Source organism: uncultured Brachybacterium sp. (genome assembly GCF_947500705.1).
Classification (GTDB): Bacteria; Actinomycetota; Actinomycetes; order Actinomycetales; family Dermabacteraceae; genus Brachybacterium.
The window spans coordinates 228675-286345 of sequence record NZ_CANMSY010000005.1; the positions used below are offsets into that span (position 1 = coordinate 228675).

Consider the following 57671-nt stretch of genomic DNA (forward strand, 5'->3'; position numbering starts at 1 on the left):
CCAGGAGGCCGAGATCATGCTGGGCTGGCTGGAGGGAGAGGGGGTGCGCACGGTGCTCACCGAAGGGACGTGGCAGGTCCCTGCCCGTGCCCGCTTCGACCAGGAGCATCTCGCCCGGCGCTTCTCCCGGACCGGTGAGGGTCCTGCGGCATAGGCTCGGGGGAAGGACCCAGGCGCCTCTGGCGCCCTGTCGAAGGAGAAGCAATGATCACTGCCATCGTCTCGATCGTCGTCGAGCCCAGCCGAATCCCCGAGGTCGCCGAGGCGGTCGTCGACATCCAGGGCATCGAGCAGGTCTATTCGGTCACCGGTGACGTCGATCTGATCGCCGTGGCCCGGGTCCGTGCCCATGAGGACCTCGCGACCGTGATCGCCGACTCGCTGAGCAAGGTGGACGGGGTGCTCGACACCACCACCAACATCGCCTTCAAGACGTACTCGAAGCGAGACCTGGACGCCGCCTTCGACCTGGGCATCAGCGGCTGATCGCTCCGGCTCGGGCCTCGGCCCGAGCAGACAGCTCGCCCACGCCCGGGAGCGGCGCCGGGCTCAGCCCTGGCCGTCGGCCGCCTCCTGCGACGCGGCGGCCCAGCGACTGATGAGCTCTGCCGGCCGGCCCGAGTCGAGGGTGCGCACGACCTCCTCGAACGCGACGGCGAAGCGTCCTTCGAAGCCGTCCGCGGCGGGCTGGTCGATGCCGTCGAAGGCGAGCACTCCCGCGGCGGCGTTCAGCAGCACCGCATCACGGATCGGACCCATCCGTCCACTGCGCTCGCCCGCGTAGAGGTCCCGTGCCACCTGAGCATTCTCCTCGGCCGTCCCTCCCCGCAGGGCGTCGTGGCTGCTGCGCGGAACCGACAGCAGCGCAGCGGGATCCAGCACATGCTCGCGCACCTCGCCACCACGCACCTCCCAGACGTCTGAGGGCGCTGTGACCGTCAGCTCGTCCAGCCCGTCCTGACCTCGGAAGACCAGCGCACTCGTGCGTCGCGAGGCGAAGACCCCGGCGACGGTGGGAGCGATCCTCGCGTCCGCCACGCCCACCGCGCTCGCTCGCGGGCGGGCGGGATTCGTGATCGGACCGAGGATGTTCATCACGGTGGGGATGCCCAATCCCCTGCGCGCCTCGGCCGCGTACTTCATCGAGGGATGGAACACCTGGGCGAAGAGGAACGTCATGCCGATGCGGCTCACCAGCTCCTCCACCTTCGGCACCGGCAGATCCAGGCGCACGCCCAGCGCCTCCAGGACGTCCGCCGAGCCGGAACGGGAGGTCGAGGCGCGGTTGCCGTGCTTGACCACCGTGCGGCCGGTCGCGGCGATCACCACCGACGCCATGGTGGAGATGTTGACGGTCTGGGCCAGATCACCCCCGGTGCCGACGATGTCGACGGAATGCGCCGGAGCGTCGACCGGGCGCGCATGCGCGATCATCGAATCGGCCAGCGCTTCGAGCTCGCCGCTGGTGACGCCCTTGGACTGCAGGGCGACCAGGAAGCCGGCCAGCTGCACCGGACTCGAGCTGCCGGACATCACCTCATCCATCGCCCAGGCTGCAGCTGCGCCGTCGAGCTCCTCACCGCGCACGAGATGTGCGGTGATCCGGGACCAGGTCGGGGTGTTCTCGCTCATGTGCTGATGATGTCATCCGCCCGCGACCGATCGTCGACCGGATCACGGTGCGGATCACAGAAGGGTCACGTCCCCGCACATGCCGATCACCTGCGCGGATCAATTGCGTGTCCCGGTTCGTGACACGGCGTCAGGAGGGATATGCTGACACGGTCCGCCCGGGGCGCAGGCCCCGCGATGTGCCTGCTTGTCGTGTACTGGCACACCGATTCTGACCACACGACATAATGGTGACGTGACTACTGCGAACCTGCCTGTGCGCTCCGCCCCCGCTGCCGCCCCAGCGGTCGGCCGCCCGAACCCGACGCAGATCGGCACCCTCGTCTGGCTCGCCAGCGAGCTGATGTTCTTCGGCGGCCTGTTCGCCATGTTCTTCACACTGCGATCCATGGCGCCGGAAACCTTCACCGACGGCCAGTCGAACTTCACGCATGGCTTTGCACTGCTGAACACCTCGATCCTGGTCTTCAGCTCGGTGACCTGTCAGATCGGCGTCTACGTCGCCGAGGGCCGGTGGCCGAACGGAACCACCTTCACCCCGCGCAAGCGCCGTGAGGGCTCACTCTTCAACATCGCCGGCTGGGGAATGATCGAGTGGTACACCGTCACCTTCATCCTCGGCGCGCTCTTCGTCTCCGGCCAGGCCTATGAGTACACCGAGCTCATCCACAAAGGTGTGACGATGTCGTCCTCGCCGTTCAGCTCGGTGTTCTTCCTCGCCACCGGGTTCCACGGCATCCACGTGATCGGCGGGCTCATCGCCTTCCTGATGGTCCTCATGCGGGCCTACGCCTCGGAGACCTTCACCGCCCACGAGCAGATCTCGGCCATCTGCATCTCGTACTACTGGCACTTCGTCGACGTGGTGTGGATCGTGCTGTTCTTCGTCGTCTACATGCTCGATCCGATCCTCTCGCTCGGGAACTCGGGTCACGTCATCCCGGTCACGTTCAACTGGAGGGTCTTCTGATCCCCGGCGACGCCCGAGCCCGTCCGCTCGTCGCGTCCTCCTCGCCCGGCATTCCCCGTTCAGTCCGTCCCCTCCACGAATCGAGGTCCGAACCGTGAAGGCTCTCGCCGCCCGTCGTCATCACCCGATGGCGCTACTCGTGATCCTGCTGCTCGCGCTCGTCGCGACCGGTGGGCTGTATGCGGCTCTCCAGCCTCAGACGGCCCAGGCCGAGGCCTACACGCAGGAAGACATCGATGCCGGCGAGGCACTCTTCCTCGCCAACTGCGCGACCTGCCACGGCCGCAATGCAGAGGGTCTCGTTGACTCCGAAGGTGACACGCTCGGCCCGTCGCTGATCGGCGTGGGCGCCGCTGCGGTCGATTTCCAGGTGGGCACCGGCCGCATGCCGATGCAGCAGTCCGGTGCGCAGGCCTCCCGCAAGCCCCCGCAGATGAACGAAGAGCAGACCAGCCAGCTGGCTGCCTACGTCGCCTCCCTGGGCCCCGGCCCTGCGATCCCCGCCGACGAATGGCTCGACACCAGCAAGGGCGACGCCACCAAGGGCGGCGAGATCTTCCGCATCAACTGCGCCATGTGCCACAACGCCGCCGGCGCCGGTGGTGCTCTGACCCGCGGCAAGTACGCACCGGCGGTGATCGGCCTGGAGCCCAAGCACGTCTACGAGGCCATGGAGACCGGTCCCCAGAACATGCCGGTCTTCAACGACAACAACCTCTCGTCCTCGGACAAGCGCGATGTCATCACCTATCTCGAGAAGCTCGAGGAGAACGGCAGCCCCGGCGGCATCTCCCTGGGCTCGCTCGGCCCGGTGACCGAGGGTCTGTACGCGTGGACGATCATCCTGTCACTGCTCCTGGGCTGCGCTGTGTGGCTGGGGGCGAAGGCCAAGTGAATGCGAGCATGAACGACAATCTCGATGGCAGCTCCCCTGCCCGTGGCCTCAGCGCCATCGCCCCCAAGGAGGGCGGCGGCTTCCCGAACCCGGGCCTGCCCCCTCACATCCACCGCCAGGCAGATCTCTCGAAGGCTGCGGAGAAGCGTGCCGAGCGACTCGTCGCCAGCATGTTCGTGCTCAGCATCGTGGGCACCGTCCTCTTCATCGCGGCATACTTCCTGGTGACCCCGACGGGGATCAACCTCTTCGCCGAGGAGGGCACCCCGAAGGCACTCTGGTGGTCGAACCTCACCACCGGTCTGGGCCTCGCGATCGCGGTGTTCTTCATCGGTGCGGCCGCCGTGCACTGGGCCAAGACCCTCATGCCCGACGACGAGATGGTCGAGGAGCGGCACGACATCCGCGGCTCCGACGAGACCCGCGAGATCGCCGCCGGCATCATCACCGACGGTCTCGCCGAGTCCGGCATCGCACGCCGTCCGGTGATCGTCACTGCCATGGTGGCCGCCCTGGCCGCCCTGCCGATCGCGGTGCTCGCACCGCTGTCCACCCTGGGCCCGCTGCCCGGTGGCAGGCTCCACCACACTTTCTGGGGTCAGAACGCCAGACAGCGCCTGGCCCGAGACCACGACGGTACGCCGATCAAGCTCTCGGACGTCGCGATGAACTCGGTCTTCCACGTCATGCCCGAGGGCCTGACCCACGAGACCGAGCACTTCCTGGAGGAGCGCGCGAAGGCCGCAGCCGTGCTCGTCCGCATCGACCCTGCGCTCAGCAAGAACGAGGAGAGCATGGCGATGGGCGTCGAGGGCGTGCTCGCGTTCTCGAAGATCTGCACCCACGTGGGCTGCCCCGTCGCGCTCTACGAGCAGCAGACCCACCACATGCTGTGCCCCTGCCACCAGTCCACCTTCGACGTCACCGACGGCGCAAAGGTGATCTTCGGCCCGGCACACCGTCCGCTTCCCCAGCTGCCGATCGAGGTGGACGACGAGGGCTACCTGGTCGCCCCCGGTGACTTCACCGAACCGATCGGGCCCAGCTTCTGGAACATCCACAAGGAAAAGTGATCTCGTGACGACCACGACTCCCAGTACCCGGAAGCAGACTTCCGACGCCGAGGGCTCCTCGCGCGCGTACAAGCTCGGCGCAGTGGGCGGTGACTGGCTCGACCAGCGCGTCGCCGGCGGCGGCCTCGTCAAGTTCATGGCCCGCAAGATCTTTCCCGACCACTGGTCGTTCATGTTCGGTGAGGTGGCGCTCTACAGCTTCGTCATCCTGCTGATCTCGGGTGTCTTCCTGACGATGTTCTTCGACCCCTCCATGGAGGAGGTCATCTACAGCGGCCCGTATGAGCCGCTGCAGGGCCTCATGATGTCCCGGGCCTTCGAATCCACCCTCGAGATCTCCTTCGAGGTCACCGGTGGCCTGCTGTTCCGGCAGATGCACCACTGGTCCGCGCTCGTGTTCATGGTCGCGATCTTCGTGCACATGTTCCGGGTGTTCTTCACCGGTGCGTTCCGCAAGCCGCGTGAGCTGAACTGGATCGTGGGCTTCTCGCTGATGGTGCTGGGCATGGTCGCCGGATTCTCCGGCTACTCCCTCCCCGACGACGTGCTCTCCGGCAACGGCCTGCGCGTGATCGACGGCCTGATGAAGGCCGTGCCCGTCGTGGGCACCTATCTGTCGATGCTGCTCTTCGGCGGCGAGTTCCCCGGCACTGCCGTCATCCCGCGGCTGTTCACCGTTCACATCCTGCTGGTCCCCGCGATGATTCTCGGATTGATCGCGATCCACATGGTGCTGCTGGTGCTGCACAAGCACACCCAGTACCCCGGCCCCGGTCGCACCGAGCGCAATGTGGTCGGCTTCCCGGTGTTCCCGGTCTACGCGGCGAAGGCGGGCGGGTTCTTCTTCCTGGTCTTCGGCATCATCACCTTCATCTCCGCGACCACCTCCATCAACGCTGTGTGGAACTACGGGCCCTACGATCCGTCGCCGGTCTCGGCCGGTTCACAGCCTGACTGGTACATGCTCTGGACCGATGGCGGCCTGCGGCTCATCCCGGGCTGGGAGTCGACGATCTTCGGGTACGTGCTCTCCTGGAACATCCTGATCCCGATGGTCATCTACGGGCTCCTGCTGGGCGTGCTCGCCCTGTACCCGTTCCTCGAGGCGTGGGTGACGGGCGATGATCGCGAGCGCCACGTCAACGATCTGCCGTACAACGCGCCGGTGCGCACCGGTCTCGGCGTTGCCTGGATCATGACCTACCTGATCCTTGCCCTGGCCGCGACCAACGACATCATCGCGGTTGCGCTCCAGCTGTCCATCAATGACCTGACCTGGGCGCTGAGGATCGCGTTCTTCGTGGTGCCGGTACTCTCCTTCTACATCACGAAGCGACTGTGCCTCTCGATCCAGCGCCATAAGCGGGAGAAGGCACTGCATGGCGAGGAGAGCTCGCGGATCGTGCGTACGGAGACCGGCGACATGATCGAGATCCACACGCCGCTCAGCGAGTTCGATCGCTGGGTGCTGGTGCAGCACGATGATTACCGCCCGCTCTCGGCCGGCAAGGGCGTCTCCTCGCTCCGTGCGAAGGCCACCAGCTTCTTCTTCAAGGACAGGATCTCTCCCGTCACGCCCTCGGAGCTCCGCGAGGCGCTCGAGCACTCGGGCCATGAGAAGCACGTCATCGATGAGCTCACCGGCGGGGACTACCGCACACCGGCCGAGAAGACTCAGCACTGAGCCGCTCCCGGTCACAGCGAGTGTGATGGCGAAGGGCCCCGAGGATCATCTCCTCGGGGCCCTTCGCCGTGGACTCTCCGATCGGACTGGGCAGCCCGGCGGGCGCAGCAGGCGGCCCTGCTCCCCCGGCGCACTCCCCCCGGCGCTCTCCGCCAGCGCACCTTCCCGTACTCTCCCCCAGTACTCTCCCCCAGTACTCGTCCCCAGCGCTCTCCCCCAGCGCTCGGACACCCACACTCGGCCCTCGGTGCCCGGGCGCGACCATCACCCCCGGGCGCGACCATGATCGGAACGACGGCCGGACCTCGGTGCTGACAGCGCGGAGCTCACTCCAAGTGCGGATTCAAGGGACGGGGAGCCCGCTCCTGCGTCCGCTCAGCAGCGGCGTCAGTGAGATAGCGGGCAGCCAGAAGGCCGAGACGGCGGTTCATACGGCGCAGCCGCCGTACAGAGCGCACGGGGGCAGAAGCCGGATCCAGTCCTGCCTCCGCGAGCACCTCGCGTGCCCAGGCAACGGCGTCTTCGATCCCGTTCGTCCCCGGGAAGAGGCGTCGCAGCTCCTCCAGCGCCCGGCCCACCGGATCTGTCTCTCCACCGATCATGCTCACTCCCCTGGTTCATCCCCAGGCGCCTGCGATGCCAAGCGACCCGATGCCAGCATATTCCGGTGGGCTCAGCCCCGCGAGGCCGAGGCCTGCACGATCTTTATCCGTCATATTGGCTGTATCGACCATTATAGACGTCGTGATGCGGATCGTTCCAGGGGCCCGGCATCATCGACACTTTCCCGCAGTCCGTCGCCCTTCGCCGGCCGGTGCACGCTCGAGGACGCCTGGCGTGAGCGTCTGCGGCCTGAGCACCAGCAGCACGAAGCTCGGAGGTGGGACCTCGGAGCCCTCCACGCACACGCCACGCGCCGCGCGCCGCGCCGAGGCAACGAGAGGAGGGCCCCGCATCGTCGAACGATGCGGGGCCCCTGGTGCTCTATCCCTTGGGAGGGAGGCGTGAGCTGTCGATCAGTGGGCGTGCTGGCCCACCGAGAACTCCATGACCCAGGTGAGGATCCCGTAGATGGCGAATATGACGCCGAAGGCGAAGATCCACCAGCCGGCGGCCACGCCAAGGAAGCAGAGTGCTCCGCCGAGTGCTGCCCACAGCGGTGCCCAGCTGTACGGGGAGAAGCTCCCCTGCACGCCGGAGTCGTCCGAGACCTCGCCGTCCAGCTCGTCGGACGCGCCGAGGTCGTTCTTCTTGATCGTCAGGGACAACGCCATGGCGATCATGACCGAGAGGCCCGTCAGAGCGAGCAACGCCGGGAAGCCGACGGGCTCGACTCCCATGGGCTCATACCGCCCGGTGAGGAAGGCGTACGCGATCGCGACGATCAGGAAGAAGACCGCCAGGATCCAGAAGATCTTTGCCGTTGCTCTCATGTCAATTGGTCCTCGGGTTCGCGGCGGGCTCCTCAGCGAGCATGTGGTCCTGCAGCGCGACCTCCGGGTGGTGGAGATCGAAGGCGGGACGCTCGGAGCGGATCCGGGGCAGGGAATGGAAGTTATGACGCGGCGGCGGGCAGGACGTCGCCCACTCGAGCGAAGCGCCGTAACCCCACGGGTCGTCGACCTCGACCTTCTTGCCCTTGACGTGCGTCAGCACCACGTTGAGCAGGAAAGGCAGAGTGGAGATGCCCATGATGAACGCACCGACCGTCGAGATTTGGTTCATCCAATCGAAACCATCCTCGGCCAGGTAGTTCACGTAACGACGGGGCGCACCGGCCACGCCCAACCAGTGCTGGATGAGGAACGTCATGTGGAAGCCGATGGTCAGCAGCCAGAAGTGCAGCTTGCCGATTCCTTCGCTGAGCTTGTAGCCGAACATCTTCGGCCACCAGAAGTAGAAGCCTGCGAACATCTCGAAGACCACTGTGCCGGCCATCACGTAGTGGAAGTGTGCGACCACGAAATAGGTGTCAGAGACGGCGAAGTTCAGCACCGGTGAGGACAGGATCACGCCCGTCAGACCACCGAAGATGAAGGTGGTCAGGAAGCCGAGGGTGAACAGCATCGGCGTCTCGAAGGTCAACGACCCTCGCCACATCGTGCCGACCCAGTTGAAGAACTTCACACCCGTCGGCACGGCGATCAGCATTGTCATGAACGCGAAGAAGTCGAGCATCACGGCGCCCGTGGTGTACATGTGGTGCGCCCACACGGTCACGGACAGCGCGGCGATCGAGATCGTCGCACCCACCAGGGTCTTGTAGCCGAAGATCGGCTTGCGTGAGAAGACGGGGATGATCTCGGAGGCGATGCCGAAGAACGGCAGCGCGAGCACGTACACCTCGGGGTGGCCGAAGAACCAGAACAGGTGCTGCCAGAGCACCGGTCCGCCATTGGCCGGATCGAAGATATTCGCATCGAAGCGTCTATCCGCTCCCAGTGCCAGCAGCGCGGAGGCCAGCGGCGGGAACGCCATCAGCACCAGCACGGCGGTGATGAGGGTGTTCCAGGTGAAGATCGGCATGCGGAACATGGTCATGCCGGGCATGCGCATGCAGAGGATCGTGGTGATGAAGTTGACCGAGCCGAGAATCGTGCCGAAGCCCTGCAAGGCCAAGCCGAAGACCCAGAGATCACCGCCCAGGCCCGGGGTGAATGTCGTGTCCGACAGGGGTGCATAGGCGAACCAGCCGAAGGACGCCGCCCCCTGCGGAGTCAGGAACCCGGAGACCACGATCAGCGAGCCGAACAGAGTCACCCAGAAGGCGAACATGTTCAGTCGCGGGAATGCCATGTCGACGGCGCCGATCTGCAGCGGCACCAGGTAGTTGGCGAAGCCGTTGAACAGCGGGGTGCCGAACATCAGCAGCATGATCGTGCCGTGCATGGTGAACAGCTGGTTGTACTGATCCTTGGAGACCACGACCTGCAGTCCGGGCTCCCATAGCTCGGTGCGGATGCCGAGTGCGAGCAGGCCGCCGAACGCGAAGAACGCGAAGGCCATGACCATGTACATCTTGCCGATCAGCTTGTGATCGGTCGTGGTCAGGAGCTGGAAGATCTGCCTGCCGAGACTCGTCGGCCGCTCCTCCTGGAACCGGCCGTTCACCGAGGTGCTCGGTGCGGCGGTGGTCTCGATGCTCACTCGTTCTCTCCCTCGGTCCCGGTGGAGGCTGTCTCCTCGGTGTAGCGAGGACCGGCGTCATCATGCTTCTCGCGCATGCTCCACTCCTCCTGGTTGCGGTTCAGGTCGACACCCAGCTGACCCTCGTTGCCCTGATCGCGCAGCTCCTGCATGTGGGCGTCGAACTCCTCCTGGGAGACCACGACCACGTTGAAGAGCATGTCCGAGTGGTACTCGCCGCAGAGCTCGGCGCACTTGCCGGCGTAGGTTCCCTCAGTGGTCGGGGTGACCTGGAAGCTGTTGGTGCGTCCCGGGAACATGTCCTTCTTGTACAGGAAGTCCACGACCCAGAACGAATGGATGACGTCGCGCGAGTCGAGCCGGAACTCGACGGTCTGGTCGACGGGCAGGTACAGCGTGGGGAGCGAATCGGCGGCCGCGTCGTTCCCCTCGGCGTCCACCTCGCCGGTGGCGAAGGACTGGATGCCTGCCGGCTCGTGGACGTTCTGGTCGACGTAGTTGATGTCCCAGCTCCACTGCTTGGCCACCACGTTGACGGTGTAGTCAGGATCCGCGACGTGCATCTCGATCTCGCGGGTGTCGCGCTGCGTGAAGTAGAAGAAGGTCAGCACCATCACCACGGGCACGAGCGTGAACATCAGCTCGAGCGGCACGTGGTAGCGCATCTGCACCGGGAAGCCGGTGTCGTTCTTGCGACGGCGGTAGGCGACCGCGCACCAGATCGTCAGTCCCCAGATCATGAGGCCCACGAGGACCAGCACGGTCCAGGAGCCGACCCAGAGGCTCGTGATGCGCTCGGTCTGGTTGGTGACCTCCTGGCCATCTGCCCGACCGGGCATGAACCCGCGCTGCTGCGCCTGGGTGCAGCCTGCGAGGAACAGGGTGGCCAGGGCGAGGCCTGCTGCTGCTGCACGGCGTCCACGCTGTGCGCGCTGAGGGACCTGGGGGATCACAGAGGATGACCTTCCGCTCGTCGTCTCCACCTCCGGTTCCGGAGCGAGCGCAGTGGCTCTCCCCGGCTCCGCGACGTGGAGCTGGTACTTATGTGGGCGGGACATACCCACAGTGCCGCGCCCTCCCCGCGAGGAGAAGGCTGTGACCGGCCTCTGGGGCCCGCCACTTGACGGCACGCTGTCATCATACGGCTTTCCGGGGGTGGTGGAGCCACCTCGACTCGCCGCAGGGCGCACTGGCCAGACCTCCGTGACCGGTCCGTGATCTGCACGTCGCTGTGGTCACAGGAAAACGGGCCCGGTCCGGTGACCTGATCGTCACCGGGCCGGGCCCATGTCCTCCGCAGCGGTCGCCGCCTCTCGACGGGGATGCGCTGCAGGCGACTCAGCTGAAGGAGTCGCCGCACGCGCAGGAGCTGCCTGCGTTGGGGTTGTCGATCGTGAAGCCCTGCTTCTCGATGGTGTCGGCGAAGTCGATCACCGCACCGGTGAGGTAGGGGCTGCTCATCTTGTCGATGATGACCTCGACGCCGTCGAAGTCGACGACCTGGTCGTTGTCCATCAGGCGCTCATCGAAGTAGAGCTGATAGATCAGTCCGGAACAGCCGCCGGGCTGAACTGCGATCCGGAGGCGGAGGTCGTCGCGACCCTCCTGGTCCAGCAGCGTGGTCACCTTCTGGGCAGCGCCGGAGGTGAGGGTGACGCCGTGCGCCGCAGTCGGGCGTTCAGTGGTGGGCGTGGTCATGCGTTCCTCCTCGAAGCTCGTGTCCATCCAGGATACGCCTCGGCGCTCCCGAACGGGGAGCGGAGGTCCCGGCGATCCGACACACCCTCGGTCGAGGTGCCGGGGAGAGTCGTGGACGCGACACGCCGGAGGCTCACAGCACCCCGCGGAAGAGGGCGAGCAGGATCACTCCGGCGTAGCCCATGAGCACTCCCGCCACCGCACCGGTGGCCCCATCGCGGCTGCGTCCCGTCAGCACCATCGACGCCGCCGCCACGAGCACGGCGATGACAGCGATGAGCCCCCACCACAGGAAGAAATAGCCTGCGATGAAGCCGATGATGAGCCCGAGGAAGAGCAGCGGGATCATCAGGGGAGACACCGTGGGGCTGCCCTCCCCTGAAGGCTGGCCCGAGGTGTTCACCTGCTCCTCCTGTCGAGTGACCCTGCGCCGAGCAGCAGCAGCGCTTCAGCGAGGCACACCCGTGCGAATTCACCGAGGTGGAGGGACTCATCGACTCCGTGAGCTCTGGACTCGGGATCTTCCACCCCGGTGACCAGCACCTCGGCCTCGGGGAAGACCTCGAGCAGATCGGCGATGAACGGGATCGAGCCTCCCAGCCCGGTGTCCACTGCCGGAGTGTCCCAGGCACGGGCGAAAGAATCGCGGGCGAGATCCATCGCGGCGGACTCCTGTCGCGCGCTGTAGGGCTTGCCCCGTTCACCGCGGCGCACCGTGACCTGTGCGGTGGCGGGCGCGTGCTGCTCCAGGTGTGTGACCAGCGCGTCCATCGCCGAGTCCGGGTTCTCGCCCGGCGGGATACGCAGCGAGATCTTGGCCCGTGAGACCGGCACCAGGGTGTTCGAGGCGTCACGCACGCTCGGTGCATCGATCCCGATCACGGACAGCGCGGGCTTGGCCCACAACCGCGACGTGAGCGAACCGCTGCCCGAGAGCTCGAGCCCCTCGACCACGCCCGCATCGCGGCGGTAGTCGGCCTCGTCCATCTCGACCGTGGGATCCGCTGCCCGGACCAGCCCATCGACGGCGACCTCGCCGTTCGCATCGTGGAGGGTGGCCAGCAGCCGGGAGAGCTGGGTGAGCGCGTCCAGGACCGGACCACCGAACAGACCCGAGTGGACCGCGTGCTCCAGCGCCCGCACCTCGACCACGAGATCGACCACGCCTCGCAGGCTGGTGGTCAGGGCCGGGGTGCCCACGGCCCAGTTGGCGGAATCCGCCACGATGATGAGGTCCGCGGCCAGGCGATCCCGATAGGTCTCGATGAAGGGTCGGAAGGTCGGGGAGCCCGCTTCCTCCTCCCCCTCGATGAAGACGGTGACGCCGACCCCGTCGGCAGCGAGCTCCTCTCCGACCAGGCGGAGGGCGGTGACGTGAGCCATCACACCGGCCTTGTCGTCGGCGGCGCCGCGGCCGTACAGGCGGCCCTCGCGCTCGACCGGCTCGAAGGGCGCGCTGGTCCAGTCCGCGACGTCGCCTGTGGGCTGGACGTCGTGATGCGCATAGAGCAGCACGGTGGGTCGGCCTGCAGCGGCAGGCGTGCGGCCGATCACCGCGGGGCTTCCGCCGTCGACGGACTCGATGCTCACCTCGGCCATGCCGGCGCCGCGCAGCAGTTCGGCCACGGCCTCGGCGCTTCGCTGGACCGGCTGCCGGTCGTAGCCGTCGAAGGCGATCGAGGGAATGCGGACGAGGTCCTTCAGGTCGTCGATCGCGGCTGGGAGCAGCGGTTCGAGCCGCGCCCGCAGCGCTGCGACCTCGTCGGGGGCTCCAGGGTTGGCAGGATGCCGGGGGGCAGGGTCAGGGGTGCTCATGGACGTCACCGTACCGCTGGGTCTCCACTGGGCCGAAGCGAGGACGTGATGTCGCTGCTCATGCCGGGACGGGTCCCAGTCGTTGTCGCCTAGACTGCCCTGGTGATCTTCCGCAAGTCTGAGACTCCCCAGAACCCTGAGCCCGCACCGCAGCCCGCGCGTCCCGGCTCCAAAGGGCGACCCACCCGCAGCCGCAAGGAGGCTGAGGCAGCTCGTCGCAGGCCGCTGGTGGTCGACGACCGCAAGGAGGCCCGCCGTCGCGACCGGGAGAGGGCCGGCCAGGAGCGCATGGAGGCGCAGCAGGCGCTGATGACCGGCGATGAGAAGAAGATGCCGCTCCAGCATCGGGGGCCGCAGCGCAGCTTCGTGCGCGATGTGGTCGATTCCCGGCGCAATGTCGCCGAGCTGTTCTTCCCGATAGCCCTGGTCTTCATGCTCGTGGCTCTCGTGCTGCCGCTGATCCGGCCCGATCTCACGACGCTGCTGAGCACCGGCATGATCGTGGTGCTCTGGGGAGGTATCGCCCTGTGCGTGGTCGACTCGCTCTTCCTGCGCAAGCGACTGCGGCGCGATCTCACCGAGCGCTTCGGCGAGGTGCAGCAGGGCCTGGTGGGCTACGGCATCATGCGCGCGATCCAGATCCGTCGGTTCCGTCTCCCCCGCCCGCAGATCAAGCACGGTGAGCAGCCGCGCTGATCCGGGCCTCCGCACGGACGGGGTGGGCGATCTGCTCCCCCATCGCGGCGCAGCACGACTGCATCGCACCATCACCGCACGTTAGAACGGCCGACGCGATCTCTCGCGTCGGCCGTTCTCAGGTCGTGGCTGCCTCTCAGGCGCCGGCGCCCTCGGGTGCCGCCTTACCCTCCGGTGCCGTCTTCGACTTCTCCTCGCGCACAGCCGGCTTGGCGTCGACACCGGCCTCCTTGCGCTGCTGCGGGGTGATCGCCGCAGGTGCCGCGGTCAGCGGGTCGTAGCCGTTGCCGGTCTTGGGGAAGGCGATGACCTCGCGGATCGAGTCCTCCTTCGCCAGCAGGGCGACGATGCGGTCCCAGCCGAAGGCGATGCCGCCGTGCGGCGGAGCGCCGAACTGGAAGGCATCCAGCAGGAAGCCGAACTTCTCCTGCGCGTCGTCCTCGGCGATGCCCATGACCTTGAACACGCGCTGCTGCACGGACTGGTCGTGGATGCGGATCGAGCCGCCGCCGATCTCGTTGCCGTTGCACACGATGTCGTAGGCGTAGGCCAGCGCCGACCCCGGGTCGGTGTCGAAGGAGTCCATGAACTCCGGCTTCGGGGAGGTGAAGGCGTGGTGGACCGCGGTCCACGAGCCCTCTCCCACCGCGACATCGCCGGCGGCGCGAGCGTCGGCCGCAGGCTCGAACATCGGCGCGTCGACCACCCAGACGAACGCGAAGGCGTCATGGTCGATCAGACCCAGGCGCTCGGCGATCTCGGCACGGGCGGCGCCGAGCAGGGCGCGCGAGGGCTTGGCCTCCCCGGCCGCGAAGAAGATGCAGTCACCGGGGGTGGCTCCGGTGGCGTCCAGCAGCCCGGCCTTCTCCGCCTCGGAGATGTTCTTGGAGACGGGACCGGTGAGGGAGCCGTCCTCCTGGACCAGCACGTAGGCCAGACCCTTGGCGCCGCGCTGCTTCGCCCACTCCTGCCAGGCGTCGAGCTGGCGACGCGGCTGGGATGCCCCGCCGGCCATGACGACTGCGCCGACGTAGGGGGACTGGAACACCCGGAACGGAGTGTCCTGGAAGTACTCGGTCATCTCGACCAGCTCGAGGTCGAAGCGCAGATCCGGCTTGTCCGAACCGTAGCGTCGCATCGACTCGGCATAGGTGATCCGGGGGAACGGCGTGGTGACCTGGTGGTCGCCCTTGGCCCAGACCGCGGTGAGGATCTCCTCGGCCAGGGCGATCACGTCCTCCTGGTCCACGAAGCTCATCTCGACGTCGAGCTGGGTGAACTCGGGCTGGCGGTCGGCACGGAAGTCCTCGTCGCGGTAGCAGCGTGCGAGCTGGAAGTACTTCTCGACACCGCCGACCATGAGCAGCTGCTTGAACAGCTGCGGCGACTGCGGCAGCGCATACCAGGAGCCCGGGGCGAGCCGCGCGGGGACCAGGAAGTCGCGAGCGCCCTCCGGGGTGGAGCGGGTCAGCGTCGGGGTCTCGACCTCGAGGAAACCCTGGTCCAGGAGGGTGTCGCGCGCGGCGCGGTTGACCTCGGAGCGCAGGCGCAGTGCCTTGGCCGGGCCCTGACGGCGCAGGTCGAGGTAGCGGTAGCGCAGTCGTGCCTCCTCGCCCACCTCGCTGTGCTCATCGAGCTGGAAGGGCAGCGGCGCGGAGGCGCTGAGCACCTCGACGCTCTCGGCAGTGACCTCGATCTCGCCGGTGGGCAGCAACGGGTTCTCGTTGCCCTCGGGGCGCCTGCCGACCGTGCCCACGACCTTCAGGACGTACTCGTTGCGCAGGTGCATCGCGTCGTCCTCGCGCACCACCACCTGGGTGACGCCCCCGGCGTCGCGCAGATCGAGGAACGTCACACCGCCATGGTCACGGCGACGGCCGATCCAGCCGGTGAGGGTGACGGTCTGTCCGATGTGCTCCTGGCGGAGCTCACCGGCGGTATGGGTGCGCAGCACGAGGTGTCCTTCTGATGGGGTCGACAGGTCACGGCACCGTCATGCCCGGAAGCAGGCGGCGGCCATCACGCAGATCGCGTGGATTGCTCACCTTACCGCGCAGCGTGAGGGATCTCGCCACCGCAGCACTGTTGCGCCGGTCCTCACGCCCGTAGACTCGACGGCGGTACGACCTGCGAGATCGCAGGTCTGTTTTCGCCCCAGTTCGCCTGAGCCGCATCATGCCACCGCATGATCCACGTTGCGCGAGATGTAGGGCGCCCACGCCCAATGAATGGGCAATCACGCCCTGCGACACGTTAGGGCTTGTTCACCCCCTGACTGTCGAAGGACACCATGACTGATTCCTCCCCTGCTGCTGCGCCCGAGAACATCGACGTGAACGTCGAAGAGTCCGCGCCCGTCGCGCCTGCTGCGGAAGCCACCGCGCCGGCCACCGAGGTCGACGCTCCCGCCGCCGAGGCCCCTGCTGCCGACGTCGCCGCCGACGCCCCCGCCGAGCCTGAGGCCCCCGTCGGTCCCAGCTTCGACGACATCGATCTGCCGGCGCCGCTGCGCCGGGCCGTCGACGAGCTCGGCTTCACCACCCCGTCGGCCATCCAGTCGCAGGCGATCCCGCCGCTGCTCGAGGGCCGCGACGTGATCGGCGTCGCCCAGACCGGCACCGGCAAGACCGCCGCCTTCGGCCTGCCCCTGCTGGCCGCGATCGACCCGACCCTTCGCCAGGTGCAGGCCCTCGTGCTCGCCCCCACCCGCGAGCTGGCCATGCAGGTGGCCGACGCCATCGCCTCCTTCGCCACCTCGATCGGCGGCCTCGACGTGGTCGCGCTCTACGGCGGCTCCCCCTACGGCCCGCAGGAACGGGCGCTCGCCCGCGGCGCACAGGTCGTCGTCGGCACCCCCGGCCGCGTGATGGACCACATGCGCCGCACCAACCTGCGCCTGGACACCATCCGCTTCGCGGTCCTGGACGAGGCCGACGAGATGCTGCGGATGGGCTTCGCGGAGGACGTCGAGGAGATCCTCTCCCACTCCCCCGCCAGCCGTCAGGTCGCACTGTTCTCGGCGACCATGCCCTCCGCCATCCAGCGCGTGGCCCAGACCCATATGAAGGACCCGGTGCGCGTGAGCGTGTCGCCGCAGTCCTCGACGGTCAAGAGCGTCACCCAGTCCTACGCCGTGGTGCCCTTCCGGCACCGAACCGGCGCTCTGGCCCGAGTCCTGGCCACCTCCGAGGCGGAGGCGGCGATCGTCTTCGTGCGGACCCGCGCTGCCGCGGAAGAGGTCGGTTCGGCCCTGGTGGCGCGAGGTCTGATCGCCGCCTCCATCAGCGGGGACGTGCCCCAGAAGGAGCGCGAGAAGATCGTCGAGCGGCTGCGTGAGGGCTCTCTGCAGGTGCTGGTCGCGACCGACGTCGCCGCTCGTGGTCTGGATGTCGAGCGCATCGGCCTGGTCGTCAACTTCGATGTGCCCAAGGAGGCCGAGTCCTATGTGCACCGCATCGGTCGCACCGGCCGCGCCGGCCGCACCGGTGAGGCGCTGACCTTCATCGGCCCCCACGAGCGGCGCCAGCTCAAGAACATCGAGCGGGCCACCAAGCAGACCCTCGCAGAGGCTGTGATCCCTTCGCCGCGCGACGTCTCCAAGCACCGCCTGGCCTCGCTCCTGACTCAGGTGCCCGAGCGCATCGAGCGCGGTCGGCTGGAGCTGTACCGCGAGCTGATCGGGGAGTTCGTCACCGAGCAGGGCATGGACCCGCTCGAGCTGGCTGCCGTGCTCGGCGCGATGACCGTCGGTGACGAGGGTCCCGGCTCCGCGTCCGAGGAAGAGGAGTTCACCCCCTCCAAGCTCTCGGGCGATGACCGCCACAACGACCGCGGCGGCGACCGCGGTCCTCGTGAGCCCCTGCAGACCGAGCGCGGCTACACCTCGTACAAGGTCGGGGTGGGCCACACCCACGGCGCCCGGCCGCCGGGCATCGTCGGTGCGATCACCGGCGAGGGTGGTCTGACGGGCAAGGACATCGGCAAGATCCAGATCTTCCCGAACTTCGCCCTGGTCCAGATCCGCGGCTCCCTGTCCTCGGAGCAGATGGAGCGGATCTCCCGTGCCAAGGTCGGCGGCCGCGAGCTGCGGATCGGGCCGGACAACGGTCCCCGCGGCGGCAGCGGACCGCGCCGGGACGGTGACCGTCCGTTCCGTCGGGATGATCGCCCGCGCCGTGATGACCGTGGGGACCGCGGAGGTCGTTTCGACTCCAAGCGCCGCCCGTTCCGCCGCTCCGAGGCCTGAGCACCCCGCTCGACGGACCTGCTGACAGAGAAGGACCCCGCCACCGATCGGTGGCGGGGTCCTTCTCTGTCAGCAGCCGGCGCTGTGGTCATCCGGCTCTGTGGTCATCCGACTCTGCGGCGACCCGGCGTCGAAGGGATTCTCAGTCCTGCTTCTCCTGAGCCTCGGTGTACGCCTTGCGGACCTCGTCCATGTCCAGGTTCTTGACCTGGCCGATGAGATCCTCGAGCGCGGACTGCGGCAGGGCACCGGCCTGGGAGAACACCGGGATGCCCTCACGGTAGGCGACCAGGGTCGGGATCGAGGTCACGCCGTAGCGCATCGCCAGCTCCTGCTGGTCCTCGGTGTCGACCTTCGCGAAGGTGACGTCCTCGTGGGTGTCGGAGGAGTCCTCGAAGATCGGGGCGAAACGCTGGCACGGCACGCACCAGCCCGCCCAGAAATCGATCAGGACGATGCCGTCCTCAACAGTCTTGTCGTGGTTCTCGGTGGTCAGAGTGAGCGTAGCCATGCTCACTGGAACGCCGCGGCACCGAGGATCATTCCCTCAGCGCCACGGCGTGACTCAGGTCACCGGACGGTTTCGGAGCTGGGCATCCCCGGGCCGGCCACGATGCGCACGGCCCGGTCCTCCACCGGCGGCTCCCAGGCCGCCGCGTCGGCGACCGACTGCTCCCCGCTGCGGATGTCCTTGACCTCGTCCGCGCCCCCGTCGGTGCCCGGGAACCAGATGAAGGGGATGCCCCGGCGATCCGCATAGCGGATCTGCTTGCCGAACTTCGCCGCCGCGGGTGCCACCTCGCAGGAGATCCCCCGGCCCCGCAGAGAACGAGCGACGGCGTCGCTGAGCGCACGGTGCTCCTCGTCGGCGACGGAGACCAGGACACAGGTGGGCACCGCACGGGAGGGTGCGGCGAGATCTGCGGACAGCAGCCGGGAGACCAGCCGGGACAGCCCGATCGACAGCCCCACACCGGGGTAGGTGTGTCGGTTGTCCGCGGCCAGGGAGTCGTAGCGTCCGCCGGAGCAGATCGAGCCGAGCGATTCGTGCCCGGCCACGAAGGTCTCGAAGACGGTGCCCGTGTAGTAGTCCAGGCCGCGGGCGATGGAGAGGTCCGCCATCATCACACCCGGCACGGCGGCCTCGACGCGTTCGATGACCGCGGTGAGCTCGGCGATGCCCTGCTCGAGCATCTCGCCGCTGCCCCCGAGGTCCCGCACCTGCTGTGCGAAGGAACCGTCACGGGTGCGGATCGCGGCGAAGTCGAGGCAGGCCTGCGCCTGCTCCGCGGTGGCACCGGTGTCGGCGAGCAGCAGGTCGCGCACCGCATCCGGGCCGATCTTCGGGAGCTTGTCCAGGCTGCGCAGCACCGCGGACTGATCCTCGAGCCCGATCGAGCGGAAGAAGCCCTCGGAGAGCCGACGGGTGTTGGCGTGGATCGTGAACGTCGGCAGCGGGAGCCGGTCGAGGATCTCTGCCATCACCGTGGCGACCTCGGCCTCGATGTGTCCGGGCAGGGAGTCCTGGCCGATGACATCGAGATCAGCCTGATAGAACTCACGGAACCGACCGTCCTGCGGGCGCTCCCCGCGCCACACCTTCTGGATCTGGAAGCGGCGCAGCGGGAAGGCGAGGTCGTTCTGGTGCTCGAGCACGTACCGGGCCAGCGGCACCGTGAGATCGAAGTGCAGTCCCAGGGTGCGCGAGCGATCCTCACGGCTGGGCTCGGCACCCTCCTCCTCGGCGTGCAGGCGGCGCAGGACATAGACCTCCTTGTCGATCTCTCCCTTGCGCAGCAGCTGATCCAGCGGTTCGACGGCCCGCGTCTCGATGCCGGAGAAGCCGTGCAGCTCCGCCACTTCGCGGAACACGTCGATCACGTGCTGCTCGACGAGACGCTCCGCGGGGAGCCACTCCGGGAATCCTGACAGGGCGGCGATCTTCGCCATGCGGTGCACATCCTTCTGGGGTTGGGCTGGGTGGCGGTGTACCGGACCCATTATCCCCTTGTCGGCGCCGGCCGTATCGGAGGGCAGGACCGGTCCCTCCTGGTCCACCGGCCACGGTAGAGTTCCGTGACGTGGTTCTCCCCGATATCGGGGGCAGTCCATGTGCCAGCCCGGCCGTCCTCTTGGCGGCAGTGTCCCGCCCCGCAGCGGATCCCTTCGAAGGAGCTCAATCGTGAGCGAGTCCGAGACTCCCGTCCCCGCGTCGAACCCCGCCGCTCAGCCTGCCCAGCCGTCAGCTGATCAGCCCTCGACCTCCCCGACAGCCCCTGATCCCGCGGCGACGAGCACCGACTCCGGTGCGCCCATCGACTCCCCGGAGTCGGCCGCTCCCGCAGCAGAGGCCCCCACCGAGAGCGATCCGGAAGCAGTCGCCCCCGAGGCAGCCGCCGCGGAGGACGTGGTGGAAGACACCGCCGACACCGACGCGGACGCAGAGCCAGCGGCAGAGCCAGCGGCAGAGCCAGCGGCGGAGCCTGCTGAAGAGCCCTCCCCGACACCTGCTGCTCCGACACCGAAGCCGCCGGTGCCGGGCGCGCGCGGACCGCGGCCGAAGCCCTCGATCCCCTCCCCCGCCGCGATCGCCGCGAAGAAGCCCAGCGCCGCCCTGCTGCCGGTCGCGCCGCCGGTCGCCGAGTACGACGCCGAACAGATCGCTGCGGCAGCAGCCTTCGGGTCGGTCGGCGAGGACGGCACCATCACGGTCCAGGACGGCACGCAGGTGCGCACCGTCGGCACCGCGGCCGATTCGGATCCTCAGGCGGCCCTCGAGCCCTTCGCTCGGGGCTACCTCGATCTGGTGGCCTTCCTCGACCTCACGCAGTCCACGTTGAATGCTCCCGAGCACACCCAGAACGAGCTGAATCGGCTCCTGGAGAATCTGCGGAAGAACCTGAAGGAGCCGCAGGTGGTGGGGGACATCCCGGCGCTGCGGGCCCGCGCCGGCGAGCTGCGGGAGCAGGCGAAGGAGAAGATCAGGGCGCTCGAGGCCCAGCGCACGGAGGGCCGTGAGGCCGCCGCCCGTCAGCGCACCGAGTTCGTCGAGTCCATCGAGGCATTGGTCGCCACTGATCCTGAACAGCTCTCCTGGAAGAACGCCGGAGACACCATGCGTCAGATGGTGCCCACCTGGAAGCAGATGCAGTCCGAGGGAGTCGCCCTGGACCGTCCCACGGAGGAGGCGCTGTGGAAGCGGCTCTCCGCCGCACGCGCCACCTTCGACCGGATGCGCAAGCAGTTCTTCTCGCAGCTGGACGAGAAGCACTCCGAGGCCGCCACGGTCAAGGAGGATCTCATCGCGCGCGCCGAAGCGATGCAGGAGTCCACCGACTGGGGCACCACCGTCCGTGCCTACAAGGATCTGATGGCCGAGTGGCGCAACGCGCCGCGCGGAGGCCGGAAGAAGGATGACGCCCAGTGGAAGCGCTTCAAGGCCGCTCAGGACACCTTCTTCTCGGCGCGCAATGCCGATCTTCATGAGACCGAGGAGGAGCAGCGCAAGAACCTCGAGGCGAAGGAGACCCTGCTGACCGAGGCCGAGGCCATCGATCCCGCCAAGGATCTCGAGGGCGCGAAGAAGGCACTGCGCTCCGTCCAGGACCGGTGGGAGGACGCAGGGAAGGTGCCCCGAGGGGACATGCGGCGCATCGATGACCGGCTGCGCGCCGTGGAGCGAGCCGTGAAGAACGCCGAGCAGGACGAATGGCGTCGCACCGATCCTCGCACCAAGGCTCGTGTGGAGGGCGCTTCCTCGCAGCTGCACTCCGCGATCGCCTCCTACCAGGATGCTCTCGACAAGGCGATCGCGGGCGGCGACCCGTCCAAGATCGCCGAGGCGGAGTCGGCGCTCGAGGCTCGCAAGGAGTGGCTCGCGGTGATCGAGCGCTCCGCTCGCGACCTCGGCTGACCGCTGCACGTCGCAGTCAGGCTCCAGCGGGCGTCACCGGCTTCCGGGTGACCGCCGGCTCGGGACATCGTCTCCGCGGCTCCGCGACGAGCGACTGTTCCTCCACCGCCCCGTCTGTGCACAAGGACAGGCGGGGCGATTGCCATCGGACCCTCGTCTTGCCAGAGTCGGTGCATGGAACTGCTTCTCACCTCGCACCGCACCGTCCCCCAGAACGCCACCGGTCCTCCGGATCCGTGCTCCTCGCGAGCGCTCGACCCGGTCCATGAGCCAGTCGGGATGACCTCGATCGGGTTGTGCGCAGCCTGGTCCCGGCACGCCGCCGAGCTGGCGGTCCCCCTCGGTGCCGCCCTTCAGCGCTGGGACGAGACCCCGTCGACCCACGCCCTCGTGGCCGACGGCTATCTCACCCGGATCCTGCCGGGCATCTTCCTCCCGCCCGATCTGCTGCGCAGCGCCGTGCAGAGAGCGCTCGCCCTCGGCTGCGCACTGGGCGCTCAGCTGCAGGCCCATCACGTCATCGCGGGGCCCTCGGCGGCCTGGGTGGTGCTGGGTGGGAAGCCTCCGCCCTCTGCGGAGCTGCTCTCCCCCGCCCATCGCGGGGATCAGGCGGGTGTGGTGCTGCGACATGCCCGACTGCAGCCCGACGAGGTCGAGACGATCGGAGGAGCGCCGGTCACGATCCCGGTGCGCACGGCGATGGATCTTCTGAGGTTCGCTCCGTCATGGGTCGCAGAGCCGGCGCTGCAGCGGCTGGTCGCCGAGGGCCATGTGCAGGTTCCCGAGATTCGCCAGCGCCTGCACCGCATGCACCGTCACCCCGGGGTGCAGGCGGCCAGGGAACGGCTCGAGCAGCTGCTGGGGGATCAGCCGGCGACCAGCGGGGCGCCGGAGCCCACCGGCCTGCCATCCGCCGTGACTCGGTAGACGTCGTAGACGCCCTCGATGCGCCGCACCTGGGCAAGAACCGACTGCAGATGGGAGGGATCGGCGAGCTCGAAGGAGAAGAAGGTGGTGGCCAGGCGATCAGTGTTCGAGTGGGCGGAGGCCGACTGCAGATTCACCTGCTGCTCCGAGATCACCAGTGCGAGATCGGTGAGCAGTCGGGGACGATCCAGGGCCTCGACCTTGATGTGCACGAGATAGGCCGTGCTGTGCCGCCCCGACCACGCGACCTGCACGATCCGGTCCGGCTGCTGCTCCTGCAGCTGGACCGCGTTCGCACAGCTGTCGTGGTGCACGGAGATCCCGGAGCCCCGGGTGATGAACCCGACGATCGGATCCCCGGGAACCGGGGCACAGCACTTCGCGAGCTTGACCCACAGATCCGCGTGCCCATCGACGATGACGCCCTGATCGGTCTCTGAGGTATGCCGCTCCGCTCGGCTGCCGCGGGGCCGAACCCGCGAGGGCAGCGTGATCTCCGCCAGGTCCTCCTCGGCGCCGTCGGAACCGCCGAACGAGGCCCGCAGCTTCTCGACCACGTGCTGCGAGCCGGTGTGGCCCTCACCGATCGAGGTGTACAGCGCATCGACGGAGGGGAGGTTGAGGTCATCTGCGACGGTGGCGAGGGTCTCGTGCGTCAGCAGTCGGCGCATCGGCAGATCCTGCCTCCGCAGCGCCTTCGCCAGCTCTTCCTTGCCCTTCTCGAGAGCTTCCTCGCGACGCTCCTTCGAGAACCATTGACGGATCTTGCTGCGGGCCCGCGGTGACTGCACGAAGCCGAGCCAGTCCCGGCTGGGGCCGGCATCCGGGGACTTCGAGGTGAAGACCTCGACCACATCGCCGGTGGACAACGAGGACTCCAACGACACCAGTCGGCCGTTCACCCGCGCACCGATGGTGCGGTGCCCCACCTCGGTGTGGACCGTGTAGGCGAAGTCGACGGGAGTCGCACCCTGGGGAAGCGCCAGCACGTCACCCTTGGGGGTGAAGACGTAGACCTCCTGGGTGTTGATCTCGAAGCGGAGCGAGTCCAGGAACTCCCCCGAATCGGTGGTCTCCTTCTGCCAATCCATGAGTTGGCGCAACCAGGCCGCATCGTTGGCGATCGGGGTGACCTCTGCGCCGCCCTGCTGAGCGGACATGGCCTTGTACTTCCAGTGCGCGGCCACCCCGTACTCGGCGCGCCGGTGCATCTCCCGGGTGCGGATCTGGATCTCGACCGGCTTGCCGGTGGGACCGATCACCGTGGTGTGCAACGACTGGTACAGGTTGAACTTCGGCAGCGCGATGTAATCCTTGAACCTGCCCTGCACCGGGGACCAGCGGGCATGCAGCGTGCCCAGCACCCCGTAGCAGTCCCTGACCGAGTCCACCAGCACCCGCACCCCGACCAGGTCGTAGATGTCGGAGAAGTCGCGACCCCGGACGATCATCTTCTGATAGATCGAGTAGTAGTGCTTGGGCCGGCCGGTGACCTCAGCCTTGATCTTCGCCTTGCGCAGGTCCTCGTTGATCTGGGACGAGACGGTGGAAAGGTACTGCTCGCGGGCAGGCGCATGCTGGGCGACCAGGGAGACGATCTCCTCGTACACCTTCGGATAGAGCACCTGGAAGGAGCGGTCCTCGAGCTCCCACTTCATCGTGTTCAGGCCCAGCCGGTGCGCCAGCGGCGCATAGATCTCCAGGGTCTCCTTCGCCTTCCGCTCGGCGGAGGCTGCGGGGACGTACTTCCAGGTGCGGGCGTTGTGGAGACGATCGGCGAGCTTGATCAGCAGCACCCGGACGTCACGGCTCATCGCCACGATCATCTTCCGCACGGTCTCGGCCTGAGCGGCCTCCCCGTAGGTGACCTTGTCCAGCTTGGTGACCCCGTCGACCATCACGGCGATGACCTCACCGAATTCGGCACGCAGGCGGTCCAGCGAGTAGTCGGTGTCTTCGACGGTGTCGTGGAGCAGCGCCGCCGCGACCACCTCCGCGGGAGATCCGAGCTCCCCCAGGATCGTCGCGACCGAGACCGGATGCGTGATGTAGGGGTCGCCGCTCTTGCGGGTCTGCCCTCGGTGGGCTCGTTCGGCGACGGTGTACGCCCGCCGGATGACCTCCAGGTTCTCCTTCGGGCTGACCGCTGTCATCGTCTCGAGCAGCGGCGAGAGCAGGGGGTCCACGCCGGTGCCGGCACGGGGTGCGAAGAACGACAGCCGCGAGCGGGCGCGGCGCGGCGCAGGAGAGGGGGTCCGCGGCGAAGAGGGGGTCCGCAGCGAAGAGGCAGGCTGCGCCGCTGACGGACTGCTCTGGTCGCCCGGCCCGGCATCGTCTGCCTTGACCGGCTCGGATGCTGGCTGCTGCGACATGCACACCTCCTGGCTGGGAAGCTTCAGTCTACGCGCGGGTCACCGCTGTGCGAACGCATCCCACTGCCGCAGCGCAGCCCCGCCGCCGTGCTGGGCGCGCAGGAGCAGGGCGAGCGACAGGGTCAGTTGTCGAGGGTCCACACCGCCGACAGCGGCACTCCCGGCAGCCGCTCACGGCCGCCCAGCCCGTCGAGCTCGATGAGGAACGAGGCGCCGAGAATCTCGACATCGAAACGGCGGGCCAGCTCGACGGTCGCCGCCGCCGTGCCCCCGGTGGCCAGCAGATCATCCACGATGAGGGTACGGGCCCCGGCGGGGAGCGAGTTCTCGGGCAGCTGGATCACCGCGCTCCCGTACTCGAGGTCATAGGTGAGCCCGGTCGGATTGCCCGGGAGCTTCCCCGCCTTGCGGGCCGGGATGAAGCCGGCACCGATCTCATAGGCCAGAGGCGCACCCAGCATGAAGCCGCGCGCCTCGGTCCCGATGATGTACTCGACGTCCTCGGGGATCAGGGTCCTCCAGTAACGGATCACTGCACGCAGGGCGTCGGCATCACGCAGCAGAGGGGTGATGTCCCGGAACAGCACGCCGGGGCTCGGGAAGTCCGGGTACTCGGCGATGTGGGTGTGCAGCAGCTCGTCGATCAGCGCTGCGCCGGGCACGGAGTCGCTCATCGGTGACCTCCCTTGGGGGTGGTGCGATGGCGACGGTTCGTGCGGCGAGGCTGACGTCGCTCGCGGGTGACCTCCGGCTCGGAGTCCGTGCCGGGGTCCGCGGGCTCCTCGGCGAAGGGGCCGTCCGGCGCGGGCTTCTCGGCGAAGGGGCCGTCCGGCGCGGGCTCCTGGAGGTCTGATCCCGCCGGGTCCGCGGCGGTGGTGATGCGGCGGCTCTCGCCGGGTGCCTCTGCGCTCTCGCCCCGACGCTCCCGCAGCACCCCAGCGGTGTGCGCGGCGATCTCGGGCTCGCGGCTGCGCAGCTCCACCAGGAACCCCGGCGCGAGGAAGATCGAGGAGTAGGTGCCCGCGATGATGCCGATGAACAGCGCCAGCGAGATGTCCTTCAGCGTGCCGGCGCCGAGCAGGAAGGCGCCGATCGCGAGGATCGAGCCGATCGGCAGCAGAGCCACGACCGAGGTGTTGATCGAGCGCACCAGGGTCTGGTTCGCGGCCAGCTGCACCTGGTCGGCGAAAGTCCTCCGCCGCTGGCGGGTGAGACCGTCGGTGTTCTCCCGGACCTTGTCGAACACCACGATCGTGTCGTAGAGCGAATAGCCCATCACGGTGAGGAACCCGATCACGGTGCCCGGGGTGATCTCGAAGCCCACCACCAGGTACACGCCCGCGGTGATCAGCATGTCGTGCACCAGCGCACCCATCGCAGCCAGGGAGGCCTTGAGGTTGCGGAAGTACAGGGCCATCATCCCGGCGACCAGCATCAGGAAGACGACCACGCCTCGGAGCATCTTCTGAGTGACGTCACCGCTCCACACCGGACCGATGTAGGAGGTGGAGATCGCCTCCGGAGAGACCTCGTAGGCGGCGGCGAGGTCCTGCGCGAGGGTGGCGGTCTCCGTCGAGTCGAGCTGCTCGGTCTGCACCCGCACGGTGTCCTGGCCGAGCACGGTGACCTTCGGTTCGCGATCAGGCACGTGTTCGCGCACCACGTCGCGGGCGGAGCTCTGCTCGGTGTCGGAGACCCCCGCGATCTGGAACTCGGAGCCGCCGGTGAACTCGATGCCGAGGTTCGGTCCGCGCACGCCGGCCAGGACGGCGAGCAGCACGATGGTGATCGCGCTGAGGAGATACCAGGTCTTCCTCCGGCTCACCAGCGGGATGATCCGACGCCCCGCGTGGAGGTCGTTGCCGAATCGGGCGAAGGTCGCGCTCATCGGCTCTGCTCCTCGGTGTCGTCGCCGGCCACGGGCCGGTCCTCAGGGTCGGGGCTCGCCTGATGGGGCTCGTCGGGGACGCTCTGCCCGTCGTCCGCAGGAGCGGTCTGCTCCGCGGCTTCCCTCTCCAGGCGTGCGCGGCGCACCGCGATCGGTTCCCGCGCCTCCTCCTCGGCGCTGCGACGCCCACGACCTGTGCGCTCTCCGGCCAGGCGCACCCGACCGCGTCCGGCGTAGGCCGGTACGTCGCGGTCCAGTCGTGCCGGGTCCAGCCCGCTCCAGGGATGGCCCTTGCCGAAGAACCGGGTGCGCACCAGCGCCTGCAGCACAGGATGGGTGAACAGGAAGACGACCAGCAGGTCGAGCAGGGTGGTCAGCCCCAGCACGAAGGCGAAGCCGCGCACCCCTCCGGTGGAGAGGACATAGAGGACCACAGCGGCGAGAAGGTTCACCGTGTCGGAGGCGAGGATGGTGCGCTTGGCGCGATCCCAGCCATGGTCCACCGCAGCGACGATCCCACGGCCCTCGCGGATCTCGTCGCGCACCCGCTCGAAGTAGACGATGAACGAGTCAGCGGTGAAGGCGATCGCCACGATCAGCCCCACCACGCCGGCCAGCGAGAGGCGGTAGCCGATGTCAGGGATGTTCGACAGGATCGTGAGCGTGGCGTACGTCAGCAGGCCCATGATCAGCAGGCTCGCGGTGGTGACGATCGAGAGCAGGCGGTACTGGGCGAAGGCGTACAGGACCACGAGCGCCAGGCCGATGAGACCGGCGATCAATCCCATCTGCAGCTGGTCCGCGCCGAGGGTGGCAGAGATCTGCTGCTCGGAGGCGACCTCGAACTCGAGCGGGAGTGCACCGAACCGCAGCTGGTCGGAGAGCTGGCTGGCCTCCTCCTGCGAGAAGTTGCCGGAGATCGACGCCTCCCCGCCGGGAGATGGCTCCTGGACCTCAGGGGCGGAGATGACCATCCCGTCCAGCACGATGCCGAAGGCCGCGGTCGCGCCCTCCCCGCCGTACAGAGCCTTGGTCATATCGGAGAACGACGCCGCAGTGCTGTCGTTGAAGCTCATGTTCACGACGTAGTAGCCGGTGGCCTGGCCGGTGGGCGTGACATCCGAGGCCACGCCCGAGCTCTCGATCGCTGAGCCGGCGACGACCTCGGGGCCGAGCAGGTACTTCGCGGCGCCGTTCGGATCGCATGCCACCACAGGCTCGTCCGGCGCCGCCGCCGCGGCCCGCTCCTGCTGCGCGGCAGGATCGACGCAGTCGGCGCTCATCAGCTCGGTCTGGATCTCCGGCGTGAGCCAGTCCAGGCTCCACGCCGGGTAGGGCAGGTCGCCCTCGGCCGGGGCAGGCGGCGGTGCGAGGGAGGAGTCCTCGCTGATCAGCCCATCGAACAGGTGCTGAGAGGGATCCGCGGGAGGTGCGCTCGACGTCTCGTCACCAGTGTCAGAGGCCTCTCCGCCGCCATCGGAGGTCTCGCCGCCGCCGTCGGAGGGCATCGGCTCTCCGGTGCCCTCCGGGGCCACCACGCCGAGCACCGGCCGGAACGACATCGAGGCCGTCTGGCGGACGGCCTCCGAGGTCGCCTGGTCCAGCTGGCCCGGGACATCGATGACGATGTTGGTGCCGCCCTGCACGGTGATCTCGGTCTCCGCGACGCCCATGGCGTTGACGCGCTGACTCATGATCTGGCGGGCCTGCTCCATGGCCGTGGCGTCGATGGCCGAGCCATCTCGCGACTGCGCCTGCAGGATGATCTGGGTGCCGCCCTCGAGGTCGAGGGCGAGTTTGGGCGCTGGTTGCCAGTCGCCCTTCCAGACCCCGGCACCGATCCCGCCGCCGAGCAGCAGGATCAGCACCGCAAGGGCCGCGAGGGCTATGCGACGTGCGGGCATGGTGCGAAGTTCCTCAGGACGGCGGGCAGGCGGTGATCAGGGGACCAAGCCGCGAGCGACCCGATCGGAGGTGATGGTGAGGCGACTCAGCGGTCGTCGCGACGCGGGTCATCGCTGCGGAGACCCTCATCGGCGACGGTCACGCCGGGGATCTCGCGAGCGTCGTCGGCCGCGGTGCTCTGCTCGTCCGCAGTGCTGTGCTCGTCCGCGGCGCTCTGCTCGTCCGCGTGGTCCTCGAGGTCGGTGACGAACTCGTCGACCGGATCGACCCGCTGGGAGATGGCCTGGCGGGCCCACTTCGTCTGGGCGCCGTTCTCGGACTCGAGGATCACGATGTCGTCGTAGGAGTCGATGATCAGGCCGTAGAAGCCGGAATGGGTGCGCACCTCATCGCCGACGCCGAGCTGCTTGACCAGATCCGCCTGCTTCTGCTGCATCTTCTTCTGGCGATTCGACATGAACAGCAGCGGCAGCATCATGACAGCGAAGATGAGCAGGAGAGGAAGGAGGGATTCCACGAGGTTCCTTTCGGCGGACGGGCCCTGACGATGCTCATGCATGGTGCGGGACCTGCCGCGGACGATTGACCGCTCCACTGTACCCGGCGGGGCGTCGCTCGCCTCCCAGGGTGAGCGGAGGATCGTCGATGCTCAGAAGCGACCGAGCATGGGCGCGATGCCTCCGGGGCCCTCCGGTGGTTCGAGGCCCAGGTGGGCCCATGCGGACGGAGCTGCCGCACGACCGCGCGGCGTGCGCAGCAGGAAGCCCTCTCGCACCAGATAGGGCTCGACCATCGTCTCGACCGTCTCGGTCTCCTCCCCCACGGCGACCGCGAGGGTGGACAGGCCCACCGGACCGCCCGCGAACCGCCCGCACAGCGCGGCGAGCACTGCGCGGTCCAGACGGTCCAGCCCGCGCTCGTCGACCTCATAGACGCGAAGGGCCTCCTTCGCGGCGTCGAGGTCGAGGCGCCCGGTGCCGCGGACCTGAGCCCAGTCGCGCACCCGGCGCAGCAGTCGGTTGGCGATGCGCGGGGTGCCCCGGGCGCGAGAGGCGATCTCGCTCCCTGCCGCTTCCTCGAGCTCGATCTCGAGCCGCAGCGCAGAGCGGCGCACCACTTCTCGCAGCTCATCGGCCCCGTAGAAGTCAAGATGGCCCATGAAGCCGAAGCGGTCACGCAGCGGCGCCGGCAGCAGGCCCGCGCGAGTCGTGGCTCCGACCACGGTGAACGGGGGCAGGTCCAAGGGGATGGACGTCGCTCCGACCCCCTTCCCGACGATCACATCGACCCGGAAGTCCTCCATCGCTATGTAGAGCATCTCCTCGGCGGGGCGCGCGAGGCGATGGATCTCGTCGATGAACAGGACTTCGCCCTCATCGAGCGAGGAGAGGATCGCGGCCAGGTCGCCGGCATGCTGCACCGCCGGTCCGGAAGTGATCCGCAGCGGGGCGGCCAGCTCGGCCGCGATGATCATCGCGAGGGTGGTCTTTCCCAGGCCCGGCGGGCCGGAGAGCAGCACGTGCTCCGGGGGCCTGCCTCGGGCGGCGGCGGCATCGAGGACCAGGGACAGCTGATCGCGGACGACCTGCTGGCCCACGAACTCATCGAGCCGGCGCGGCCGCAGAGCGGCCTCCGCGGCGCGCTCGGGTGGCACCGCCTCGGCGCTGGTCACCGACGGCGTGTCGTCCTCGGTCATCGATGCCCTCCGAGGCCTCGCAGGGCCAGCCGCAGCAGCTCCGCAGAACCGAGCTGCTCTCCGCCGGCCGCGCGAGCGGAATCGACCGCTCCGGTCGCCGCCTTCTCCGCCCAGCCGAGGCCCACCAGCGCGTCCACGACATCGGCGTCGGGTCCCTGGGGGATGCTCGGCGACGCCGGTGCTCCGGAGGCGACGGCAGTGGGTGCGGGCAGCTTGCCGCCGAGCTCGAGCAGCATGCGGCTGGCGACCTTCGGCCCGATGCCGGGGGTCCGGGTGAGCGTCTTGGCGTTCTGCTCCGCGACGGCGCGACGCAGCTCCTCGGGCTCGAGCACCGCGAGCACCGCGAGCGCGGTGCGGGGGCCGATCCCGGAGACCGACTGCACGATGCGGAAGGTCTCCGCCTCCTCCGCGTGGGGGAACCCGTAGAGGGTCATCGAGTCCTCCCGCACCACCAGCTCGGTGTGCAGGGTGAGCTCGGCGCCGTGCCGGGTGGCGCTGAGCGCCTCAGGGGTGGTGCGGACGAGATACCCGATCCCCGCCACCTCCAGCACGAGGGAGTCGAGGTCGATACGGGCGACTCGCCCGGTCAGGGATGCGATCACCCGGCCATCCTAGAACACACGTTCGATCAGTGCCGGGAGGAGGAGCGTTCCCTGGCGCGTCGCGCCTCCCGCTCCGCCCGGGCCCACACCGCCTGCGCGCTGGTGCGCGCTCCCCCGCCGGCATCGAGCGCCACCGGACCGGGGCCGCGCCAGAGCTGGGTCAGCGCGATCGCCACCGCATCGGAGGCGTCGGCCGGCTGCGGTGCGGTATCGAGCCCCAGCAGCTTGATCAGCATGGTCTGGATCTGCTTCTTGTCAGCCCGGCCGCTGCCGGTCACCGCCGCCTTCACCTCCGAGGGGGTGTGCAGCGCGACCGGGATGCCGCGCTCGGCGGCCTCCAGCAGCGCGATGCCCGAGACCTGCGCGGTGCCCATCACGGTGGAGATGTTGTTCTGGCTGAAGACCCGTTCGACGGCCACCGTGTCGGGTCCGAACTCCTCGAGCACGGCGCGCAGGCCGCGAGCGATCGTCAGCAGTCGCTGGTCGAGCGGAGAATCCGCCGAGGAGACGATCACCCCGGCATGGACGAGCTTCGCGCGGCGGCCGCCGAGGGCATCGACGACCCCGATCCCGCAGCGGGTCAGCCCAGGATCGACGCCCAGCACGCGCAGCGTGGTCATCGCCTGCGCCCCCGAGCGGACGGCGCGCCCTCGCTGCCGGAGGCCGCGCCGTCCCCGTGGATCACTCGGAGTCCGCGAGCTGGGCTGCGACGTCGTCCGGGATGTCGAGGTTCGAGAAGACGTTCTGCACGTCATCGCTGTCCTCGAGCGCCTCGATCAGGCGCAGAGCCTTCTGCGCACCCTCGAGATCCACCGGGGTGCGCATGGTGGGCACGAACTGCGCCTCGGCGCTGTCGTAGTCGATGCCCGCCTCCTGCAGCGCCGTGCGCACGGCCACCACGTCGGTGGCCTCGGAGAGGATCTCGAAGGTCTCGCCCTCGTCGTTGATCTCCTCGGCGCCGGCATCGAGGACCACCTCGAGGAGCTCGTCCTCACTGTGCTCTGCCTTGGAGACGGCGACCACGCCCTTGCGCTCGAACAGGTACGACACCGAGCCGGACTCCGCCATGTTGCCGCCGTTGCGGTTGAAGGCCAGGCGGACCTCGGAGACGGCACGATTCTTGTTGTCGGTGAGGCACTCGACCAGGACTGCGACACCGCCGGGGGCATAGCCCTCGTACATCAGCGTCTCGTAGTCGACGCCTCCGCCATCGAGCCCGCCGCCACGCTTGACGGCGCGGTCGATGTTGTCGTTGGGCACGGAGGTCTTCTTCGCCTTCTGGATGGCGTCGAAGAGGGTGGGGTTGCCGACAGGGTCAGGACCACCCATGCGTGCGGCAACTTCGATGTTCTTGACCAGCTTGGCAAACAGCTTGCCTCGTCTGGCATCGATGATGGCCTTCTTGTGCTTGGTGGTCGCCCACTTGGAATGCCCCGACATCTTTCTCCTCCCGGCTCTGCCGCCGAACGGCGGCGAATTGCCGTCCCATTCTAGGCCAGTGCAGGAATGTTCCAGGAGACATGGCCACGAGGAGCGGGCTGCTGGCGGGCGAAACCCGTTCAGCCTCGCACGACGGGCGCAGTCAGCGAGCCGATCAGGCGACGGTCGGCGGTGACCGTCTCGAGCAGCTCGCGCTCACGTGCACGTGTCTTCGCGCTCGGCGTGCCGAACAGCACGCTGTGCCTTTCGATCCCCAGCGCGATCGAGGTCCGGATCAGATCTCGCATCGCCATCCGGGACACGGCGCCGTGGCGGGCCGCCCAGCGCTCGGCCCGTCGGCGGCGACGCATCGAGACCAGCAGCTCCACCTCGTCGGGCGAGAACCAGCCGGCCCTCCCGTATTCCGCGAGCTGGCGGCGCAGGATGCGCTTCTCCCGCAGTCGGAGGAAGAGCACGATCGCGACCAGCAGCACGAAGATCGGCACCTGCACCGTGACGTAGTAGCGCAGGAAGCCCGCCAGGGGTGCCGCGGGGTCGACCGGGATGAAGAAGGTCGAGCCGTTCCACAGCGCATGCAGCACCATGCCCAGTGACAGGCCACCCGCGCCGAGGCCGAAGTAGAGCATCAGCGATCGTCGTTCGGCGGCGATCCCCAGGCCCAGTCCGCACAGGGCGGTGAAGGAGACATGGGCGAACGGGGAGAGCACTCCGCGCAGGAAGAAGGTCTGCCAGAAGACGGCGACCTCACCGGCGGCCTGTGCCTGGTGGAACGAGTTGCCGAAGTAGAGGATGTTCTCGGTGAAGGCGAAGCCTCCGGCGATCAGCGCCGCGTAGACCACACCGTCGATCGGGCCGGCGATATAGCGACGCCCCCAGATCAGCAGGCCGATCATCCCGGCACTCTTCATGGCCTCTTCGATCACCGGAGCCTGGATGACGGCGCCCAGGAACGAATCGATCAGCTGGTTCGTCTCCGTCGGGGTGATCCACGCCGTGAAGTAGCCGCCGAACCAGAGGGTGAGCAGGACCGAGCCGATCGCACCCCAGGCGAAGGCGTAGACGAGCGACATGCGGGGCTGCGGCGTGTAGCGGTCGATCCACCACACCGCGCCGAGGACCAGCGCGACCGGAACCAGGGCGGCCGTGAAGGCGACCAGAGAGGTGCCGAAGCCCAGCGGGAGGATGACGAAGAAGTACAGCGCCAGCGCCGAGACCGCGAGCCCGAGGAAGGACAGTGCGAACAGCACCCAGCGCACCCAGGGACGTCGCCGCTTCGCGCGCTGCGCCTTCCCCTCCCCGATCTGCCCGGGAGCTCGGGGATCCACCCGCTCGACGTCATAGCCGTAGGGGTCACCCGATCGAGAGGGCGGAGCAGGGTGGGGCGGTGCGCCGGTCACGCTCGTCACGGTCGGTCCCGCCTCTCCCCCGGTCGGTGCGGCCGATGAGTTCGCTGTCCGGGGGCCTCACGGTTCAGCGTCGGCACGGCCTCGGTCATGGTAGCTCAGGGCCAGGCGTCGGCGTAGAGCTGACGGGTGTGCCCGAGCAGGATCGGGACCGCCTTCGTGCGGCCGACGATCGGCAGGAAGTTCGCATCCCCGGGCCAGCGCGGGACCACATGCTGGTGGAGGTGCGCGGCGATCCCGGCCCCCGCCACCTCGCCCTGGTTCATGCCGAGGTTGAACCCCGCCGGCCGCGACACCTCGCGGATCACGCGCATCGCCGTCCGGGTGAGCTCGGCGACCTCGAGCACCTCGGCCTCATCCAGGTCGGTGTAGTCCGAGACATGCCGGAAAGGGCACACCAGCAGGTGGCCGGCGTTGTACGGGTAGAGGTTCAGGATCACGTAGGCGGTCTCCCCCCGGTGGACGATCAGCGACTCCTCGTCGGAGCGCTGCGGTGCCGCGCAGAAGGGGCACTGCTGATCGTCGTGGGGATCCTGCGGCTTGTTCTCCCCGCCGATGTAGGCCATCCGGTGCGGGGTCCACAGCCTCTCGGTGTCGTCGGGGACGCCCGCGAAATTGCGGGCGTCCTCGACGACGGGCTCGGGATCCGAGCTCACACCTGGGCCTTCGTCGTCACAGCCTCGACGATCCGCTGGACTGCGGTATCGACATCGATGCCGTTGTCCTGGCTGCCGTCACGCATGCGGAAGGAGACCGCGCCCTTCTCCTGGTCCTCGCCGCCGGCGATGAGCAGATAGGGCACCTTCTCCTTGGTGTGGGTGCGGATCTTCTTCTGCATGCGGTCGTCCGAGGAGTCGACCTCTACGCGGATGCCGTGGGCGCGGAGCTTCGTGGCCACCTCGTCGAGATAGGGCACGTATTCCGCCGCCACCGGAATGCCGACGACCTGCACCGGGGCCAGCCACACGGGGAACGCCCCGGCGTAGTGCTCCAGGAGCACGCCGAAGAACCGCTCGATCGAGCCGAACAGCGCGCGATGGATCATCACCGGACGCTGGCGGGAGCCGTCGGACGCGGTGTACTCGAGCTCGAACAGCTCCGGCTCGAAGAAGTCCAGCTGGATCGTGGACAGCTGCCAGGTGCGACCGATCGCGTCCTTCGCCTGCACGGAGATCTTCGGCCCGTAGAAGGCGGCGCCGCCCGGGTCCGGCACCAGGTCCAGTCCGGAGGCGGTGGCGACCTCCTCGAGGGTGCGGGTCGCCTCCTCCCAGGTGCTGTCATCGCCGACGGACTTCTCGGGGTCGCGGGTGGAGAGCTCGAGGTAGAAGTCGTCCAGGCCGTAGTCCTTCAGCAGCCCGAGGACGAAGTCGAGCGTCGAGGCGATCTCCTCGCGCATCTGCTCACGGGTGGTGTAGATGTGCGCATCGTCCTGGGTGAACCCGCGAGCACGGGTCAGGCCGTGCACCACACCGGACTTCTCGTAGCGGTAGACGCTGCCGAACTCGAACAGCCGCATCGGCAGCTCGCGGTACGAACGGCCGCGCGAGCTGTAGATGAGGTTGTGCATCGGGCAGTTCATGGGCTTGAGGTAGTAGTCCTGGCCCTGCTTGGTGATGTTGCCGTCCGCATCCACCTCCTCGTCCACGTGCATCGGGGGGTACATGCCGTCGGCGTACCACTCGAGGTGCTTGGAGGTCTCGAAGAGGTTCTTCTTGGTGATGTGCGGGGTGGAGACGAAGGAGTACCCGGCCTCGACGTGCCGGCGGCGGGAGTAGTCCTCCATCTCCATCTTGATCATCGCGCCCTTGGGATGGAACACCGGCAGTCCGGAGCCGATCTCGTCGGGGAAGGAGAAGAGGTCCAGCTCGTTGCCGAGGCGGCGGTGGTCGCGGCGCTCGGCTTCGGCGATGCGCTCCTGGTGGGCACGCAGCTCGTCCTTGGAGGGCCAGGCGGTGCCGTAGACGCGCTGCAGCATCGGGTTCTTCTCGCTGCCCCGCCAGTAGGCAGCGGCGGAGCGGGTGAGCGCGAAGCCATTGCCGATGAGCTTGGTGGTGGGCAGGTGCGGGCCGCGGCACAGATCCGTCCAGACGGTCTGGCCCTTCTTGTCCACGTTGTCGTACATGGTCAGACCGCCCTCGCCGACCTCGACGCTGGCCCCTTCGGCGGCGTCGCCGGCGGTGGACTTCAGGCCGATCAGCTCGAGCTTGTAAGGCTCTGCCGCTTCCTCGGCACGCGCCGCATCGTCGGAGATCTCCCGGCGGACGAACCGCTGACCGGACTTGATGATCCGGTTCATCTCCTTCTCGAGCTCCTTGAGGGACTCCGGGGTGAACGGCTCGGAGACGTCGAAGTCGTAGTAGAAGCCGTCGGTGATCGGCGGGCCGATGCCGAGCTTGGAGTCGGGATCGGTCTTCTGCACCGCCTGGGCGAGGACGTGTGCCGCGCTGTGGCGCAGGATCGACAGCCCGTCGGGGCTGGAGATGTCGACGCCCTCGACGACCTGGCCCTCAGCGAGGGGGCTGTACAGATCGCGCAGCTCGCCGTCGATGCGCAGGGCGATGATCGAGGTGGTGCCCGCGAAGAGCTCGGTGCCCGTGGTCCCCTCGTCGATGTGCTGGGGTGATCCGTCGAGGGTGATGGCGATCTGAGCCACGGGGTCTCCTTCTGTTCGGGTCGAGCCGGCCGACGATGCCGGCTCCACGGATGATGTTAGCGGCCCGCGAAGCACGCAGGCGAGCAGCCTCCTTACCGAGGGGAGGGTGGACGGCGAGAAGCAGAAGAGCCCTGGTCCGAGGGACCAGGGCTCTTCTTCGTGGTGGGCGATACTGGGATCGAACCAGTGACCTCTTCCGTGTCAGGGAAGCGCGCTACCGCTGCGCCAATCGCCCGGAACGGCATCGTCATGATGCCGACGGAGGTGGGTACGGGATTCGAACCCGTGTACACGGCTTTGCAGGCCGTTGCCTAACCACTCGGCCAACCCACCGGGATGTGCCACACCAAAGGAAAAGGCGCTCCCGACGATCGCCGGTTGCGCCGCTCCCAGAGCGGACGACCGGATTCGAACCGGCGACCCTCACCTTGGCAAGGTGATGCTCTACCAACTGAGCTACGTCCGCATGACAAGGATCCGAAGATCCTGCCGTGGGCGATACTGGGATCGAACCAGTGACCTCTTCCGTGTGAAGGAAGCGCGCTACCCCTGCGCCAATCGCCCGAAGGTGCTGGCCACCCTCTCGAGTGGACCAGAAGAATCTTACATGGTTTCCGCAGTGCCCTGGACCGATCCGGGTGTGACCTACGTCCTGGCAAGTTTTTCGGCAGCTCCGCATCGATGCCGCCCTGTGCCGGCGGCAGGATCTCTGCCACCAGTCCTCGGCTCCGGCAGCCCTCGCCCGCACCTCTGGCCCGCGCCTGCTGCGCACGACCGTCCGACAGCATCCGAGGCACGGACGAGGCACGGAGGGATCGACCGAGGGTCCCCGCCGCAGCAACCACCGCCTCGGGTGCAGACAGAACGCAGACGGAGTGCAGACAGAGTGCAGACAGATATCGCGGTGACCTCGAACACTGTGCGGTCCCAGCATTTGCGAAGCGGGCAGGAGCAGAATATTGTCTTCCTTCGTCGGCCCAGCCGATGTGCGGACGTAGCTCAGTTGGTAGAGCATCACCTTGCCAAGGTGAGGGTCGCCGGTTCGAATCCGGTCGTCCGCTCCACCCCTCTCTCGCGTCCTCGGACGCAGGGGGCGATTGGCGCAGCGGTAGCGCGCTTCCCTGACACGGAAGAGGTCACTGGTTCGATCCCAGTATCGCCCACCACGGAAGGCCCCCTCGGTACGCCGAGGGGGCCTTCGTCATTCCCTGCACGGCCACTCTCCCTGTGCACTGCCTGTCTGCGTACGGGAGAGGCATCACGGAGATGCGCGAGCGGCTCCTCGGATCAGCGATGTGATATGTGGGCAGTGCCGCACCTCCGGGTCACGTCCAGCCAGAAGCCGTCTACTCTGGGGCTATGCAGATCTGGCCTGGACAGTCCTACCCCATGGGTGCCACCTTCGACGGCTCCGGCACCAACTTCGCCCTCTTCTCTGAGGTGGCGGAGCGTGTCGAGCTGTGCCTGATCGACGACGACGGCGCCGAGCGCCGGGTCGAGATCACCGAGGTCGACGCCTACGTGTGGCACGTCTACCTGCCGTCGGTGCAGGCCGGCCAGCGCTACGGCTTCCGTGTGCACGGCCCCTATGACCCAGCCGCAGGGCATCGCTGCGATCCCTCGAAGCTCCTGCTGGATCCCTATGCGAAGGCGATCGCCGGGATGGCGAGCAACCATCCCTCGCTCTACAGCTACGACTTCGAGGACCCCAAGGCCCGCAACACCGAGGACTCCGGCGAGCACACCATGCACTCGGTGGTCGTCTCCCCCTTCTTCGACTGGGGCAATGACCACCCGCCGGCCCACGAGTACCACGACACCGTGATCTATGAGGCTCACGTCAAGGGCCTGACGATGCTCCATCCGGACATCGATGAGGACATCCGGGGCAGCTATGTCGCGATGGGCCACCCGGCGATCATCGATCACCTCAAGGAGCTCGGCATCACCGCGGTCGAGCTGATGCCGGTCCATCAGTTCGTGCAGGACGGCCACCTGGTCGAGAAGGGCATGCGGAACTACTGGGGCTACAACACCATCGGCTTCTTCGCCCCGCACAACGAGTACGCGCACGCCGGGGAGCTGGGTCAGCAGGTCCAGGAGTTCAAGCAGATGGTCAAGAACCTCCACGAGGCGGACATCGAGGTGATCCTCGACGTGGTCTACAACCACACCGCCGAGGGCAACCAGATGGGCCCCACCCTGTGCTTCCGCGGCATCGACAACGCCGCCTACTACCGTCTGGTCGAAGAGGACAAGGCTCACTACTACGACACCACCGGCACCGGGAACTCCCTGCTGATGCGCACCCCGCACGTGCTCCAGCTGATCATGGACTCGCTGCGCTACTGGGTCACCGAGATGCACGTGGACGGATTCCGCTTCGACCTCGCCTCGACCCTCGCTCGTGAGCTGCACGAGGTGGACCGCCTCTCGGCCTTCTTCGACATCATCCAGCAGGATCCCGTGATCTCCCAGGTGAAGCTCATCGCCGAGCCCTGGGACCTGGGCGAGGGCGGTTACCAGGTGGGCGGCTTCCCCCCGCTGTGGTCGGAGTGGAACGGCAAGTACCGCGACACGGTGCGGGACTTCCACCGTTCCGAACCCGGCACGATCGGGGAGTTCACCTCGCGTCTGGCAGGCAGCTCGGATCTGTACCAGCACACTGGGCGCACCCCGATCGCCTCGATCAACTTCGTGACCGCGCACGACGGTTTCACGCTGCGGGACCTGGTCTCGTACAACGATCGTCACAACGAGGACAACGGAGAGGGCGGGAAGGACGGCGAGAGCCACAACCGCTCCTGGAACTCCGGGGTCGAGGGTCCGAGCGAGGATCCGGAGGTGCTGGATCTGCGCCTGCGTCGTATGAAGAACCTGATGGCCACGCTGCTGCTGAGCCAGGGCGTGCCGATGCTCCTGCACGGGGACGAGATGGGCCGCACCCAGAAGGGCAACAACAACACCTACTGCCAGGACAATGAGCTGGCGTGGATGGACTGGGAGCTGAACCCGTACCAGATGGAGATGCTCTGGTTCACCCAGCAGATGATCACGCTGCGGAAGGATCATCCGATCTTCCGGCGCCGTCGCTTCCTGCAGGGGGTGGTGCGCGACGGTGCCGACTCCTCGCTCGCGGACGTGGTCTGGATCGGCACCGACGGGGCACTGATGACCGAGGGGGACTGGCAGGATCCACATAACAAGTGCCTGGCCATGTTCCTCAACGGTTCCGCGATCCCGGAGCCGAACCTCCGCGGCGAGCGCATCGTCGACGAATCGGCGCTGGTGATGTTCAACGCCTCCGGCAACCCCGTGGACTTCACCCTGCCCTCGGCTGAGCACGGCACGCAGTGGAAGGTCGAGCTGGGCACCGGTGGCACGATCGATGTCGGGGACGTGCTCGAGGCCGGGCAGACGATCAGCCGACCGGCCCATTCCCTGCTCATCCTGCTGCGCCCGCCGTTGCAGGAGGAGCAGGGTGAGGACGCCGCTGTCCTGCGGGAGAACCGCGAGGACCAGGGAGAGATCCGCCCCATCCGCGCCTGAGACCGTCTCGCCCTGCCCCGGCGCAGCGACGCTGCGCCGGGGCTGTGATGAAGGAGAGCACGACCCGTGAGCACCGACACCGTTCCTCGTCCCGCCGCCCGGAGGCCTGAGGCCGCGACCACGACCGGCGCCCTGCGCGCCCTCCGGCCCGTGCCGACCTCCACCTACCGCCTGCAGCTGCATGAGGGATTCACCGCTGACGACGCCGCCGCCGTGGTCCCGTATCTGGCCCGGCTCGGGGTAGGACACCTGTTCTGCTCCCCCGTGCTGCAGGCCGCTCCTGGCTCCGCCCACGGCTATGACGTGGTCGACCATTCCCGGATCAGCGAGGAGATCGGCGGGGAGGAGGCGCTGCGCCGGCTTGCCGACTCCGCGCACGCCCACGGGATGGGGCTGATCGTCGACGTGGTGCCCAACCACATGGCGATCCCGACCCCGATCTGGCACAACCGCGCCCTGTGGTCGGTGCTACGGGACGGGCCCCGCTCCCCCTTCGCCGACTGGTTCGACCTGGACCCCTCGGCCGAGCTCTCCATCCTGGTGCCCGTGCTCGGCAGGACGATCGGGGCGGTCCTGGCCGACGGGGAGATCACCGTGGGTCCCGAAGAGATCCCCCAGGCCGACGGCACCACGGCCGTGGAGACCGTGGTGCGCTACTTCGACCATGTCCTCCCTGTCGCCGCCGGCACCGAGCACCTGGGCCTGGCCGATCTGCTCGAGCGGCAGTGGTACCGCCTGGCGTACTGGAAGGTCTCCGATGAGGAGCTGAACTACCGCCGCTTCTTCGATGTGGACACCCTCGCCGGGCTCCAGGTGGAGCTGCCGCATGTGTTCGAGGCGACCCATGCGACGCTGCTGCGCCTGCAGGGAGAAGGCGTGATCGACGGCTACCGCATCGATCATCCCGATGGCCTGGCCGATCCTCGCGGCTACCTCCGAGATCTCGAGAGCGCCACCGGCGGTGCCTGGACCGTCGTCGAGAAGATCCTCGAGGGCGAGGAGCAGCTGCCCGGGGACTTCCCCTGCGCGGGGACGACCGGCTACGACGCCCTCTGGCGGGTGGGAGGGCTCTTCCATGACCCCCATGGTGCGATCGGGCTGACGCATCTGTGGCAGCGGCGCACCGGGGACCTGCGCCCCTTCGAGGAGGTCGCCGAGGAGTCGACGGACCTGATCGTCTCCACCAGCCTGTGGGCGGAGGTCGAACGGCTGACCACCCTGATCCACCGCATCTGCCAGGAGGACATCCGCCTGCGCGACACCACCCGTCGCAACCTGCAGAAGGTGATCGTCGCGCTGCTCGGCTCGATGGACCGCTACCGTGCCTACATCGTCCCCGGCGAGCCGGCCCCCGGCTCCGAACGGGCAGTCCTCGAGCAGGCGGCGGCACGGGCGCGGCAACGGCTCGGTGAGGACGAAGACGTGGTGACCACCCTGGAGACGGTGCTCGCGATGGTGTGCGGGGACGAGGTGGGCAGCGCCGGCCGCACGCGCAGCGCCGAGCGGGACGAGGTGGTGGTGCGCTTCGCACAGACCTGCGGCCCGGTCCACGCCAAGGGGCTCGAGGACACCGCCTTCTATCGCTACACCCGCTTCCTCCCGGTCAATGAGGTCGGCGCGGACCCGGACCGGATCGGGGTCGAACCGGACCAGCTGCATGATCATGCGCTGTCGATGGTCCTCCACCGCCCCGATGCGATGACCACCCTGTCCACGCATGACACCAAGCGCAGCGAGGACGTCCGTGCTCGGCTCGCGGTGCTCACCGAGCAGCCGCTGGAATGGGCGCTGGTGGTGCAGGACCTCGACCGGGCCACCGCCGAGCACCGCGGGGACCGGGTCGACGGGGCGATCGAGCTGCTGCTCTGGCAGACCCTCGCCGGCTGCTGGGAGCTTCCCGGGTCGTCGGCCGCGCCGCTGAGTGCGGAGCGGCTCGAGGGCTATCTGCTCAAGGCCATGCGGGAGGCGAAGAGCTTCACCACCTGGACCGAGCAGGATGCGGACTACGAGCAGCAGGTGCTGACCCTGGGACGTGCGGCCCTGGAATCCGCTGAGGTGCAGCGCATCCTCACCGACTGGACACGCCGCACCGCCGCCGCACAGCGCAGCGCGATCCTCGGGCAGAAGCTGGTGCAGCTGACGATGCCCGGCGTGCCGGATGTGTACCAGGGCAATGAGTCGATCGATCTCTCCCTCGTGGATCCGGACAACCGGCGCCCCGTGGACCACGCCCTCCATGAGGAGCGGCTGGCACGTATGATCGACGGGGCCGGGCCCGACGGGATCGCCGACGAGAAGCTCTGGCTCACCCACCGTGCGCTGGTGCTCCGCAGGGCGCGCCCCGAACTCTTCCAGGGACGGGACGCGAGCTATCGCCCGCTGCCGACCACCACCGGACATGCAGTCGCCTTCGGTCGCGCGGTCGAGGAGGGGGAGGTCGAGGTCGTCACCGTCGTCACCCGTCTCGCCCATGGACTCGCCCAACGCGGCGGCTGGGGAGACAGCTGGATCGCGCTGCCGCCCGGACGCTGGCGGGATGCGCTCAGCGGCGCCGAGTTCGACGGCGGTCAGGTGACCCTCGGCGCACTGCTCGACGCCTGGCCCGTCGCACTGCTGGTGCGCACCGCAGGAATGGAGGATTCCCGATGACCGACCGCTCCGTGACCCCACCGACCACGCCGACCTCCCCGACATCCCCGACCTCCCCGACTTCGCTGACCCCACCGGAACCCCGCCGCTACGACCGCTACGAGCTGTGGGCTCCCGCCGCCCAGGAGGTGGAGGTGCGGATCGACGGCGCCGTCCACCCGATGAGCCGCACCCGGGACGGCTGGTTCGCGCTGCCCGGGGTAGCCGCTGTGCCGGGTGCCCGCTATGCCTTCCGCCTCGATCAGGACGAGCTGTGGCTGCCCGATCCGCGGTCCCTGTCCCAGGCGGACGGCGTGCATGGCGACAGCGAGGTCATCGACCCCCGATCCCTGCGCTCTGCGACCTCCTGGGAAGGTCGCAGCCTGCGCGGACGCGTGCTCTACGAGCTCCATGTCGGCACCTTCACCTCCGGGCCGGACGGGCGCGGAGGCACTTTCGACTCCGCCATCGAGCGGCTCGACGCACTGGTCGAGCTGGGCGTCGATGCGATCGAGCTGCTGCCGGTGGCGACCTTCCCCGGCGATCGCGGCTGGGGCTATGACGGAGTGGGCCTCTACGCGGTCCATGCCGCCTATGGCGGGCACGCCGGACTGGCCCGATTCGTCGAGGCCGCACATTCGCGAGGGCTGGCGGTGCTGCTCGATGTGGTCCACAACCATCTGGGTCCCTCCGGGAACTACCTGGGCAGGTTCGGCCCCTACTTCACCGACCAGCACGAGACCCCGTGGGGCGAGGCGGTCAACCTCGACCAGCCCGGCTCCCGCCAGGTGCGCGATTTCCTGCTGGGCAGCGTCCGGCAGTGGCTCGTGGACGTGGGCCTGGACGGGCTGCGGCTGGACGCGGTCCACGAGCTGCAGGACGACTCCCCTCAGCACTTCCTGGCCGAGCTCGCCGGGGCGGTCGCCGTCTGGGAGGCGGAGACCGGCCGTGAGCTGACGCTGATCGCGGAGTCGGACCGCAATGACCCGGCCACGGTCACCCCCACCGCCGCCGGTGGCCTCGGCATGGACATGCAGTGGGCCGATGATGTCCACCACGGGGTCCACGCCTGGATCACGGGCGAGCGAGCAGGCTATTACGGAGACTTCGGAAGCGCCCGGACGCTCGCCGCCGTGCTGCAGCGGGTCTTCCTCCACGCAGGCACCTTCTCCACGTTCCGCGACTCGGTATGGGGGGCTGCCGTCGATCCGGCATCCTCCGACTACGACGCCCACTCCTTCGTGACCTTCCTGCAGAATCATGACCAGGTGGGCAACCGTGCGAGCGGCGATCGCATCCACCACGGCATCGACCCCGCGCAGCAGGCCGCAGCGATCGCCCTGATCCTGCTGGGACCGGGCACCCCGATGCTGTTCCAGGGCGAGGAATGGGCGGCCTCGACACCGTTCACCTACTTCACCGACCACGACGACGAGCTGGGCGAGCTGGTGAGCACCGGGCGGGTCGCGGAGTTCGCCGCCATGGGCTGGGCCGAGCAGGTCCCCGACCCGCAGTCCCGAGCGACCTTCGAGTCCTCGATGCTGCGCTGGGAGGAACGGGACCAGGGCAGCCATGCCCAGATGCTCCAGTGGTATCGCGCGGTGATCTCCCTGCGTCGGGAGCAGGCGGACCTCCATGATCCGGATCTTCGCCGCACCAGGGTCGAGGTGCTCTCCGAGGAGACCGTGCTGCTGCATCGCGGTGAGCTCTCCGTGCTCGCCCATCGGGGGCCGGGCCCGCTGGAGGTGGACCTCCGTGCCGCCGAGGTGCTCGCCTCCTTCGGCGATCTGACACAAGCACCGGACGGCAGGCTCTCGATGCCCGGCCCCGGCGCCGTGGTGATGCGTCCCCTCGCCGCCGGCTGAGGAGCGGATCAGGAAGCGGCGTCGGAGCTGCCTGTGCGGAGCAGCTGCGCGCCATCGTTCGCCAGCGAGGCGAGTCGCGAGAGCGAGCGCAGATACTTCTTGCGGTAGCCGCTGCGCAGCAGCTCCGCGGAGAACAGATCATCGAACACCCGAGGCGCGCCGTCCCCGCTGCGCTCGCCGCCGCTCGCCTCGAGGGCGACGAGTGACGGCACCTCCCTGTCGTAGAGCCGGTCCACCAGGACCACGAAGCGCAGGGCATCATGATGGCGGGTGAGCCCGTGCACGCCGGTGAGGTGGACGGAGGAGACCTCATCGATCAGAGCGCCGTAGCGCGAGGGGTGCACCGTACTCAGGTGCGCCAGCAACGGGTCGAAGGCGTCCAGTGTCGCCTCCGGGGTGGACTCGGCGTGCTCAGCCACCTCCGCTTCGGGGAGGGCGCAGATCTCACTGACCCCATCACGCCGCCGGTAGTCCTCACCATCGATCCGCAGCACCTGGAACCGCTCGGCCATGGCCTGGATCTCCCGGAGGAAATCCTGGGCGGCGAATCGTCCCTCGCCGAGCGCATCGGGGAGGGTGTTGGAGGTGGCGACGATGGCGACGCCGCGGTCGGAGAGCTCCCGGATCAGACGGGTCATCAGCAGCGTGTCCCCGGGATCGTCGAGCTCGAACTCGTCGATGCACACCAGCTGCGACTCGCCCAGCAGGTCGACCGCCTTCTGGAACCCGAGAGCCCCCACCAGATCGGTGTATTCCACGAAGGTGCCGTAGACGCGCGCCCCTTCGACCGCATGGAACAGAGAGGTGAGCAGGTGGGTCTTGCCGACGCCGAAGCCGCCGTCGAGGTAGATGCCGAGCGCGGGCTCCGGCTTCCGGCGCAGACGGGACAGGAAGCCGCCGCGCGGCCGTCCGAGCTCGGCGGCGAAGGCGGTGATGCGCTGCTTGGCCTCCTCCTGGGAGGGAAACGCAGGATCCGGGACGTAGTTCTCCAGCCGCGCCCGGGCGAACCGCGGCGGCGGCACCAGATCTGCGAGCAGGCGCTCGAGGGAGGGCGCAGGCCGGCGGTCGCTCAATGCATCGGTCACGCCGGTCAGTGTAGGGGGCGGGGCCCCTCGCCCGCCGACTCTGCCCGCCCGGCACCGGCGAGCGATGAGCGGGACCACAGTGCCACCCGGTCCGGGAGTGGCCAGGCTCCCGCCCGCCGGCGACGTCAGAGCCGGAGCCCGATCGATCCTTCGAGAGCAGGTGCGGCGGGGGCGCGCACAGGCACCTCGACCCTGCCCACGGACTCCTCCAGCCCCAGCGTCTGCACCAGGTAGTCCGCGAGCAGCCGTTCATAGCGAGCCGGGTCGCGATTCCATTCCCGGGTGTGCGAGGCGCCCTCGAAGGGGACGAACTCGATGAGGTCCGGGCGCAGCGCAGCCAGCTGCCGGCTGGGCTCCGGCGGAACCGTCTCGTCGTCGAGGGCGTGGAAGAGCAGCGTGGGATGAGTGAGGTGCTCGGCGTAGAAAGGGGGTGTCATCTCATGCAGTGCGAGCGGCTCATGCAGGCGCACCATCCGGGCACCGATCTGGGAGGTCATCATCCACAGGGCGAGCTGCCGCATGGGGGCGGGGGCCTTGAGAGAGGTCGCGTGGTGGACCAGGATGTCCTGCCAGTCCACTGCCGGGGAGTCGAGCACCAGCGCGGCGATGCGGTCTCGATGCGCGGAGCGCACGGAGGCGCGCAGTGCGATGCCACCGCCCATCGACCATCCCACCAGCACGATCCGTCGTGCCCCCTGTGCCAGTGCATAGTCGATCGCGGCCTCGGTGTCCTCCCACTCGGCGGCTCCCAGATGGTGCATGCGGTCCGCGGAGGACGGCGCGCCGACGTCGTTGCGATAGGTGATCGTGAGGCTGGTGAGCCCCAGCCTGTGCAGCAGTGGGATCACGCGCAGCGCCTCACCGCGCGCGGAGCCGTGCCCATGGATGAGGATCGCCCAGGTGTTCTCGTTGCCCCCGGCAGAGCCGTCTGCTGCCTCGGGTCGCACCAGCCACGCGGGCATGTGCCCCACCGGCGAGTCGATCTCGACCTCCTCGGTGGGCAGGCCGTGAGCGGTCTGCGGGGTCCCGGCCCAGAAGAAGCCGTTGCTCGCGGCTCGGTCGACCTCGAGCGGCTCGGCCGTGTCGTCGGCCCATCGCGGGCGGGAGACGGTGGTGGGCGTCGGCCGGCCGTCGACCGGTCCCAGCCGCACGTGGACGGTGCCGCCGCCCTGGCGGAGCGCGAGCACCCCTCCGCGGCGAGCGGCCTTGGTGTCGTCCAGATGGACCCGATCCGGGTAGACCGCACGCACAGCCACGTCCCGGCGGCCGCGCAAGGTCTCACGGGGCACCAGCGGCAGCCTCGCCATCACCCGCGCCCCCACCGTGAGCAGACCTCCGCTGAGCGCGAACATCGAGGCTGCGCCGACGGCCCCATATGCCGCGACTTCCGGCCATCGCGCCTGGTCAGGACGAGGCGGACGGGGCAAGTAGCGGACGATCGAGCCGGTCGTCCGGCGGGAACGGGAAAGGTCACGCGTCATACCGCGCATCCTATCGGCGGGCTAGGATCGAGACTGTGAACGCCTCGTTCATCATCCTGCTTGAGCGATCGCCAGCTCGTCTGAGCGGCGCCCACGGGCGTCGCAGAATCGGAGGCCTCCAGATGTCCACCGACCCCATCGGCACCCGTCCGTACCCGATCTCCGTCAGCGATCTCGAGTGGCGAGAGCGCCTCTCTCCCGGCGAGTACCAGGTACTCCGTCAGGGCGGCACCGAACGCCCCGGGACCGGTGAGTACGAGGAGGTCCGCTCGGCGGGCACCTATGCCTGCAAGGGCTGCGGCGCCGAGCTGTTCACCGCCACCACCCAGTTCGACGCCCACTGCGGCTGGCCCGCCTTCTACGCCCCCACGGACTCCGACGCCGTGGAGCTGATCGAGGACACCTCCCTGGGGATGCGGCGCATCGAGGTGCGCTGTGCCGGTTGCGGCTCCCACCTCGGTCACGTCTTCGAGGGCGAGGGCTTCCCGACCCCGACGGACCAGCGGTACTGCATCAACTCGATAAGCCTGGTCCACAGCGACGACGCGAGCCCGAGCGACGCCCGCCCCGCGTGACCCTGCCGGGCGGGATGAGCTCGGCGCGCCTGCCGGATGCGAGGTCACCCCACGGATAGCCTCCCTCCGTGTCCGTCCATCGAATCCGCTCCAGCGATGACACCTTCCGTGCCGCCATCGACGCCATGACCGACGCTCCTCAGCGGTCGGAGTTCAGCTGGCGCACCATCCCCGCCCCGTCGCGGATGGCTCCTTCGACCTGGGCCTGCACCGGGGAGATCCTGGTGCACGACGACGAGCTCGCCTCCGGTCGCCTGGTGATCCTCCATGACCCGGCCGGGCAGGAGTCCTGGGACGGCACCTATCGGATGGTCGCCCTGGTCCAGGCTCAGCTCGAACCCGAGTTCGCGGTCGAGGCGATGCTCGGTGACGTGGCGTGGTCCTGGGTCACCGAGTCTCTGGAGCTCCACGAGGCCGAATCCCGGGAGCTGGGCTGCACCGCCACCCGGGTGGTCTCCCAGTCCTACGGAGCGCTCGCCTCACGCGCCTCCACCGTGGACGTCGAGATGCGGGTGTCCTGGACTCCCGAGCCGCTGGCCGCGACGGCCGACTCCGGTGCACAGCAGAGCTCCGGGCCGGAGGATCCGCCGGCGATCGATCTGGTGCCCCACTTCGCCGCCTGGACCGCGATGCTCGCCGCCGCCGGTGGACTCCCCCCTGCGCCGCCGCGCATCGCCCCGATCGCACCCACCCACCATGCGAGGGCCCCGCGTCCTGAGGAAGCCGGTGAGGTGCGGTGACGGACTCCCCTGTGCTCCAGGATCTGAAGGCGCCGCGCGACGGACTCATGCCGGTGATCGACCGCATCCAGCCGCTGCTGGCCTGGTGCGAGGCCGCCGCCACCGCTCCCGACGAACCGGTCTCGGTCGATGCCGAGCGGGCCTCGAGCTATCGCTACAGCTCTCGGGCGTACCTGGTCCAGCTGCGCACCGACGCGGCAGGCACCGCGCTGATCGATCCGCTCGCCTTCCCGATGCCCGGGACCCTGATCTCCCTGCTGGGCAGTCGGGAATGGGTGCTGCATGCGGCGGGCCAGGATCTTCCGAGCCTCGCAGAGCTGGGTCTGCACCCGGCGTCGCTCTTCGACACCGAGCTCGCCGCCCGGCTGCTGGGGATGGAGCGGGTGGGTCTCGGCGCGGTCGTCGAGGACACCCTGGGGCTGCATCTGGCCAAGGAGCACTCCGCGGCTGACTGGTCCCGGCGTCCCCTGCCGGAGGGGTGGCTGAGCTATGCCGCCCTCGACGTGGAGGTGCTCGTGGAGGTCCGTGACGTCCTGGTCGAGCGGCTGCGCGCGGCGGGCAAGGAGGACTGGGCGCGACAGGAGTTCGAGCACGAGCGCACCCGCGTGCACGGGCCCACCCGTTCCTCCAGCTGGCGGGGCCTGCACGGTCTGGGTGGTCTTCGCACCACCCGTCAGCTCGCTGCGGCCCGTGAGATGTGGAGCCGTCGCGATCAGATCGCGAGCGCCGAGGACCTCTCCCCCCACCGGGTGATCAAGGATCGGGACATCGTCGCGGCAGCGAAGGAGGCACCCCGGGGCCGGGAGGCCTTCGATCGTGCCCTGCCCGCGAAGCTGCGCCGCAAGGACACCTGGTGGCAAGCGGCTCGCACCGGGGTCGAGCTGCCTCCCGCCCACCTGCCCGAGCGCAGCGAACGCTCCTATCCCCCACCCCACAAGCTGTGGTCCAAGAAGTATCCGGAGGTCGCCGAGCGCTACCAGCTGGTGCGCACCGCGGTCGGCGAACGGGCCGAGGATCTCGAGATGCCGCCGGAGAACCTGCTCCAGCCCGCGCTGCTGCGCCAGTGGGTGTGGGAGCACGAGCAGACACCGCCCGAGGCCGAGGTCGCCGAGCAGCTCGCAGCACTCGGCGCCCGGCCGTGGCAGGTCGAACAGGCAGCCCCGGTGATCCACCGGGCACTCACCGAGCAGGACCCGCCCACCGAGCAGGACCGGCCCACCGAGCAGGCCTGACGCCGAGCCGGTCCGGGTTCAGTCCCGCCCGGGACGCTCCATGAACGGAGCATCAGCAGCACGCAGCGTCACCGCTGCCCCGCCGGTGCCGGCACCGCGCAGAACCTGCAGGGCGAGCAGCGCGGAGACCGTGGTGCCGTTGGTGATCCGCCCCTCGAGCACCGCAGACACGGCCTCGGACAGCGGCACCCAACGGCTGATCAGCTCGGCCTCCTCATGGGTGCGTTCGAAGTCCTCGGAGCTGGCCCGCACACCCGAGGCGAGATACACGCGGATCACTTCGTCGTTGCCTCCGGGGCTGGGACGCAGATCCACGAGGGTCTGCATCCGTCCGGGTTCATAGCCGGTCTCTTCGGCGAGTTCCCGCGCGGCGGCGATATGCGGTGGCTCCCCCTCCAGGTCGAGCAGGCCGGCAGGGATCTCCCAGAGGCTGTGGCCCACCGGATGCCGGTACTGCCGGATCATCAGCACCTGGTCCTGGTCGTCGACGGCGAGCACGGCCACCGCACCGGTGTGCCAGACGTACTCGCGGTCGAAGCGCACGCCGTCGGCGAAGTCGATGGTGTCCCGCACCAGGTCCCACACCATGCCCTTGTGCAGACGGTGGTGAGCCGCGACCGGACGCCGGTCGGGCAGATCCCGCAGAGGCGGCTCTGTGCGTTCTTCCGCAGCGACCTCCTCGCCGATGGTGTGCTCGTCGGTGACGTTCTCGCCGGTGGAGTACTGAACGGGACCGTCCCCAGCAATGCCTGTGCTCCGGTCAGTCATCTGCTCATTCCTCCGCGGTCGTGTCGTCGAGGTCCTGGCCCGCATCGGCCGGATCCGGGGTGACCTCCAGCAGCCGGGTCGCCTTCTGCAGCTCGACCGCGGCACCGATCAGCCCCGCGAACAGCGGGTGGGCACGGGTGGGACGGGACTTGAGCTCCGGGTGCGCCTGGGTGCCGATATAGAAGGGGTGCACCTCGGGGTCGAGTTCGACGAACTCGACCAGACTGTGCCCGGTCTCGAGCAGCGAGGTTCCCGAGATCCGCAGCCCGGCCTGCTCGAGCGGTTCGCGATAGGCATTGCCGACCTCGAAGCGGTGGCGGTGCCGTTCGGACACCGTGGTGGTGCCATAGGTGCGGGCTGCGAGCGAGCCCTCGACCAGCGTGTGCTCGTAGGAGCCCAGACGCATCGTGCCGCCCAGGTCGCCCTGTCCGGAGACGATCGCGGCCTGCTCGGCCATGGTGGCGATCACCGGGTGAGCGGTGCCCGGATCGAACTCGGTGGAGTGCGCATCTGCCAGGGCGAGCTCGTGACGGGCGTATTCGATGACCATCGACTGCATCCCCAGGCACAGCCCCAGCGCAGGGATGCCGCGGGTGCGCGCGTGATGGAGCGCGCCGATCTTGCCGTCGACCCCACGTACCCCGAACCCTCCGGGCACCACGATCGCGTCGACCTCCTTGAGCTGCTCCGCTGCCCCGTCAGGGCTGGTGCAGAGGTCGGACTCGACCCAGCGCAGGTTCACCTTCGTGCGGTGATGGAAGCCGCCGGCCCGCAGCGCCTCGGTGACCGAGAGGTAGGCGTCCGGCAGGTCGACGTACTTTCCGACCAGGGCGACGCTGACCTCGTAGTCGGGATGATGGACCCGCTGCAGCAGTTCCTCCCACTGCGTCCAGTCCACGTCGTGGCTGAGCAGGTCCAGGCGGCGGATGGCATAGGCATCCAGCCCCTCCCCGTGCAGCACTCGCGGGATCTCGTAGATCGACGAGGCATCGGCACAGGTGACCACGGCATCGAGGTCGACATCGCACATCGAGGAGATCTTCGTCTTCACCGAGGCAGGCAGCTCGCGGTCGCTGCGCAGCACGATCGCATCGGGCTGGATGCCGATCGATCGCAGCGCCGCCACGGAATGCTGGGTGGGCTTGGTCTTCAGCTCCCTGGACGGGCCGATGAACGGCACGAGCGAGACATGCACGAAGAACACGCTGTCCCGGCCCACGTCCTGACGTACCTGGCGTGCCGCCTCGAGGAACGGCTGGGACTCGATGTCGCCGACGGTCCCGCCGATCTCGGTGATGATCACATCGATGTCGTCTCCCGCCTGGGAGCGCATCGACACCTTGATCGCGTCGGTGATGTGCGGGATCACCTGGACCGTGTCGCCGAGGTACTCACCTCGGCGTTCCTTCGCGATCACCGTGGAGTAGACCTGGCCGGTCGTGATGTTCGAGTTCGCGGTGAGGTTCTCGTCGAGGAACCGCTCGTAGTGTCCGATGTCCAGATCGGTCTCGGCACCGTCCTCGGTGACGAACACCTCACCGTGCTGGAAGGGGTTCATGGTGCCCGGGTCCACGTTGAGATACGGGTCGAGCTTCTGCATCGTCACGCGCAGTCCGCGACTGCGCAGCAGCATCCCGAGCGACGATGCCGTCAGCCCCTTGCCGAGGCTCGAGACGACGCCGCCGGTCACGAAGATGTGCTTGGTGGTGCCGAAGTTTCGGAAGGGCTTGGCCGCTGCGGCCGCCCCCTGTCGTTGAAGAGGGCTGTTGTCAGACTGGGGGGCGCGCGCGCTGGTAGCTTCCACGGACCGCCAATCTACCAGTGGCGAGGGCCCGGCGCGAGCACCTCGTCGAGCTGGGCGAGCAGGTCCTCGGCGGTGGGGAGCTCGAGCGCACGGCGGCGGGCGGCCTGTTCCGCAGCCCTGCGCAGCGCGGGGTCCTGCAGCCTGGTGATCGCGGCGGCGAGGGAGGCGGGATCACCGACCGGGACCAGGTGGGCGGCGTCCGCAGTGACCCAGCGGGTGCCTCCAGCGTCCGTGGCGACGATCGCCCGGCCCGCCCTCAGCGCCTCCTGGAGCGAGACCGGCTGCCCCTCCCAGCGCGCCGCGGAGACCAGCAGATCGCAGGCGGACAGCAGGGCCGGGACGTCGCTTCGCCGCCCGAGCAGCTCGACAGGGAGCAGCTCGGCATGGATCCGCGCGCTCAGCTCCGACTCCAGCGGACCGTCTCCAGCAATCTGGATCCGCACCGATGCGCCGTCTCGCAGCAGGGCGGCGGCGTCCAGCAGATCGTGCAGTCCCTTCTGCGGTGCGAGGCGGGCGATCACCAGGATCTCGAGGCGTCTCCTGCCCTCGTCGTCGCTCCCCCCTGGTACGGCGGCGGCCTCGACGGCGCCGACAGCGGGGTCGACCGTGCCGGCAACGGCCTCGACGGTGCCGGCAGCGGCCTCGACGGCACCGGCAGCGGAATCATCGGTGCCGGCGCCGACGTCAGGACCTGGCACCGGTGCGGAGACGTCCGACACCGGTGCGGGAATGATGGCGTGCCGTACCTCTCGGGCTCCCGCTCGTCTGGCGGTGTCGGCGAGGTCAGGAGAGACGGAGAGCACCGTGTCCGCCCGTCGGGCGAGCAGCCGCAGGAGGAGCGCGCCGACGACGCGGGACGGGAGGGCGCCGACGGTGCGGTTGTGGAGCGTGACGACCAGACGATGGCGTCGCAGTCCCCACATCGCGACGGAGGCCAGTGCACCGGCTCGCAACCCATGGGCATGGACCGTCACCGCGGCGGGCGCGGTGCTCAGGATCCGCCGCAGCGTCCCCACCGTGCGCAGATCCTCGACCGGATCCGGTCGCTCCCGGATCCGCACCGGTGCCTCGCGGACCTCTCGGCCGGCAGCGATCAGCAGCGCCAGCTCCTGATCGACGTGCGCGGCGAGGCCACCGCTCGCCGTCGGGCGCACCAGCAGGATCGTCACCGGGCCGACCTCACCACGCCGAGGCGTCCTCCCCGCACGCGGCGCAGCACCCTCCGGGTCAGCTCCGGATCTGCCGCGGCCATCGCCGCGGTCGCGATCACGCCGGCGATCAGACCGCAGAAGATGCCGATCAGCACGGCTCCCACCTCCCCCACGTCGGTGGTCACGAGCTGCCGTGCGAGCAGCAGGCCGGGGACCCCGCCGCCCAGCAGCGCGACCGGGACCATCAGGGCGGTGCGCCGCACCGGGATCAGATGCCCTCCGTGCTCAAGCACATCCGCGATTCGGGCCAGGCCCACCAGCCCGGCCAGCGCCATGCCCACAGCCATCGAGAGCCCGAAGGCGGTCGATGCCTCGGCCGCGGAGCGCTCAGGACTGGGCAGCACGATGATCAGGATCACCGCACCGGCGATCAACCAGCCGACCGAGCCGACCAGCAGCGCGTCCCGAGCACGCAGAGCGGCGGCGAGTATGCGTGTGCACTGGATGGAGACGGCGAAGCCCACCAGACCGAGCGAGAGCCCCGCGGTGGTGGAGCCGACTCCGGTGGCCCCGGCTCTGTCGATCTGGCGGAAGAACTGCTCGAGCGCGGGCCCGGCGGCCAGCAGCATCGCAGCACCGATCACGGAGACCGCCATGACGGTGCGCACAGAGGCGGCCGCGACCTTGGCGAAGCCGGAGCGGTCACCCACCAGGCGCAGCTCGGACAGGTGCGGGAACACCGAGGTGACCAGGGGCACCACGAGTATGGCGTAGGGCAGGAGGTAGAGGGCCTGGGCGTACTGGAAGACCGGCAGGGTTCCCACGCCGCCGGCTCGCATCGCGAGCACCATCACCAGTGCGAGGACCAGCTGCTGCGCGCCGACGGCACCGAGCCCGGCGCCGCCCAGGGCCAGCGCACGCCGGCCGAAGCCGCTCGGCATCCGCAGCGTCGGACGCAGTCGCAGCCCCGACCGGAGCGCGACGATCACCACGGGCAGCGCCATCATCGCCACCCCGGCGGTGGTGCCCCAGCCGAGCCACCACACAGCAGATCTCTCGATGGTCGTGGCCGTGGCGACCGGGGGCACCAGATGGGCGTAGACCCGGTAGGAGATCATCACCGTGATCGAGGACAGCAGCGGCATCATCGCAGGCCAGAGGAACCGCTTGCGTGCCTGCAGATAGGCGGCGAGCACCACGGACAGCCCGTACAGCGGCAGCTGCAGCGCGAAGATCCTGAGCAGCGATGCCCCCAGCGGCACTCCCGCGGCACCGGGCGTCTCCGCGGCCAGCAGCAGCTGGGCCAGCGGGGCGGCGAAGACGATCACGAGCGCCGCCATCAGGGCTGTTCCCAGCAGGGTCCAGGTCAGCAGGCTGGAGACGATGCGGTCGACGAGGGCAATGCCTTCGGCGGTGGTGCGCCCCTGTCCTTCCACGCGCAGCTCTCCGGCCTGCTGAGGGGCCAGGCTCTCCTCGGCACCGACATGATCCTTCGGATCACCCTCCGGGACCAGTCCCGCGATCAACGGCACCACCACTGCGGCGAGCACACCGCCGGCAACGACCTCGAACAGCACGTTGGGGAGCATGTTCGCCGTGGTGTAGGCAGTGCCCACATCCCCCGCACCGACGCTCGCCCCGAACACCAGGTAGCGCACGAAACCCGCGATGCGCGCAAAGACGGTCACCAGCAGGATCACGCCGGCGCCGCGCAGCACCGATCGGGCGATCCCACCTCGTCGGCTGGTCCCCCCAGGGGCGGGATGCACAGGGAGGGGCCGCGCAGGGATCGAGTTCATCGCTCCTCCTCAGCGGCCGCGGCCGGATCCGCAGCCGCGCCCTCAGCCGGCAGATCTGTCGGCGCCGGCAGCCGGCCCAGCCGGTCCAGCCGGCGCAGCGGTACGGTGGAGTCGATCACGGCGCTGAAGCTGACCTTCTCACTGGCGAGGGTCAGCGCCACCACCGCTGCCAGCAGCGAGAGCCTGGCCGGCGGGCGCAGCAGCCTGGTCGCGGCGCTCCCCACAGCCGCGCCGAGCACGTTCGCGCCGGCGTCTCCGAGCATCCCGCGTTCACGGAGATCGGCCGGCAGCGCCAGCAGTCCGGGCAGCAGGGCGGCCAGCGCGAGCCGGCTTCCGGTGCGGGCCCGGTCGGTCTCTGCCGGGACGAGCAGCAGCAGGGCGGCGGAGGGGAGCACACCCTTCAGCGCCCGTCCGGGCCGCAGATCCAGCAGATTCACGAGGTTGGCGCAGCCGGCGACCAACGCCGCATCGGCCAGGATCATCGCCCCTCCCCGAGAGGCGGGGGCGGTCAGCGCTCCGGTCAGGGAGAGCAACGGGATCCCGAGCGCCTTGGCGGCGCCGGTGGTCAGGTGACCCTCCAGCAGCGAGCCGAGATGGCCGCGCAGGCCTTTGGAGACGGGCCGTCCCGCCCGGCGCTGCCGAGGTTCGAGCAGGTCATCGATCAACCCCAGGGCGCCGATGCCGGCCAGGAGGCAGGGATCCACGCGGCGACCGGTGCGCAGGGACAGCGTGACGACACCGCCGATCACCAGCGCCCCCTCGGCCAGGCTCACCTCACGGCCGGCGAAGTTCGTGCGTCGCAGCTCATCGCGCAGTGCGCCGATCATCCCTCTCCCCCGCCATCGGAAGGCTGCGTGCCGGTCTCCGCGGCGCCGCCATCCCCTCCCTGCTCAGCAGCCTGTTCCTCCAGCCCGCGAGTCTCCGGTAGAGCGGGCAGCCGGTCCTCGGCATCGCCCGTGGTGCCATAGGCCCCGCTGCCGCCTCGGGTCTGCTCGATCAGGGCGAGCACGGACAGCAGCGGGCCGTCCGCCTCCTGGAGCCGATCGGTGGTCGAGAGGGCGTCGAAGCCGGAGTCGCCGCGCACCGTACGCAGCACGCCGTTCGAGGCGTCGTTGCCGGGGGTGGCAGCGGAGACCACCGCGGGAAGACCTGTGCGATCCAGCTCCTCGAGCAGAGTGTTCTGGGAGGCGAGCAGGCCCTGTGCGCGTTCCGCCGCGACCTGTTCGTCCTCGCTCTCGTCGGCGAGCTCTTCGGGGGCGGCGCTGGCATAGATCACGCCGTCGACCGCCACCGGTGCCTCACCATCGACGGTGACCAGGTCGTGGTCGATCAGCACCTGCCACAGCTGGGTGCGCAGCTCGGGGGAGAGCCCTCCCTCAGCATCTCCGCGCAGCAGCGTGGGGATCATGGCGGAGAGCAGTGCGCTGTCGGTCAGCGCCGCTTCGGAACCCTCTGCGAGCACCGCCGGGGCGATCGAGCCGACCGTCTGCAGCGCCTGCGCGCGGGTCTGCTCCGCATCGGGCGCCCAGAGGGCGGGGCGCAGGGTGATCTGCACGGTCGCCCCGACTCCGGCCTCGTCCAGCAGGGTCACGATGCGCTCGGTGCCGGGTCGAGTCGAGCTGTCGTCGGTCAGCACGGCCACCTGCTTCCCCTCAAGGGTACCGGCGACCAGATCAGGGCCCAGCTCGGCGATGAACGTCGCCAGCTGGTCATGCTTCGCCGAGAGCTCCTCGGTATCGCCGCGCAGCTGCTCCTGCTCGGTGCGCAGCTGCTCGACCTGGCCGGCGAGCTGGTCGCCGAGGTTCTCGCGCAGCGGGCCGGCACCGAGCACGATGCCGACCGCCAGTGCCAGGAACACGGAGATCAGGGAGACGAGGTGGTAACGGAAATCAATCACGGGGTCGAGACCCTCCTACGACCCGGTGGCCCGGGGTGAGAACAGCAAGGTGAACCAGGACAGGATCCCATCCAGGCGGGCGCCGAGGATCTGGACCAGCGCCTGCCCGCCGGGGGTCGCCCAGAGCGCGACCGCGAGTGCGGCGAGCCCGGCCAGTGCGAGCAGCACCAGCTGGAAGGTGGAGATCCTCTGACGGTACAGGCGGGAGACGCCCTTGGCGTCCACCAGCTTGGACCCGATGCGCAGCCGGGTCAGGAAGGTCGAGCTCATCCCGGCGCGTCCCTTGTCCAGGAACTCCTCCAGGGTGCCATGGGTGCCGACGGCCACGATCACCGAGGCCCCCTTCTCATCGGCCAGCAGCATGGCGATGTCCTCGCTGGTGCCGGAGGCCGGGAACGAGATCGCCTCCCGGTCCAGGCCCAGCTCTTCCAGCCGCTCCATC

General features: G+C 68.8%; 47 protein-coding genes and 6 tRNA genes (2 of these 53 cut by a window edge). 18 read left to right on the forward strand and 35 right to left on the reverse strand.

The features are described from left to right. Positions 1–154, forward strand: the final stretch of a protein-coding gene (locus Q0937_RS11200; protein ID WP_299303589.1) for a DEDD exonuclease domain-containing protein. It extends 1505 nt beyond the left edge of the window; 154 of the gene's 1659 nt are visible here — the last part of the coding sequence; the start codon falls outside the window, past its left edge; the stop codon is at positions 152–154. Between the two features lie 50 nt (positions 155–204). Next, on the forward strand, positions 205–486 hold the full coding sequence (locus Q0937_RS11205) for an Lrp/AsnC family transcriptional regulator (protein ID WP_299303591.1): 282 nt from the start codon (positions 205–207) through the stop codon (positions 484–486). Positions 487–549: 63 nt separating this feature from the next. On the opposite strand, the gene trpD is transcribed toward Q0937_RS11205, so the two are convergent. Further along, the gene (gene trpD, locus Q0937_RS11210; RefSeq protein WP_299303593.1) at positions 550–1632 is read right to left on the reverse strand and encodes an anthranilate phosphoribosyltransferase; all 1083 of its coding nucleotides are present in this window, start codon (positions 1630–1632) and stop codon (positions 550–552) included. A 235-nt stretch (positions 1633–1867) separates the two neighbouring features. Between trpD and Q0937_RS11215 the strand changes: the two genes are divergently transcribed. The 4 genes from Q0937_RS11215 to Q0937_RS11230 all read left to right on the forward strand — a co-directional run bounded on the left by Q0937_RS11215 (position 1868) and on the right by Q0937_RS11230 (position 6254). Then, on the forward strand, positions 1868–2602 hold the full coding sequence (locus tag Q0937_RS11215) for a heme-copper oxidase subunit III (protein WP_299303595.1): 735 nt from the start codon (positions 1868–1870) through the stop codon (positions 2600–2602). Positions 2603–2696: 94 nt separating this feature from the next. Next, positions 2697–3497: a c-type cytochrome gene (locus Q0937_RS11220; RefSeq protein ID WP_299303597.1), complete on the forward strand. Its 801-nt coding sequence runs from the start codon at positions 2697–2699 to the stop codon at positions 3495–3497. Positions 3498–3505: 8 nt separating this feature from the next. Next, positions 3506–4570, forward strand: coding sequence for a ubiquinol-cytochrome c reductase iron-sulfur subunit (locus tag Q0937_RS11225; RefSeq protein WP_299303599.1), 1065 nt, complete (start codon positions 3506–3508; stop codon positions 4568–4570). 4 nt (positions 4571–4574) lie between these two features. Continuing rightward, a complete protein-coding gene (locus tag Q0937_RS11230) occupies positions 4575–6254 on the forward strand; it encodes a cytochrome bc complex cytochrome b subunit (protein ID WP_299303601.1) in 1680 nt (559 codons plus the stop codon). 1016 nt (positions 6255–7270) lie between these two features. Here the strand turns inward: Q0937_RS11230 and Q0937_RS11235 are convergent. The 6 genes from Q0937_RS11235 to Q0937_RS11260 all read right to left on the reverse strand — a co-directional run bounded on the left by Q0937_RS11235 (position 7271) and on the right by Q0937_RS11260 (position 12914). Further along, entirely contained in the window at positions 7271–7687 is a 417-nt protein-coding gene (locus Q0937_RS11235; RefSeq protein ID WP_299303602.1) for a cytochrome c oxidase subunit 4, read from the reverse strand. Between the two features lies 1 nt (position 7688). After that, positions 7689–9401, reverse strand: coding sequence for a cytochrome c oxidase subunit I (ctaD, locus tag Q0937_RS11240; protein WP_299303604.1), 1713 nt, complete (start codon positions 9399–9401; stop codon positions 7689–7691). Continuing rightward, entirely contained in the window at positions 9398–10354 is a 957-nt protein-coding gene (coxB, locus tag Q0937_RS11245; protein WP_299303607.1) for a cytochrome c oxidase subunit II, read from the reverse strand. Before coxB ends, ctaD begins: the two co-directional genes overlap by 4 nt. 385 nt (positions 10355–10739) lie before the next feature. After that, positions 10740–11099: an iron-sulfur cluster insertion protein ErpA gene (gene erpA, locus Q0937_RS11250; RefSeq protein WP_299303609.1), complete on the reverse strand. Its 360-nt coding sequence runs from the start codon at positions 11097–11099 to the stop codon at positions 10740–10742. Between the two features lie 133 nt (positions 11100–11232). Then, a complete protein-coding gene (locus Q0937_RS11255; protein ID WP_299303611.1) occupies positions 11233–11502 on the reverse strand; it encodes a hypothetical protein in 270 nt (89 codons plus the stop codon). Beyond that, complete coding sequence (locus tag Q0937_RS11260; RefSeq protein ID WP_299303613.1) at positions 11499–12914, reverse strand: dipeptidase; 1416 nt, start codon at positions 12912–12914, stop codon at positions 11499–11501. The genes Q0937_RS11255 and Q0937_RS11260 overlap by 4 nt, the downstream gene beginning before the upstream one ends. Before the next feature lie 102 nt (positions 12915–13016). Between Q0937_RS11260 and Q0937_RS11265 the strand changes: the two genes are divergently transcribed. Further along, a complete protein-coding gene (locus Q0937_RS11265) occupies positions 13017–13610 on the forward strand; it encodes a DUF3043 domain-containing protein (protein WP_299303615.1) in 594 nt (197 codons plus the stop codon). Between the two features lie 136 nt (positions 13611–13746). Here the strand turns inward: Q0937_RS11265 and aspS are convergent, their stop codons facing one another. After that, a complete protein-coding gene (aspS, locus tag Q0937_RS11270; RefSeq protein WP_299303617.1) occupies positions 13747–15564 on the reverse strand; it encodes an aspartate--tRNA ligase in 1818 nt (605 codons plus the stop codon). Between the two features lie 336 nt (positions 15565–15900). On the opposite strand from aspS, the gene Q0937_RS11275 reads away from it, so the two are divergent. Continuing rightward, positions 15901–17856 carry a DEAD/DEAH box helicase gene (locus tag Q0937_RS11275; RefSeq protein WP_299303619.1) on the forward strand — a complete coding sequence of 652 codons (1956 nt, stop codon included), beginning with the start codon at positions 15901–15903 and terminating at the stop codon, positions 17854–17856. A gap of 142 nt (positions 17857–17998) precedes the next feature. Here Q0937_RS11275 and trxA read toward each other — a convergent pair whose 3' ends face one another. Together trxA and hisS are read right to left on the reverse strand one after the other, a co-directional pair. Beyond that, positions 17999–18367 (reverse strand): thioredoxin, encoded by a 369-nt coding sequence (gene trxA, locus Q0937_RS11280; RefSeq protein ID WP_299303621.1) that lies wholly within the window; start codon positions 18365–18367, stop codon positions 17999–18001. Between the two features lie 59 nt (positions 18368–18426). Next, positions 18427–19806: a histidine--tRNA ligase gene (gene hisS / locus Q0937_RS11285; protein WP_299303623.1), complete on the reverse strand. Its 1380-nt coding sequence runs from the start codon at positions 19804–19806 to the stop codon at positions 18427–18429. 232 nt (positions 19807–20038) lie between these two features. Here hisS and Q0937_RS11290 point away from each other — a divergent pair, with 232 nt between their 5' ends. Next, positions 20039–21769, forward strand: coding sequence for a DUF349 domain-containing protein (locus Q0937_RS11290; protein WP_299303625.1), 1731 nt, complete (start codon positions 20039–20041; stop codon positions 21767–21769). Between the two features lie 174 nt (positions 21770–21943). Next, complete coding sequence (locus Q0937_RS11295; protein ID WP_299303626.1) at positions 21944–22696, forward strand: hypothetical protein; 753 nt, start codon at positions 21944–21946, stop codon at positions 22694–22696. Here the strand turns inward: Q0937_RS11295 and Q0937_RS11300 are convergent. The 16 genes from Q0937_RS11300 to Q0937_RS11375 all read right to left on the reverse strand — a co-directional run bounded on the left by Q0937_RS11300 (position 22636) and on the right by Q0937_RS11375 (position 37219). Then, the gene (locus tag Q0937_RS11300) at positions 22636–25068 is read right to left on the reverse strand and encodes a bifunctional (p)ppGpp synthetase/guanosine-3',5'-bis(diphosphate) 3'-pyrophosphohydrolase (protein ID WP_299303627.1); all 2433 of its coding nucleotides are present in this window, start codon (positions 25066–25068) and stop codon (positions 22636–22638) included. The two genes, Q0937_RS11295 and Q0937_RS11300, sit on opposite strands and share 61 nt — an antisense overlap. Before the next feature lie 122 nt (positions 25069–25190). Further along, entirely contained in the window at positions 25191–25742 is a 552-nt protein-coding gene (locus tag Q0937_RS11305; RefSeq protein ID WP_299303629.1) for an adenine phosphoribosyltransferase, read from the reverse strand. Further along, on the reverse strand, positions 25739–26956 hold the full coding sequence (gene secF, locus Q0937_RS11310) for a protein translocase subunit SecF (protein WP_299303631.1): 1218 nt from the start codon (positions 26954–26956) through the stop codon (positions 25739–25741). The genes Q0937_RS11305 and secF overlap by 4 nt, the downstream gene beginning before the upstream one ends. Then, complete coding sequence (gene secD, locus Q0937_RS11315) at positions 26953–28860, reverse strand: protein translocase subunit SecD (RefSeq protein WP_299303632.1); 1908 nt, start codon at positions 28858–28860, stop codon at positions 26953–26955. Before secD ends, secF begins: the two co-directional genes overlap by 4 nt. 86 nt (positions 28861–28946) lie before the next feature. After that, the gene (yajC, locus tag Q0937_RS11320) at positions 28947–29378 is read right to left on the reverse strand and encodes a preprotein translocase subunit YajC (RefSeq protein WP_299303634.1); all 432 of its coding nucleotides are present in this window, start codon (positions 29376–29378) and stop codon (positions 28947–28949) included. Between the two features lie 132 nt (positions 29379–29510). Then, a complete protein-coding gene (gene ruvB / locus Q0937_RS11325) occupies positions 29511–30557 on the reverse strand; it encodes a Holliday junction branch migration DNA helicase RuvB (RefSeq protein WP_299303636.1) in 1047 nt (348 codons plus the stop codon). Further along, positions 30554–31159, reverse strand: coding sequence for a Holliday junction branch migration protein RuvA (ruvA, locus tag Q0937_RS11330; RefSeq protein WP_299303638.1), 606 nt, complete (start codon positions 31157–31159; stop codon positions 30554–30556). Before ruvA ends, ruvB begins: the two co-directional genes overlap by 4 nt. A gap of 26 nt (positions 31160–31185) precedes the next feature. After that, positions 31186–31779 (reverse strand): crossover junction endodeoxyribonuclease RuvC, encoded by a 594-nt coding sequence (gene ruvC, locus Q0937_RS11335; protein ID WP_299303640.1) that lies wholly within the window; start codon positions 31777–31779, stop codon positions 31186–31188. A gap of 61 nt (positions 31780–31840) precedes the next feature. After that, entirely contained in the window at positions 31841–32599 is a 759-nt protein-coding gene (locus Q0937_RS11340; RefSeq protein ID WP_299303642.1) for a YebC/PmpR family DNA-binding transcriptional regulator, read from the reverse strand. 119 nt (positions 32600–32718) lie between these two features. After that, a complete protein-coding gene (locus tag Q0937_RS11345) occupies positions 32719–33996 on the reverse strand; it encodes a PrsW family intramembrane metalloprotease (protein ID WP_299303644.1) in 1278 nt (425 codons plus the stop codon). Between the two features lie 104 nt (positions 33997–34100). Then, positions 34101–34658, reverse strand: coding sequence for an HIT domain-containing protein (locus tag Q0937_RS11350; protein WP_299303646.1), 558 nt, complete (start codon positions 34656–34658; stop codon positions 34101–34103). After that, the gene (gene thrS, locus Q0937_RS11355; protein WP_299303648.1) at positions 34655–36655 is read right to left on the reverse strand and encodes a threonine--tRNA ligase; all 2001 of its coding nucleotides are present in this window, start codon (positions 36653–36655) and stop codon (positions 34655–34657) included. Before thrS ends, Q0937_RS11350 begins: the two co-directional genes overlap by 4 nt. A 160-nt stretch (positions 36656–36815) precedes the next feature. Beyond that, positions 36816–36890: transfer RNA gene (locus tag Q0937_RS11360), tRNA-Val, on the reverse strand. 27 nt (positions 36891–36917) lie between these two features. Then, positions 36918–36988: transfer RNA gene (locus Q0937_RS11365), tRNA-Cys, on the reverse strand. A 60-nt stretch (positions 36989–37048) separates the two neighbouring features. Further along, positions 37049–37121: transfer RNA gene (locus Q0937_RS11370), tRNA-Gly, on the reverse strand. A 26-nt stretch (positions 37122–37147) separates the two neighbouring features. Then, positions 37148–37219 (reverse strand) — tRNA-Val (locus tag Q0937_RS11375). Positions 37220–37643: 424 nt separating this feature from the next. On the opposite strand from Q0937_RS11375, the gene Q0937_RS11380 reads away from it, so the two are divergent. From Q0937_RS11380 to treZ, 5 genes are all read left to right on the forward strand, one after another. Further along, positions 37644–37719 (forward strand) — tRNA-Gly (locus tag Q0937_RS11380). A gap of 27 nt (positions 37720–37746) precedes the next feature. Beyond that, positions 37747–37821 (forward strand) — tRNA-Val (locus Q0937_RS11385). A gap of 193 nt (positions 37822–38014) precedes the next feature. Beyond that, entirely contained in the window at positions 38015–40204 is a 2190-nt protein-coding gene (gene glgX / locus Q0937_RS11390) for a glycogen debranching protein GlgX (protein WP_299303650.1), read from the forward strand. A gap of 66 nt (positions 40205–40270) precedes the next feature. Further along, entirely contained in the window at positions 40271–42853 is a 2583-nt protein-coding gene (treY, locus tag Q0937_RS11395) for a malto-oligosyltrehalose synthase (RefSeq protein ID WP_299303652.1), read from the forward strand. Beyond that, complete coding sequence (treZ, locus tag Q0937_RS11400; RefSeq protein WP_299303654.1) at positions 42850–44697, forward strand: malto-oligosyltrehalose trehalohydrolase; 1848 nt, start codon at positions 42850–42852, stop codon at positions 44695–44697. Before treY ends, treZ begins: the two co-directional genes overlap by 4 nt. An 8-nt stretch (positions 44698–44705) precedes the next feature. On the opposite strand, the gene zapE is transcribed toward treZ, so the two are convergent. Continuing rightward, positions 44706–45782, reverse strand: a complete 1077-nt coding sequence (zapE, locus tag Q0937_RS11405) for a cell division protein ZapE (protein WP_299303656.1) — start codon at positions 45780–45782, stop codon at positions 44706–44708. Between the two features lie 125 nt (positions 45783–45907). Then, on the reverse strand, positions 45908–47263 hold the full coding sequence (locus tag Q0937_RS11410) for a S9 family peptidase (RefSeq protein WP_299303658.1): 1356 nt from the start codon (positions 47261–47263) through the stop codon (positions 45908–45910). Between the two features lie 122 nt (positions 47264–47385). On the opposite strand from Q0937_RS11410, the gene msrB reads away from it, so the two are divergent. From msrB to Q0937_RS11425, 3 genes are all read left to right on the forward strand, one after another. Then, positions 47386–47838 carry a peptide-methionine (R)-S-oxide reductase MsrB gene (gene msrB, locus Q0937_RS11415; RefSeq protein WP_299303660.1) on the forward strand — a complete coding sequence of 151 codons (453 nt, stop codon included), beginning with the start codon at positions 47386–47388 and terminating at the stop codon, positions 47836–47838. Between the two features lie 68 nt (positions 47839–47906). Beyond that, complete coding sequence (locus Q0937_RS11420; RefSeq protein WP_299303662.1) at positions 47907–48578, forward strand: DUF3000 domain-containing protein; 672 nt, start codon at positions 47907–47909, stop codon at positions 48576–48578. Next, a complete protein-coding gene (locus tag Q0937_RS11425; protein WP_299303665.1) occupies positions 48575–49810 on the forward strand; it encodes a ribonuclease D in 1236 nt (411 codons plus the stop codon). Before Q0937_RS11420 ends, Q0937_RS11425 begins: the two co-directional genes overlap by 4 nt. A gap of 18 nt (positions 49811–49828) precedes the next feature. Here the strand turns inward: Q0937_RS11425 and Q0937_RS11430 are convergent, their stop codons facing one another. The 7 genes in view from Q0937_RS11430 to steA are tightly spaced (at most 15 nt apart) and all read right to left on the reverse strand, a layout consistent with a single transcriptional unit that may run on beyond the window. Further along, positions 49829–50578, reverse strand: coding sequence for an NUDIX hydrolase (locus Q0937_RS11430; RefSeq protein ID WP_299303666.1), 750 nt, complete (start codon positions 50576–50578; stop codon positions 49829–49831). A gap of 4 nt (positions 50579–50582) precedes the next feature. Next, positions 50583–52382, reverse strand: a complete 1800-nt coding sequence (locus Q0937_RS11435) for a CTP synthase (RefSeq protein WP_299303668.1) — start codon at positions 52380–52382, stop codon at positions 50583–50585. Positions 52383–52393: 11 nt separating this feature from the next. After that, positions 52394–53551: a glycosyltransferase gene (locus Q0937_RS11440; RefSeq protein WP_299303670.1), complete on the reverse strand. Its 1158-nt coding sequence runs from the start codon at positions 53549–53551 to the stop codon at positions 52394–52396. After that, positions 53548–55332, reverse strand: coding sequence for a murein biosynthesis integral membrane protein MurJ (locus Q0937_RS11445; RefSeq protein WP_299303671.1), 1785 nt, complete (start codon positions 55330–55332; stop codon positions 53548–53550). The genes Q0937_RS11440 and Q0937_RS11445 overlap by 4 nt, the downstream gene beginning before the upstream one ends. After that, positions 55329–56159 (reverse strand): hypothetical protein, encoded by an 831-nt coding sequence (locus Q0937_RS11450; protein WP_299303673.1) that lies wholly within the window; start codon positions 56157–56159, stop codon positions 55329–55331. The genes Q0937_RS11445 and Q0937_RS11450 overlap by 4 nt, the downstream gene beginning before the upstream one ends. Next, a complete protein-coding gene (locus Q0937_RS11455) occupies positions 56156–57229 on the reverse strand; it encodes a copper transporter (RefSeq protein ID WP_299303675.1) in 1074 nt (357 codons plus the stop codon). Before Q0937_RS11455 ends, Q0937_RS11450 begins: the two co-directional genes overlap by 4 nt. Positions 57230–57244: 15 nt before the next feature. Continuing rightward, positions 57245–57671: the 3' portion of a putative cytokinetic ring protein SteA gene (steA, locus tag Q0937_RS11460; RefSeq protein WP_299303677.1), read on the reverse strand. Its footprint extends 749 nt past the window's final position; the window shows 427 of its 1176 coding nt (coding positions 750–1176); the start codon falls outside the window, past its right edge; it ends in the stop codon at positions 57245–57247.

Bases quoted from the DNA above. Each gene is read 5' to 3' on its own strand.
- Q0937_RS11205 (WP_299303591.1), top strand. From the start codon at position 205: ATGATCACTGCCATCGTCTCGATCGTCGTCGAGCCCAGCCGAATCCCC.
- Q0937_RS11450 (WP_299303673.1), bottom strand. From the start codon at position 56,159: ATGATCGGCGCACTGCGCGATGAGCTGCGACGCACGAACTTCGCCGGC.
- Q0937_RS11275 (WP_299303619.1), top strand. From the start codon at position 15,901: ATGACTGATTCCTCCCCTGCTGCTGCGCCCGAGAACATCGACGTGAAC.
- treZ (WP_299303654.1), top strand. From the start codon at position 42,850: ATGACCGACCGCTCCGTGACCCCACCGACCACGCCGACCTCCCCGACA.
- Q0937_RS11445 (WP_299303671.1), bottom strand. From the start codon at position 55,332: ATGAACTCGATCCCTGCGCGGCCCCTCCCTGTGCATCCCGCCCCTGGG.
- msrB (WP_299303660.1), top strand. From the start codon at position 47,386: ATGTCCACCGACCCCATCGGCACCCGTCCGTACCCGATCTCCGTCAGC.
- secF (WP_299303631.1), bottom strand. From the start codon at position 26,956: ATGAGCGCGACCTTCGCCCGATTCGGCAACGACCTCCACGCGGGGCGT.
- trxA (WP_299303621.1), bottom strand. From the start codon at position 18,367: ATGGCTACGCTCACTCTGACCACCGAGAACCACGACAAGACTGTTGAG.
- Q0937_RS11300 (WP_299303627.1), bottom strand. From the start codon at position 25,068: ATGTCGCAGCAGCCAGCATCCGAGCCGGTCAAGGCAGACGATGCCGGG.
- Q0937_RS11235 (WP_299303602.1), bottom strand. From the start codon at position 7,687: ATGAGAGCAACGGCAAAGATCTTCTGGATCCTGGCGGTCTTCTTCCTG.
- secD (WP_299303632.1), bottom strand. From the start codon at position 28,860: ATGCCCGCACGTCGCATAGCCCTCGCGGCCCTTGCGGTGCTGATCCTG.
- Q0937_RS11410 (WP_299303658.1), bottom strand. From the start codon at position 47,263: ATGACGCGTGACCTTTCCCGTTCCCGCCGGACGACCGGCTCGATCGTC.
- Q0937_RS11260 (WP_299303613.1), bottom strand. From the start codon at position 12,914: ATGAGCACCCCTGACCCTGCCCCCCGGCATCCTGCCAACCCTGGAGCC.
- Q0937_RS11430 (WP_299303666.1), bottom strand. From the start codon at position 50,578: ATGACTGACCGGAGCACAGGCATTGCTGGGGACGGTCCCGTTCAGTAC.
- ruvB (WP_299303636.1), bottom strand. From the start codon at position 30,557: ATGACCGAGGACGACACGCCGTCGGTGACCAGCGCCGAGGCGGTGCCA.
- glgX (WP_299303650.1), top strand. From the start codon at position 38,015: ATGCAGATCTGGCCTGGACAGTCCTACCCCATGGGTGCCACCTTCGAC.
- hisS (WP_299303623.1), bottom strand. From the start codon at position 19,806: ATGGCGAAGATCGCCGCCCTGTCAGGATTCCCGGAGTGGCTCCCCGCG.
- Q0937_RS11305 (WP_299303629.1), bottom strand. From the start codon at position 25,742: ATGAGCGACTCCGTGCCCGGCGCAGCGCTGATCGACGAGCTGCTGCAC.
- ruvC (WP_299303640.1), bottom strand. From the start codon at position 31,779: ATGACCACGCTGCGCGTGCTGGGCGTCGATCCTGGGCTGACCCGCTGC.
- erpA (WP_299303609.1), bottom strand. From the start codon at position 11,099: ATGACCACGCCCACCACTGAACGCCCGACTGCGGCGCACGGCGTCACC.
- Q0937_RS11340 (WP_299303642.1), bottom strand. From the start codon at position 32,599: ATGTCGGGGCATTCCAAGTGGGCGACCACCAAGCACAAGAAGGCCATC.
- Q0937_RS11225 (WP_299303599.1), top strand. From the start codon at position 3,506: ATGAACGACAATCTCGATGGCAGCTCCCCTGCCCGTGGCCTCAGCGCC.
- trpD (WP_299303593.1), bottom strand. From the start codon at position 1,632: ATGAGCGAGAACACCCCGACCTGGTCCCGGATCACCGCACATCTCGTG.
- Q0937_RS11295 (WP_299303626.1), top strand. From the start codon at position 21,944: ATGGAACTGCTTCTCACCTCGCACCGCACCGTCCCCCAGAACGCCACC.